Raw genomic sequence first — 46,805 nt, forward strand, 5'->3', positions numbered from 1 at the left:
GGTGAAGGTGGCCAGGGTGCGCGCGGGCAGGGCGGCGTGGAAGCCGACCGCGCCGTCGCGCACCGAGAACGTGCGCGGCGCGTCGGCGCTGTTGGTGACCACCAGCACGCGGCCACCGTCGGCGTTGACGAAGGCCACGTTGTCCACGCCGTCCACCTCGCCGCTGGAGTCCACGCGCCGCGCGCCGGGCCGCACGAAGCGGCTGGCGTGGGCCAGCGCGTAGTACTCGTCTGTACGCGTGACCGCGCCGCTGCGGGTGTCGACGTCGACCACGCCGCGGCAAGTGTCGCAGCCGCCGGCATGCGGGCCGCCGTCCTGGTCCAGCACCAGGTTCCAGAACAGCACGCCGCGCGCGCCGTGGCGCACCGATTCGATGATCAGGCGCCGCGCCTGCAGCGTCAGCCCGCCGCTGCGCAGCGGCTCCCAGTCGCCGCCCGAACACTCGGTCAGGTAGACGTCCTTGTCGGGGAAGGCCTGCCGCACCCTGGACTGCGCGTCAGGCGTGCCGCCGTAGCAATGCCAGGCCACCGCCGCGATGTAGCGGTTGGCCTTGGCATCGCGCAGCACGGCCAGCGGTTCCTCGGGCTTGTCCCAGTTGTGGTCCCAGTCGAACAGCAGCGGCGCCGCCTCGCCGCGCGCCGCCAGCAGCGGGCCGAGGTGCTCGCCGATGAAGAGCGCCCGCGCCGGCGCGTTAAGGCGCATGCCGGGATAGTCCTTGGGCTCGAAGTCCGGCTCGTTCTGCACGGTCAGCGCCCAGATCGGGATGCCCTGCTGCGCGTAGGCGTCGACATAGCGCAGCAGGTAGCGGGCGAACGCGTCGTAGGCCGCCGGGTCCAGCGTGCCGCGCACCAGGCTGCGGTTGGACTTCATCCACGCCGGCGCGCTCCAGGGCGAGGCCATGACCTTGAGCTGCGGATTGATCGCCAGGGCCGCGCGCGTCACCGGCACCACATCGCCCAGGTTGGGCGCGATGGAGAAGCGCGCCAGCCGCGGATCGGGCGCATCGCCCGGCGTGTCGTCCAGCGAGTAGTGGCGGCGCGAGAAGTCCGAGGCGCCGATGGTCAGCCGGGTGAAGCCCAGGCCCAGCCCGCCGTCCTGGCGACCGAACAGCTCTTGCAGCAGCGCCTCGCGCGCGGACGCCGGCAGCTGCTGCAGCACCTGCGCGGAGGCGTCGGTGATCGAGGCGCCGAAGCCGACCATCGCCTGGCGCGGCGCATCGGCATGGACCTCGATCGCGATCGGCAGCGCGGCCGGCGCGTCCAGCGCGACGGGCGCCATCGGCGCCAGCGCCTGGCGATGATCGTGCGTGGTCAGCCACGCCTGCACCTGCGGCGATGGCGTCTGCCCGGAGGCGCCGGCGCACAAGGCGAAGGCGAGGAACAGGCCGGGCAGGCCTGTGCGAAACGACTGCCGGTTCATGCCGCGCGGCCTCATCGACGGCCCCACAACCTGCCTCAAGCCCGCGCCAATGACATGCTGCGCCGCGCAAGATCCGCGCCGCGTGGTGTGTGCCGAGGGCGGTCTGACGTGGCGGACATGCAATCGATTGCTTCAAGGGCTGCAATCGATTGACACGCTTCGGCAGATGGCCGTATCACGGCGCCTGTCAGACGCCTGGGAGGGCAATCAGATGACGTCCACTCCATCACGGGGGCCGTGTGCCTCCATCCGTCGCATGCCCGTCGTTCGCCGCCTCGCCAGCGCCTGCTGCCTGGCCCTGCTGGCGCTGCAGGCGCAGGCGCAGGCGCAGCAGACCGATCCTGGCCCGGTAAGCGAGGCGCAGGACGCCAAGACCCTGGACAGCGTCAAGGTCACCGGCATCCGCGCGGCGATCGCCAACGCGGTCGAGAAGAAGGCCGAGGCGACCTCGATCGTGGAGACCATCTCGGCCGAGGACCTGGGCAAGCTGCCCGATGTGTCCATCGCCGATTCGATCTCGCGCCTGCCCGGCCTGGCCACCCAGCGCGTGGACGGCCGCGCCCAGGTGATCAACATCCGCGGCATGTCCGAGCAGTTCGCCGGCACCCTGCTCAACGGGCGCGAACAGGTCAGCACCGGCGACAGCCGTGGCGTGGAGTTCGACCAGTATCCGTCCGAGCTGATCAACGCGGTCACCGTCTACAAGACCCCGGACGCGGCGCTGATCGGCCAGGGCCTGTCCGGCACGGTCGATCTGCAGACCATCCGCCCGCTGGACCTGTCCGAGCGCCGCATCGTGTTCGGCGGGCAGGGCGAGTACAACTCGCTGGGCAAGCTCAGCGACGATGGCAAGGAGCGCGGCTATCGCGCCAGCGCCTCCTACGTGGACCAGTTCGCGGGCGACACCATCGGCGTGGCCCTGGGCGTGGCGCGGCTCAACTCGCCCTTCCAAGAGCAGCACTACAAGTCGTGGTGGTGGGCGGACCTGGACGGCGTGGACTGGGGCGACCCGCCCCAGGCCGGGCGCCCGGCCAACGCGATCACGCTGGAAGGCGCCGAGGGCTGGATCAAGTCGCGCGACCTCCAGCGCGATGGCGTGATGGGCGTGTTCGAGTTCAAGCCCAACGACCGCTTCCACTCGATCCTGGACCTGTACTACTCCAAGTTCGACCAGGACGAGGTGATGCACGGGACGATGTGGAACAACGACCCGTGGTTCGTCGGCGAGAACGGGCAGGGCGTGAGCTTCTCCAACGCCACCACCACCGACAAGGACGGCCGTCCGGTGGTGACCAGCGGCACCTTGAACAACGTGCAGCCGCTGGTGCGCAACGACAGCAACCGACGCCAGGACAAGCTGTTCTCGGTCGGCTGGAACAACGTCTTCAAGCTCGGCCAGGCCAGCACGCTCACCGCCGACCTCAGCTACTCGCGCGCCAAGCGCGACCAGTCCGCGCTGGAGCTGTACGCCGGGCGCCTGGACGGGCAGTCGATCGACTTCGACCTGAAGACCTCGCCGGGCTATTCGCAGTTCGCCCTGCCCGACATGGCCGATCCCAACGCCGTCTATCTGTGGGATCCGCAGCATTACAACCACGACGGGCGCCTGGAGAACTCCCGGCAGAAGGACACCATCAAGGCCGGCCGCTTCAACTTCAACCACGAGCTGGACAACGCCGTGGTGCGCAGCGTCGATGTGGGCGTCAACCTCAACAAGCGCACCAAGGAGAAGTCGGCCGAGGTGTATTTCGCCTTCCTGCCGGGCGAAGTGCCGCAGCGGGTCGATCCTTCGCTGCTGGACGCGCCGGTGTCGCTGGACTTCACCGGCATGGGCGATGTCATGGCGTTCAACCCGTGGGCGCTGATGGACCGCTACTACGACGTGGTGCTGAGCGAATCCAACGACGACCAGCGCAAGGACTTCACCGTCGAGGAGAAGGTCAATACCTACTACGTGCGCGCCAACCTCGACATGGACCTGACCGACCGCATCCGCGTGCGCGGCAACGCGGGCATGCAATACATCACCACCGACCAGTCCTCCACCGGCTTCAACGCCTCCAACACCTCGCAGATCACCCCGCTGACGCTGGGCACGCAGTACAGCGACTTCCTGCCCAGCGTGAACCTGATCTTCGACTTCGGCGAAGGCTGGCTGATCCGCGCCTCGGCGGCCAAGGTGATGATGCGCCCGCCGATCAACTACCTCAGCGCCGATGCCGGCGCCGGGGTGATCGACAGCGGCGCCGAGGCCGGCCGCTGGTCGGGCAGCGGCGGCAACCCGCGGCTGGAGCCGTACCGGGCGATGGCCTTCGACCTGTCCTTCGAGAAGTACTTCGGCGAGGGCAGCTACGTCGGCCTGGCCCTGTTCCGCAAGAACCTGCAGACCTACATCTACCGCCAGAACCTGACCTGGGACTTCAGCGGCTACACGCCCGATCCGGACGGCACCCAGCCGATCTCCAACATCGGCAACTTCAACACCTGGGCCAACGGCAAGGGCGGCTACATGCGCGGCGCCGAGCTGTCCACCGCGCTGTCGGGCGGCCTGATCAGCGATGCGCTGTCCGGCTTCGGCACCCAGCTCAACATCAGCTACACGGCCTCCTCGATCGATCCGGACCCCAACGACAACACGCCCGGCACCGACACCATCCCGGGCCTGTCCAAGATCGTGGCCAACGCCACGGTGTACTACGAACAGCACGGCTTCTCGGCGCGCCTGAGCCAGCGCTACCGCGACGGCTACCGCGGCGAGTACAGCGCCCTGTTCGGCCAGCGCCAGTACCGCAACACGCTCAGCGAGCGCACGCTGGACTTCCAGCTCAGCTACGCCTTCCCCAAGGGCAGCGCGCTGGAGGGCCTGACCCTGATCGGCCAGGTCAACAACCTCACCGACGAACCGTTCCGGACCGAGGTCAGCGAGAGCACCGGCACCGGGCTGTTCTTCCCCGAGGAGTACACCAAGTACGGCCGCCAGTACCTGCTCGGCTTCCGCTACGAGCTGTAGGCGCCCCGGTAGCCAGTGATGGGTGTGGGAGCCGCCACGGCGGCGATGGGGCTCTACCGGGAAAGCCCAATCGCCGCCGTGGCGGCTCCTACCCACACAGGCGGCAGCGCGGTTCATGCAACACTGCTTGAATCGCTGACAGAATCGTCAGCGTGCTGTCAGGAAGGCGTTGGGACGCGGTGGACACACTGGCGCCGTACCTTTCGACAGGACCGCCGCATGAGCATCGCTCCCGCCACCTACCACGACGCCATGAAACTGCTGATCATCGAGGACGAGCCCAAGACCGCCGGCTACCTGACCCGGGGCCTGGGCGAGCAGGGCTACAGCGTCGATCACGCCGCCAACGGCGTGGACGGCCTGCACCTGGCCCTGACCGGCGACTACGACGCCATCGTGCTGGACGTGATGCTGCCGGGCATGGACGGGCTGCAGGTGATGCAGTCCCTGCGCGCCCAGCGCGACACGCCTGTGATCATGCTCACCGCGCGCGACCAGGTCGACGACCGCCTGCGCGGCCTGGGCGCGGGCGCCGACGACTACCTGATCAAGCCGTTCTCCTTCCTGGAGCTGCTCGCGCGCGTGCAGGCCATCACCCGCCGCGGCCGCGCCCACGAGTCCACCCAGATCCAGGTCGGCGACCTGCACATCGATCTGCTCGCCCGCCGCGCCACCCGCCGTGGCCGCCGCCTGAACCTGTCGGCCAAGGAGTTCGCGCTGCTGGCCGCGCTGGCGCGCCGCCGCTCGCAGATCCTGTCCAAGACCGTGATCACCGAGACGGTGTGGGACATCAACTTCGACACCAACACCAACGTGGTGGAAGTGGCGATCAAGCGCCTGCGCGCCAAGCTGGAGTATCCGGGCGAGACCAAGCTGCTGCACACCGTGCGCGGCATGGGCTACGTGCTGGAGCAGCGCGAGGGCGAGGTGGCATGACCACCCGCTCCATCGCGGCGCGGCTGGCCCTGATGTTCGGGCTGGCGGCCACGGTGGTGCTGGCGGTGCTGGCTGTCTCGCTGTTCCTGTTCCAGTCCTACGAGCTGCAGCGCAACCAGCGCGAGCAGCTCAGCGCGCGGCTGATGCTGGTCGAGCGCCTGGCCCAGCGCGCCAACGACGCCGAGCACTGGTCGTACTTCCGCGAGAAGCTGGCCGACTTCACGCCCGAGGACGGCAGCCTGTACTTCCTGGCCGACAGCGCGGACCCGCGCTTCCGGGTGGGCAACGGCTTCCTGGACCGGGCCAGCTTCGATGCGCATGGCGAAGGCTTCGGCAGCGCCTCGCTGCCCAACGGCCAGCGCTACATCACCCTGACCCACGCCCTGCCGGCGATGGGCGAGCGCCCGGCGGTGCAGCTGATGGTCGCCGCCGGCCGGCGCGACGTGGAGGCCGCCGAGTGGCTGCAGGCCGTGGGCATCGTGGTGCTGTGCGTGGTCGCCATCGGCCTGGTGTCCGGGCTGGGCTGGTGGATCGCCCGCCGCGGCCTGGCGCCGGTGGACCGGCTGAGCGAACACGCCCGCCGCCTCGACGTGCGCGACGTCACCCTGCGCCTGCCCGCCAACGACCTGCCGACCGAGCTGGATGGCCTGGTGGTCTCGCTCAACGAGGCCCTGACCCGGCTGCAGCGCGCCTACGAACAGCTCAACGCCTTCAACGCCGATGTGGCCCATGAACTGCGCACGCCGCTGGGCAACCTGATCGGCGAGACCCAGGTGACGCTCTCGCGCGCCCGCACGGCCGAGGAGATGGAGGCCACGCTGCAGTCCAACCTGGAAGAGCTCGAACGCCTGCGCAACATCGTCAACTCGATGCTGTTCCTGGCCCGCGCCGACCGCGGCGAGACCGCGCGCGACCTGGTCGAGGTCTCGCTCAACGAGGCCACCACGCACGCGGCCGAGTTCATGGAAATGCTGATGGAAGACGCCGGCCTGGAGCTGCGCATCCGCGGCGATGCCCGCGCCTGCGTGGAGCAGTCGCTGTACGCGCGCGCCATCACCAACCTGCTGGACAACGCGCTGCGCCATGGCACGGCCGGCAGCGCGGTGGACGTGGACATCGCCGAGGGGGCCGACGCGGTGACGGTGACCGTGCGCAACCAGGCCGCGCCGATCCCGCCGGAGAAGCTGGCGCATCTGTTCGACCGGTTCTACCGTGCCGACCCCTCGCGCACCGGCAGCGACCAGAGCCACGGCCTGGGCCTGGCCATCGTCAAGGCGGTCGCGCAGCTGCACGGCGGCAGCGTGTTCGCGCAGTCGCGCGGGGGCGAGGTCGCCATCGGCCTGCGCCTGCCGCGCGTGACCCCGCCCGCGCCGACCCGCGTCGAGAAGCCCGGCCGCGCCGGGCGCGAACCCGCGCAGCTGCCGCAACCCTCGCACTGACCGGCGCGTTTAAAGTGCACGGGTCGGCCCCTGGGCCGCCGTGCCGAAGGACCGCGTCGCCCGCCATGGTCGCCTCCCTGCTGTCCACGCTCCTGGCCGCCGCCGCGGCCACCGCGCCGGCCGCGCGCACCGTCACCGTGCAGACGCAGGTGCCGGCCCACTGCCTGGCCCTGTACCAGGACGCGCCGCACGGCAGCCATCTGCTGGTCTCGGCCGACACCTTGCAGGCGCTAGCCGAGGAGCGCGGCGACGGCCTGCCGCTGGATGCGCGCATGGTGCGGATCATGGGCAAGCGCGCCAAGGCGGTGCTGGCCGCGGCCAAGGACCAGCCGGCCGATGCGCAGGGCTGCCAGCCGGTGTCGCTGGCACCGCTGCACGATGCCGGCTACGTCGCCATCCCCCTGATCGAGGCCGGCCGCGTGGCGGTGTGGTCGGCGCAGTCAAATGCGTTGGCGGCCACGCTGCGCATCCGCCAGGACAGCTGCGGCCTCGACGCCCCGGCCGGCGGCTTCAGTGCCAGCATCGACGGCGAGGCCACCGCCTTCTTCGCCATGATCACCTGTGTGACTTGAGCGCGGATCTCGCGCTCAAGCGTCCCCTTGCAGGCTCCAAGGTGGGAGCCGCCATGGCGGCGATGGGACCTTCCCGGTAGCGCCACATCGCCGCCATGGCGGCTCTCACCAGACGCGCGCTTTCGCTCCGAGGCCTGCCGGCACGGACGCTCAATCCGCGCGCGCCGGCGCCTGCAGGCGCTGCGCCAGCAGCGCGTGCAGCTGGCGCACGGCGGGCGAGAACTGGCGCCGGTGCGGGCACACCAGCAGGATCGGGAAGGGTTCGCCGAACTGCGGCAGCAGCCACTCCAGCCGGCCGGCGGCGATGTCGCGATGCACGTCCAGCCACGACTTGTAGGCGATGCCGTGGCCGGCCAGCGCCCACTGCCGGGTCACATCGGCGTTGTTGCTGAGCAGCTGGCCGCGCACCTGGACCACCTGGCGCTGGCCGTCCACGTCGAAGTTCCAGCGGTCGTAGGCGCGGCCGCCGAGCATGTACAGCACCGCCTCGTGCTCGCGCAGGTCCTCCAGGCGGGCGGGTCGCCCGCGCCTGGCGATGTACTGCGGCGAGGCCACCAGCACGTGGCGGTTGTCGGGCAGCAGCGGCAGGGTCACGTAGCGCGCGTCGTCGAAGCGCCCCTGCCGCACGGCCGCGTCCACCGGCTCGCGGAACACGTCGGTGACCTGGTCGGACAGCAGCAGCTGCACGCTCAGCCTGGGGTGGGCGGCATGGAAGTCGTCCAGCCAGGGCAGCAGGATGTTGCGGCCCAGGTCGGAGGGCGCGGCCAGGCGCAGGGTGCCGGACAGCGGGGCGTCGTCGCCGCGCAGGCGCTCGCGGCCCTGGCGCAGGGTGTCGAGCACCTCGCGCGCGGTTTCCAGGTACTGCTCGCCCTCGGCGGTCAGGCGCAGGGCGCGCGTGGTGCGCACGAACAGGCGCAGGTCCAGCTCGCGCTCCAGCCGCTTGATCGCCGCGCTGGCCTGGCCGGGCAGCAGGCCGGCCTCGCGCGCGGCCGCCGAGAAGCTGCCCAGCGCCGCGGTGCGCACGAACAGCGCCAGGTCGTCGAGCCGGACCATTTTCTCTCCTGCAGTGAAAGTGATGCTCGATTCTGCCGGTTAACACGGCAAAACGCGCGGAGCAAGATGGGCGCCTGTCCCCACTTCACGGAGCTTCCCCATGAAAGCCGTCGCCTATCTCCAGGCTGGCCTGCCCATCGACGACCCGGCCGCGCTGGTCGATGTCGACCTGCCCCAGCCCGTGCCGGGCCCGCGCGACCTGCTGGTCAAGGTCCACGCCGTGTCGGTCAACCCGGTCGACACCAAGGTGCGCCATCGCGCGCAGGTGACCGAGCCGCGCGTGCTCGGCTGGGACGCGGTCGGCACGGTCGAGGCGGTGGGCGAGGCGGTGACCCTGTTCAAGCCGGGCGAGGTCGTCTACTACGCCGGGTCGATCAACCGCCCCGGCAGCAACGCCGAATACCAGCTGGTGGACGAGCGCATCGTCGCGCGCAAGCCGGCCAGCCTGGACGATGCCCAGGCCGCCGCGCTGCCGCTGACCGCCATCACCGCCTGGGAGCTGCTGTTCGACCGCCTGCGCATCCCGGAGGGCCAGGGCGAAGGCCAGGTGCTGCTGGTCACCGGCGCGGCCGGCGGCGTGGGCTCGATCCTGGTGCAGCTGGCGCGCAAGCTGACCGCACTGACCGTGGTCGGCACCGCCTCGCGCCCCGAGACCCAGGCCTGGGTGCGCGACCTGGGCGCGCACCACGTCATCGACCACAGCCAGCCGCTGGGTCCGCAGCTGCAGGCGCTGGGCATCGAACAGGTCCAGCACGTGGCCAGCCTCACCCACACCGGCAGCTATTACGAGCAGTTCATCGAGCTGCTAGCGCCGCAGGGCCAGCTGGCGCTGATCGACGACCTGCCCTCGCTCGATGCGATGCCGCTCAAGCCCAAGAGCCTCTCGCTGCACTGGGAGTCCATGTTCACCCGCTCGGTGTTCCAGACCCCGGACATGCAGGCCCAGCACGACCTGCTCACCCGCGTGGCCGCGCTGATCGATGCAGGCACCCTGCGCACCACCTTCGGCGAGCACTACGGGACCCTCAACGCCGCCAACCTGCGCCGCGCCCATGCCCTGATCGAAAGCGGCAAGGCCAAGGGCAAGCTGGTGCTGGAAGGCTTCGACTGAGGCCGGCGACGCCTCGCGCTCCGCGTGTCCGGGCCAGCGCCTGCCGCGCGCGCAGCGCACGCGGCATACTCGCGGCCCACGCAGGCAACCGACGAGCCATGAACGCGCAGGCGCCACACCCCGCACAGGATTACCGCGCCACGATGGCGGCGCGCATCGGCGTGGGCGTGCTGGTGGCGCTGCTGCTGGCGCTGTGCGCGGCCGGCGCGCGCGCCGGCAGCCTCGGCCTGATGGTGTGCGCGCTGGTGCCCGCCGGGCTGCTGGTGGCCGGCCTGTGGCGGCTGCGGCTGACCCTGGACGCCACCTCGCTGCAGGTCCGCACCCTGTTCGGCGTGCGCCGCATCGCGCTGGCGCAGGTCGCGCGCGCCTGGCTGTCGGCGCCGCGTGGGATCTGGTCCTACGGCCGCGCGGTGCCCATGCTCGGGCTCGCGCCGCGCCAGGGGCCGCCGCTGGTGATCGGCCTGCAGGCGCTGCCGCATGCGGCGCTAGTCGAACTGGGCCGCCGCCTGGTGCCCTACGGCGTGCGCATCGAGGTGGCCGACACGCCCGCCGCGCGCCGCCTGGCGCGCCGCATCTGGCAGCTGCCCAAGCGGTAGGCAGCTCCTGAGGCGCGCCGGCGCAATGCCTGAGACCGGCGGCCGATACACTGCGCGCCATGCAAGCCGACACCCTGATCCTGGGCGTACTGATCGCCGTCGTCCTCCTGCTGCAACTGGTCCTGTTGCTGCGCCGCGGCCAGCACGGCGCGCTGGAACAGGCCCTGCGCGAGGAGCAGCGCAGCGGCCGCAGCGAACTGCGCGAACAGCTCGACGGCCTGGCGCGCCAGCAGGATGCGCGGCTGGACCTGTTCGCCCGCAACCTCACCGACCTGTCCACCCGCACCGACACGCGCCTGGACCAGCTGCGCGAGGCGCTGGGCGAGGACGCGCGCAAGGCCCGCGCCGAGGGCGGCGAGGCCCAGCAGCGCACCGCCGAACTGCTCGGCGCGCGCCTGCAGGACATGCGCACCCAGCTGGATACCTTCGGCCGCCAGCAGGAGGCGCGCATCGTCGCCTTCGGCCAGCAGCTGGCCGAGCTGATCGCCCGCAGCGACACGCACATGGCCGCGCTGCGCGAGCAGCTGGCCGAGGACAGCCGCAAGGCGCGCAGCGAGAGCGGCGAATCGCTGGGCCGCTTCAACGAGCAGCTCGGCCTGCGCCTGACCGAGCTGACCCAGCGCAACGAGGCGCGCATCGGCGAGATGCGCGCCACGCTGGACCAGCAGCTGCAGCGCCTGCAGGCCGATAACGCGGCCCGGCTCGAGCAGATGCGCGTGACCGTGGACGAGAAGCTGCAGGGCACGCTCAACGAGCGCCTGGATGCCTCCTTCAAGCTCGTCTCCGAGCGGCTGGAGCAGGTGCAGCGCGGCCTGGGCGAGATGCAGCAGCTGGCCACCGGCGTGGGCGATCTCAAGCGCGTGCTGACCAACGTCAAGTCGCGCGGCGGCTGGGGCGAGGTGCAGCTGGAGAGCATCCTCGAGCAGACGCTTACCGCCGAGCAGTACCAGCGCGGGGTCAAGCTGCGCGAGGACGGCAACGAGATGGTCGACTTCGCGGTGCGCCTGCCCGGGCGCGGCGCGCAGGACGCGCCGGTGTGGCTGCCGCTGGATTCCAAGTTCCCGCACGAGGACTACGAGAAGCTGCTCAACGCGCAGGAGGCCGGCGATGCCGAGGCCGTGCGCGCCACCGGCGCGCAGCTGGAGCGCGCCATCCGCGTGCAGGCCCGGTCCATCTGCGAGAAGTACATCGTGCCGCCGCGCACGACCGATTTCGCGGTGATGTTCCTGCCCACCGAGGGGCTGTACGCCGAGGTGATCCGCCGCCCCGGCCTGGTCGATCTGCTGCAGCGCGAGCACCGCGTGGTGATCGCCGGCCCGACCACGGTGACCGCGCTGCTCAACAGCCTGCAGATGGGCTTCCGCACCCTGGCCATCGAGCAGCGCTCCAGCGAGGTGTGGGCGCTGCTGGGCGCGGTGAAGGGCGAGTTCGGCAAGTTCGCCGGCATCCTGGAGAAGGCCGAGAAGCAGATCCACACCGTCGGCAAGAGCCTGGGCGATGCCAGCCGCAAGACCCGCACCATCGAGCGCAAGCTGCGCGGCGTGGAAACGCTGGCCGGCGCGCAGTCGCAGGCGCTGCTGGGCGAGGACCTGATCGGCGACGCCGACGAGGGCACCGCTGCGGGCGGCGAGGACGAAGAAGCCTGAGCACGCGGCCGGGTGTCTGGCAGCGCGTGCGCCGACACCCGTGGGAGTGCGACCTCGCGTCTGCGGCGATAGCCGCGCTCAGGCGCCGCCACGCAGGCTCCCTCGCGTAAAAACGCATGATCTCGTCGTTCCCCTGGACGCGGGAGCCCAGTGACATGCTCGGCAAAGCAGCAAAGGCGCTGGATTCCCGCGTTCGCGGGAATGACGGTGACGGTTTCGTCGGGCGTTCCCGCGCTTGCAAGGCCGTTCCGGATTCATGGCCGGGACGTGTCCATCCTTCCGGCGCGCCCGTTGCGCGCCGCGGCGTCGTCCGCGCCGCCATCAGATGCCGCCCCTGCGATGCCCCTCACGTTTCCGGAACGGCAGCGCGCGTAGGGTCCATAGCCTGCGACTGGGTGCGTCCGGCATGTGGCGCAAATCAGGAACTGGATCGATGGCGCAGCCGCACGTGGCAATGTTCTCGTTCACCCTTGGCGCGAACAACAGCATTGGGCCCGCCGAACTGCGCGAGCTCTGGGCCCGGGCCAGCGGGGTGAACGCCGTCCACGTCGGGCGGCGCCTGCAGCCCTACGGCGATGAGCGTCCCACCTATACGTTGTATGGCCCGCAGAGTCTGACCGGTGTGCATGAGGTCGGCCGGCGCCTGTGCGCGCTGCTCGAGGCGCGGCATCTCAATGCCAGAGTCGTGACGCTCTGTGGCACCGCCGGTGTCTGATTCCGGGCAAGAGGCTCCCCATTCCGAAGTTCCTGCGGCGCCGGGCGCGCCGCCAGCGTCGCGGACGCACACGCCCGACCGCCGCTATTACCGCTTCGTCCGCGCCAACACCAACGCGGAGCGGATGATGCGCGAAGTCATCGGCACGCTCGAGGAGCTGGGCCTGCTCGGCCATACCGTGTCCATCGGCGCCATCCACGGCCCGCCCCGCATCGATGCGGCGGGCACCTGCGCACTGGTCGTCAGCGTGCGCGCCTACCCGGACTGGCTGCTGGCCGCGGCGCCCCTGCTCGACCGGCGCGGCCTGGTCGCCCGGGTGCGGGACGACGACACGGAAGTCCACATGCCCCCGGGCGTGGCGGAAGCCGGCGTTAACATTTCCAGCCTAGACTAGCGGCCCGTTCCTCCCTCCCAGTGCGAGCCTGCGCCGATGACCAGCCTGTACGACATTCCCCTCACCACCATCGACGGCCAGCCGGCCACGCTCGGCGACTACCGCGGCAAGGTGCTGCTGGTGGTCAACGTCGCGTCCAAGTGCGGCCTGACGCCGCAGTACGCCGGGCTTGAGGCGCTGTACCGCGACAAGCACGAGGCCGGTCTGGAGGTGCTCGGCTTCCCGGCCAACAACTTCAAGGAGCAGGAGCCGGGCAGCGATGCGGAGATCGCCAGCTTCTGCAGCACCGAGTACGACGTGACCTTCCCGCTGTTCTCCAAGATCTCGGTGGCCGGCAACAGCGTGCATCCGCTGTACCAGGCGCTGGTCAACGCCCAGCCGGTCGCCATCGGCGAAGGCCCGCTGCGCGAGAAGCTCAAGGGCCTGGACATCAAGGTCAATCCGGCGCCGGGCGTGCTGTGGAACTTCGAGAAGTTCCTGATCGGGCGCGATGGTCGCGTCGTGGCGCGCTTCTCTCCGGATGTGCCGGCCGACGACGCGCGACTGCGCGAGGCCGTGGACGCGGCGCTGGCCGTCTGACCGCCAACGCCCCCGGTGCAAACGAAGAAGGCCGCCTGCGAGGGCGGCCTTCTTCGTTGACGCGGGCTGCGACTCAGCGCGCGTTGGGCATGATGGTGGGGATGGCGTCCATCGGCACGGTCGGATTGTCGTCGTCGTCGCGCAGGTAGGCCGGCAGGTCGTCGTTGGCGTGCCCCTTGCGGCGGCTGCGCTCGCCTTCGTCGCTGATCTGGTAGTTGCGCCGCTGCAGCCAGCCGTCGCGGAACAGCGCGTATTCGTCCACCGCGCCTTCGCGGATGGAATCCAGCGACATCAGCTGGGTGCGCACGTCGACCAGCTGCAGGCCCTGCAGGAAGATGCGGGCCTTGTCGTTCTCCACGCGCTGCACCGGCGAGAGCGGCGCATCGCCGACCAGGCCGAAGGTGTCGCGCACCGTGCGCGGGCCGAACAGCGGCAGCTCGAGGTAACGCGACTGGCGCCAGCCCCACACGCCCAGGGTCTGGCCGAAGTCCTCGCTGGTGTTGGGCACCTGGTCGCGGGTGGCCACGTCCATCACGCCGCCGACGCCGGCGGTGGTGTTGATCAGGAACCGCCCCAGCGCATCCCAGGCCTCGCCCGGCTTGCCCTGCAGCAGGCTGTTGACCACCGTCAGCGGCTGGCCGAGGTTGTCGAAGAAGTTGTGCACGCCGTTGCGCACCGGGCGCGGCACCACCTTGACGTAGGCGGTGGCCAGCGGCTTGGCCACGTTGCGGTCGACCACGTTGTTGAAGGCGTGGACCTTGCGGTTCCACTTCTCCCACGGGTCGTAGCTGGGCGGCGCGCCTTCGGCGGGCGGCGGCAGCGTGGGATCGGCGACCGGGTCGTAGGACGAGGTGCCGTAGATGGCGCCGTAGTCACCCTCGGCGCTGGTCGGCGGCGCACTGGTCGCGGCGGCGGGCGGTGCCGCGGCCGGCTCGGCGGCCTGTGTGGCGGGTGCCGGCGGTGGCGGTTCGACCGCCGGTGCGGTGGCGGGCGGCGGCGGCACCGTGGTGCCGGCCGAAGGCGCCGTCGGCTTGGCGGCATTGGACGCGCAGCCGACCAGCAGCAGGCCGGTCAGCAGCGGAGACAGCAGGTGCAAGGTCTTCATTTCCTGAGATCCCTCTGGGGGCGGGCCGACGCGGTGTCGGCGCCGGTCAATCAAGCGGGCTGGTAATCCAGCGCCGGTGTCAGGCGATACGCGGCGCACAGCTCGGCCAGGCCGGGCGCGGCGCCTTCCACGGTGACCGCGCCGCTGCCTGCGGCACGCAGGCGCGCGGCCAGCGCCACCAGCAGCGCCAGGCCGGCACTGTCCAGCGCCGACACGGCCGACACGTCCAGCCGCTGCGCGCCGTCCAGCGCGCGCTGCGCGGCCGGCCACAGCGCCTGCGCGGCGGCACGGTCCAGCGCCCCGGTGAAGATCAGGGCCGGACCGTCGCGTCGGACTGCCGCGTCACTCATGTCCGCGGTCAACGCTGGCCGGTATCGCCGGAGGCCTGCAGGCGGCCAGCGCGCAGGTCGGCGGTGACCTGGGCGATGGACTTCTGCCGCAGCGGGCCGTCGAACTGGTTCTTGAAGGTCTGCACGTAGGAAATGCCCTCGATCATCACGTCGAAGACCTTCCACTGGCCGCCGACGTTGCGCAGCAGGTAGTCCACCGGCACCGGGTCGCCGCTCTCGCGCAGCATCTCGCTGGACACGCGCACGCCCTTGCCGTTGGGCAGCGGGGTCTCGGACTTGATCCGTACGCGCAGGCGCGAGTTGAAATCCAGCAGCGACTGGCCGTAGCGCGCGGTCAGGTTGTCGGCCAGCGCATCGGCGAAGGCGCTGACATCGGCATCCGAGGCGCCGCGGCCGTGCACGCCCAGCACCAGGCGCGCGGCGTAGTTGCCGTCGAAGGCGGTGTTGAACTCGTTCTTGATGAACGCCTTCAGCGCCGCCGGGTTGGACTTGAACTCGGCCCGGCGCTGTTCCAGCGTGGTCAGCACGCGGGTGGACTGGCTCAGCACCACTGCGCTGGCCGAGCCCTGCGCGGGCGCGGCGGCCGCGGCGGAGGCCTGGGCCAGGGCGACGGTCGGGGCGGCGGCGGCCAGGACGGCGGCCAGGGCGAGGGTGATGGTGGAACGCTTCATGGGGTGTCTCCCTTGGGGGCGGTGGCGGCCGGCGCAGGCGCCGGGCTGGCCGCGGAATCGTCGCCAGCGGGCTTGCCACCGCCGCTGAACATGTATTTGCCGACCAGCTGCAGCAGGTCCACCGCCGGCTGGGTGTAGGTGATCTCGTCACCGGCCTTGAGCACGTCCGGGTCGCCGCCCGGCGACAGGCCGATGTAGTTCTCGCCCAGCAGGCCGCTGGTGAAGATGCCGGCCGAGGTGTCGGCCGGCAGGGCCTTGTACTGGCCGTCGATGCGCAGGGTCACCACCGAGTCGAACGTCTTGGGATCCAGCGCGATGTTGGCGACCTGGCCGACCACCACCCCGCCGATCTTCACCGGCGCCTGCACCCGCAGCTGGCCCAGGTTGGTGAAGCGGGCCTTGAGGTCGTAGCCGCCTCCGCCGAAGCCGAAGGAGCGGTTGGTCGAGGCCAGCGCCAGCACCAGCAGCGAGGCCAGTGCCAGCAGCAGGAAGGCGCCGACGGCAAATTCGAGTCGTGGTCCGCGTGCGGCCATGGTCATTTCACCTGTGTGCTGAACGAGGCAACGACGTGGATCGCAGCCTGATTTTCGTTGAATCCCCGCATGCGGATGTGCGGGCGCGTGCGAGGACTCGCGTGGAGGCGTGCGGGCGCTGGCGCAGAAGGCGCGTCATTGGAACAGCATCGCCGAGAGGATGAAGTTGAGCATCAGCACCAGCAGCGAGCCGTTGACCACCGCGCGGGTGGTGGCCACCGAGGTGCCCTCGATGGTCGGCTCGGCGTTGAAGCCCACGTAGGCGGCCACCAGCGCGGCCACGCCGCCGAAGATCGCCGACTTGAGCAGGGCCACGCCGAAGTCGTCCCAGACATCCACGCTGCCCTGCAGCGCCGACCAGAACGTGCCGTTGTCCAGGCCCAGCACCTTGACCGCCTCGAACCAGCTGGCGCTAATCGCCAGCGAGCAGAAGAACCCGGTCAGCAGCGGCACGGTCAGCACCGCCGCCCAGAAGCGCGGCGCCACCGCCTTGGCCACCGGATCGATGGCCATCAGCTCCAGCGCCTTGATCTGGTCGGTGGCGCGCATCAGGCCCAGCTCGGCGGCGATCGAGCTGCCGGCGCGGCCGATGAACAGCAGCGCGGTCAGCACCGGGCCCAGCTCGCGGTACAGCGACAGGCCCAGCAGCGTGGACAGCGCATCGGAGGCGCCGAAGGTGGTGAGCGTGCGATAGCCCTGCAGGGTCAGCACCAGGCCCACGAACGCGCCGCCGACGGCGATGATCGGCAGCGAACGCGCGCCGATCTTGTAGATCTCGCGCGTCAGCTCGGCCCAGAAGTCGCGCGTGGGCACCGAGGCGCGCAGCACCGAGAGCGAGAACAGCCCGGCGGCACCCAGCGAGCGGATGGAAGTGGCGAAGGCCATCAGGCAGGTCCTATGCGGCCCGCGCCGAGGCGGCGCTGTCGAAGGGGATGGGGCCGTCGGGCGCGCCGCGCAGGAACTGGCGCACCAGCGGATCCTCGCTGGCCTCCAGCTGCGCCGGCGTGCCGGAGAACACCAGCCTGCCGTTGGCGATCACCACGGCCTGGTCGCAGACAGGCAGGGTCTCGTGCACGTGGTGGCTGACGATGACGCTGGTCAGGCCCAGCGAATGATTGAGCCGGCCAATCAGCGACATGATCACGCCCGAGGCGATCGGGTCCAGCCCGGTCAGCGGCTCGTCGTAGATCATCAGTGGCGGGTCCAGCGCCAGCGCGCGGGCCAGGGCCACGCGCCGGGCCATGCCGCCGGACAACTCGCGCGGATACAGCCCGCCGGTGGCGCGCAGGCCGACCGCGTTGAGCTTCAGGTCGACCAGCTGGTCGACGAGCGCGCCCGGCAGCGCGGTATGCGTGCGCAGCGGCAGGGCGACGTTCTCGGCCACGGTCAGGTCGGTCAGCAGGCCGTTGCCCTGCAGCAGCACGCCGAGGTTCTTGCGCAGCTCCAGCAGCGCGCGCGCGCTGCGCGGGATCGGCTGGCCGAACAGCGCCACCGTGCCGGCCGCCGGCACCAGCTCGCCGGTCAGCGCCGCCAGCAGCGTGGACTTGCCGCTGCCCGAGGGGCCGAGCACGGCGGTGATGCTGCCCTTGGGCACCACCAGGTCCAGACCGGAGAGGATCGTGCGCCCACCGCGATCCAGGCGGACCGCATCGAACTTCGCAGCAGGAGCGTGGGAATGCGGCATGCGATCGTCTGGCGGAGCGGGAGGAGGGCGGAATGCGAAAAATCGGTTAAGCATGGCCTGCACGGACTGAATGCCACCATGACTGCACCGGCCAGTTCAAAAATTGTAGCTCGACCGCGCTATGCCTTGCACGTGGCGCCCGTCTCCGCTGTCGCAACGCTGCGTGACAAGAGCGACATGCGGCCAACCTCGCAGGTCCGCTCGAGGTCGCGTCCATCAGTGGCGCCATGAGCCCCTGGTGACGAGCGAAAAGTCTTCGGTCGCTGCCTGAAAACGGCAGCCGATCTCCAGCCGCCCAGGCGGGATCCGGCGCGTCCGCCGCGCCAGGTGTGCGTTTCAAGAGAGCGCGCGTTGCGGCTTGTCGATCGCCCGGGATCGGGACCGCGGCCCGGCCCGCGGTCGCGACCATCGTGGCGCTTGTGCGCATCGCCCGGGCACGCGACGATGCCGCCAGGACCTGTCGAGCACGGAATCAACAATGGAACTGTTGAGCTTGGAGCACTTCGCCGGAAGCGTGAACGAGACGTTCGCGGCGCAATTGAACGACGGCGAAGTGGCGTTCGTGCTGGTCGAAGCGCGGCCACTGCCGGCGCCCGCCGCGGCCCGGCGCGCCCCGTTCTCGCTGCTGTTCCGCAATGGCTCGTCGTTCCTGTTTCCGCAGCAGACCTACCAGATGCGCCATCCGCGCCTGGGCGAGATCGGGATCTTCCTGGTGCCGGTGGCGCGCGAGCGCGACGGATTCCTGTATCAGGCGGTCTTCAACTGACGGTGGCCGGCGAGCCTGCGCCATCGGCGCTCCAGCGCATCGCCAGGTGGGTCTGGCCGGCCTCGGCGGGGATGAAACCCAGTCGCGCGTAAAGCCGCTGCGCTGCCGCATTGGCATGCATCACGTGCAGCGTCAGCGCCTGCCCGGCGGCGCTTGCCAGTGCCTGCGCATGGACGACCAACGCGGTGCCGATGCCTTGCCCCCGCCAGGCCGGCAACAGGCTGATGTCGACCAGCACGTGCGGGGCACGGCTGCGGTCCAGGTAGAGCCGACCCAGTGCTCCATGCGCGGTTTCTGCGATCAGGAAGTCGGCGTCACCGAAATGGCGCAGATAGTGCGCGTGCTGCAGGGCGAACTGCTGGTCGAGGAAGGCACGCTTGGCCATCTCAGGCCACGGCACGCCGGCGAGTTCGGTGCTGCGCGTACTGGCGTAGAGCGTGCGCAGCCAGTCCAGGTCGGCGGCCCGCGCCGCGCGCAGGCCGATGCCGCGCGCCTCCAGCGACGCCGGCGCGGCGAAGGTCGCCACACGCTGCGGGAACTCCTGCGACGGTCCGGGCGCGGCGGACATCCGCGCCTCAGTTGAAGACCGGGTAGTCGCCCTGCAGCGCGATGCAGAAGTTGACCGCCAGATACGGCTGCCGGTTCTCGTGCGCCTGGCCGGTGCCCGTGGGCACCAGCATGGTCGGGGAGAACTGCCTGTCTGGCGCGACCGCCAGGAACGGGCGCTCGGTGTTCACGTTGAGCGACGACAGGGCCACACCGCTGGCCGGTGTACCGGTCTTCTTGGTGGCGTCCGCCTGCGAGAAGGCATTGATGCCATGCTGGTGCATTGGAATCTGCGTGCTCTGCAGGCTCACCGAGGGCGAGCCGAAGTTGCTGCCCAGCGTGTGCGGAGTCAGGCCCGGACCCGCGCCTTGCTGACAGGCCGAGCGTGCGGCGAAGTTCGGCAGTTGGAACGTGCTGCTGCCGTTGCCGCCATAGGCCACGCCGAGCAGGGAGTACAGCACGGTGTTCTGCGTGATCGGTAGCGTGGCGCCGTTGCAGAGCGCCCAGCCATACGGGTTGTAGTCGAAGCCGAACAGCTGGATTTCGCCGACGTAGGGTTCGGTCATGAGTGGACTCCTCCAATGGAGCAGATGGCGAGCGCAGGGATGTTGGTGCGGCGCACGGGCTCAGGCCTGCTGCGGGAAGATGCCGGTGGTGGCGATGCAGTACTGCACCGTCAGCGTCGGCATGAGGTTGTCGTGCGGCTGGCTGCCACCGGCGAACGAAGTGCTCTGCGTGGACATCGCCACCATCGTGGCGCCGGTGACGTCGCTGGCATAGAACACACTGCCGTTGACCGCGCCCGGCAGCAGTCCGGAAGGTGCGGTGGCGGTCGCGGCGGCGGTCGTGGCCATGGCGGTGTGCGCGTGTGCTGGCATCTGCAGGTCGGTCAGTGTCACCGTCTCGGTGCCGGCCTTCTGAGCCAGGACGTAGTTGCTCAGGCCCGGCCCCTGGCCCTGGTGGATCGGCAGGCGGCCGCGCAGGTCCGGCACGCCGAAGGTGCTGGTGCCATCGCCGCCGTAAGCGGTGCCGAGCAGGACATACAACGGTTCGTAATCGGCGATTTGCAACAGCGAGCCATCGCATGCCTGCCAGCCCTGAGGCGTGCGACCGAAGCCGAACATGCGGATTTCGCCGATGAATGGGGTGCCCATGGTGCGTCCTTGTCGATGAGACGTGATGCGCGCGACTGCAGGCCGCGCGCCGGGATCCGGCCGAGCCTAGCTGCGCGAGGGAAAGATGCCCGACAGCGCGATGCAGAAATTGATCGTGGTGTACGGCTGCAGGTTCGGATGCGCCTGGCCGCCGCCGCTGTTGGCGACAGTGGACGGCGAGAGCGGTACCGTCGCGCCGGGGGCTGCATACAACGCATGCGCTGTTCCCGGACCGGGGCTGACGACGTTGTTGGCGAACAGGCGTCCGGTCGGCACGCGGTTGTCGCCGTTCCCGCTACTGCAGTCCATCAGATGGGTGTGGGCGGGCAGATTGGCCGCCACCAGCGACACCGTTTCCGCGCCCGCGGCCTGCCCCATCGGCGCCGCGGGTGGCTGCCAGCCTGGATCGGCGGAAGGCCCGTAGCCCATCGGCGCGCGTCCACGCATGTCGGGCAAGCCAAAAGTGGTCTTGCCATCGCCGCCAAAGCGCGTGCCGAGCAGACTAAACAACGCCTGGTTCTGATTGATGGGCAGCAACTGCCCGTTGCATTGCGCAAAATACTTAGGCGCAAAAGAAAAGCCAGTCATCATGATCTGGCCGATGAAAAACTCGCTCATGCGGATATCCCTTCCCCGAGTGATGACGCCGCAACGACGAGCTTCGTCGACGACGCGCGCCGTATTAAGTGACCAGAGTCGGTCGACATGCAAGTGCCTATTGCATGAATAGGGGGGTTAGAAACACTTAATGCTTTACGCGGTCGCGGATTTACTGTTTCAATGCGCGCGCAACGCGTGGGCAAGATCTGGTTCGGATCTGATATTCCGCGTCGCCCGAGGCGCCAGGACCGGCGCCGGCGCCCATGGGGTGGCGCGTTTCTGGGGATGGGGACATGGCTACGAATTGCACCGCTCCGGGTGGAGTGCGCCTGGTGTTGCGTTGGTTGTTGGCGCTGGTGCTGGTTGCGGCGCCTCACGTCGCGCTCGCCGCCTATTGCCCGACGCCGCAAACCGCGACGATCAACTCCGGCGCCTCGGTGACGTTCGACGTCAGCAGCTGCGACGGGCCGAGCAACTTTGGAATACAGGTCGGCTCGCAGCCCGCGCACGGTAGCCTCTTCGCGCCAGGTCAAAACGCTGACAGCAGCGAGTACGTGACATATACCAACAACGGGGACGGAGTGAATTCGGACTCCTTCTACCTGGAAGATGAAGACAACAACCGGATCGTCTTCAATATCACCATCAATCCGGTGCGCACCGCCGGCATCGCGGTCTCGCCGTCCAGCGCCAACGAGGACAGCGGCACCACGTTCCTCTATACGGTGACCCTGAGCCAGGCCAGCAGCACACCGACCACGGTGAATCTGACGCGAGCCGGCACCGCCACGACCGGCACCGACTACACCGGCGCGGTCGGCATCGTCACGGTGCCGGCCAACGCCATCTCCGCCAGCTTCCAGATCACGCCGGTCGCCGACAACACGGTGGAGTCGGACGAGACGGTGATCTTCCAGGTGGCCAACGGTAGCGGCTACACGATCGGCAACCCGTCCAGCGCCACCGCCACCATCGTCAACGACGACTACCCGTCGGCCACCATTGCGGTGTCGCCGGGCAGTGTCACCGAGAACGGCAGCGCCAACCTCGTCTACACCGTCTCCCTGAGCCAGCCGGCGCCCTCTGCGCTCTCGATCGGCTTCAACGTCGGCGGTACCGCCACCGCCGGCACGGACTACGCCACGGTCAACGCGCCGCTGGTCATCCCGGCCGGCCAGACCACCGGCACCATCACCATCGATCCCACCCCCGACACCACCGTGGAACCGGACGAGACGGTGGCGATCAGCCTCAACGCGGGCCTCGGCTACACGGTAGGCTCGCCGTCCAGCGCCACCGGCACCATCCTCAACGACGACCAGCCGGCGCTGTCGATCAACGACGTCTCGCAGAACGAAGGCAGCGCCGGCATCACCAATTTCACCTTCACCGTCTCGCTGAGCCAGCCGGCCGGGACCGGCGGGGTCAGCTTCGACATCGCCACCGCCAATGGCACCGCGACCGCGGGCAGCGACTACATCGCCGCCAGTGTGGCCGGGCTGACCATCCCGGCCGGCAGCAGCACCGCCACCTTCACCGTGCAGGTCAACGGCGACACGCTCAACGAACCCGACGAAACCTTCTTCGTCAACGCCACCAATGTCAGCGGCGCCACGGTCGCCGACGGGCAGGGCCGGGGCACGATCGTCAACGACGACGCGGTGCCTACGCTGTCGATCGGCGACGCCGGCGTCACCGAGGGCAACAGCGGGGTCACCACGGCGACCTTCACCGTCGGCCTCAGCGCGGCCAGCGGGCAGACCGTCACGGTCAACTATGCGACCGCCGACGGGACCGCCAACGCCGGCAGCGACTACGTCGCCCGCTCAGGCACGCTGACCTTCGCGCCCGGCACCACCGCACAGACGGTGTCGGTGACCATCAACGGCGATACCGCCGTCGAGCCGGACGAGACGTTCACCGTGGCCCTGTCCGGTGCCAGCAACGCCAGCATCGCCCGCGCCACCGGCATCGGCACGATTCTCAACGACGATGCGGTCGTCACGGTCGCGCCGGCCTCGCTGCCGGCCGCGACCGCTGGCAGCGGCTACAGCCAGACCCTGCTCGCCAGCGGGGGCGTCGCGCCGTACACCTTCTCGGTCAGCGGCGGTGCGCTGCCGCCCGGATTGAGCCTGAGCAGCGCCGGCGTGCTGTCCGGCACGCCCACGGCCAGCGGCAGTTTCAACTTCACCGTGTCCGCCTTCGACAGCGGGACGCCCACCGCCGGCAGTCGTGGCTACACGCTGACCGTGGCGTCGCCGTCGTTGACGCTGCCGGCGACGACCCTGCCCAACGGCACCGCCGGCCAGGCCTACGGCGCGGCGATCAACCCGGCCAGCGGCGGCATCGCGCCTTACGCCTATACGGTCAGCGCCGGCGCATTGCCGGCGGGCCTCACCGTCAACAGCGCGAGCGGTGCGCTGAGCGGAACGCCGACCGTGGCCGGCAACTTCAGCTTCACCCTGACCGCGACCGACAGCACCTCCGGGACCCCTGGACAGGTCACGCGCAGCTATACGCTGGCAATCGTCACGCCGACCTTGACGGTCGTTCCGCCCACCCTGCCGCCCGGGACCGCGGGCAGCGCCTACAGCCAGACCCTGAGCGCCAGTGGCGGCACCGCGCCCTACAGCTATGCGCTCAGCTCCGGTGCCTTGCCTGCGGGCCTGACCTTGAGCAGCGCGGGGACCTTGGCCGGCACGCCGACCGTGGCGGGCAGCTTCACCTTCGTCGTCGGCGTCACCGATGCCGGCGGCTTCGGCGGCGCGCAGGCCTACACCCTGTCCATCGCCGCGCCGACCCTGGCCATCACCCCGCCGACGCTGCCGGCGGCAGCCATCGGCGCCAGCTACAGCCAGACGCTGAGCACCGGCGGCGGCACTGCGCCGTACACCTACACGCTCAGCGCTGGCGCACTGCCGGCCGGTTTGGGCCTGAGCGCGGGCGGTGTGTTGTCCGGGACACCGACCGCCGCCGGCAGCTTCGCCTTCACCGTGAGCGTGACCGACGCCGGCGGCTTCGGCGCGGCGCAGGCGTTCACCCTGACGGTCGCGTCGCCGACCCTGACCCTGGCGCCGCCGACGCTGCCGTCCGGCACCGCGGGCAGCGCTTACAGCCAGGCCCTGAGCACCAGCGGCGGCGCCGCACCCTACAGCTACAGCATCACCAGCGGCAGCCTGCCGACGGGGTTGAGCCTGAGTGCCGGCGGTGTGCTCTCCGGCACGCCGACCGTGGCCGGGAGCTTCGTGTTCACCGTCCAGGTCACCGACAGCACTGCCGGCGTCGCCGCCCAGACCAGCCGCAGCTACACGCTGACCCTGGCCGCGCCGACGTTGGTCATCGCGCCGCCGACGCTGCCGGCGGCCGCGATCGGTGCCAGCTACCGTCAGGCGCTGAGCACCAGTGGGGGTGCCGCGCCGTACACCTACACGCTCGGCGGCGGCAGCTTGCCGAGCGGTATCAGCCTGAGCGCCGCGGGCGTGCTGTCCGGGACGCCTGCGGCGGCCGGCAGCTTCGCCTTCACCGTGAGCGTGACCGACGCGGGCGGTTTCTCCGCGGCGCAGGCGTTCACCCTGGACGTCGCGTCACCGACGCTGGTCCTCACACCGCCGACGCTGCCGGCCGGCACCGCCGGCACCGCCTACAGCCAGGCGCTCAGCACCAGCGGCGGCACCGCCCCTTACAGCTACAGCCTCGCCAGTGGCGCCCTGCCCGCCGGGCTGAGCCTGAGTCCGGCGGGCACGCTGTCCGGTACACCGACACAGGCGGGCAGCTTCGTCTTCAGCGTGACTGTCGCCGACAGCACCGCCGGTGTGGCTGGCCAGGCCAGCCGCAGCTATACGCTGAGCATCGCCGCGCCGACCCTGACCATCGGTCAGCCGACGCTGCCGCCCGGCACTGCGGGTACCGCCTACCGCCAGGTCCTGAGCGTCAGCGGCGGCGCCGCGCCGTACGCCTACAGCGTGGCCACCGGCGCATTGCCCGCCGGACTGAGCCTGACCACGGCGGGCGTGCTCTCGGGAACGCCGAGTGCGGCGGGCAGTTTCGCTTTCAGCATCCAGGTGAGCGACGCCAACGGGTTCTCGGCCTCGCAGGCCTACACCCTCGCCATCGCCTCGGCGGTGCCGCCGCCGGTGGCGGTGAACGACAGCGGCGCCACGCTGGTGGACACGCCGCTGACGCTGGAGGTGACCCGCAACGACAGCGGCAGTATCGACAGCATCGCCGTGGCCAGCGCGCCCGGTCACGGCACGGCGACGGTCGACGGCGTGCGCCTGGTGTACACGCCGGCGCCCGGCTATGTGGGCACCGACAGCGTGCGCTACACCGCGATTGGCGCGGGCGGCAGCTCAGCGCCGGCGACCGTCACCCTCACCGTGAACGCCCGTCCGGTCGCGGCGTCGGCGACGGTGCCCGCGGTGATGGGGCAGACCCAGACCGTGGAGCTCACCCGCAACGCCACGGGCGGGCCTTTCGTGGCGGCCGCGGTGGTGGCGGTGCTGCCGGCCAATGCCGGTACCGCGACGATCGCCCGCACGGCCACGGCCGCCACGGGGGTGCCCACCGCGGCGGCGGAAGGCCCGGGCTTCGTGCTGACCTTCGTACCGAGCCCGACCTTCTCCGGGCAGGCCACGGTGCGTTTCACCCTGTCCAATGCCTATGCGACCTCGGATGCAGCGGACATCGTGTTCGCAATCGCGCCGCGTCCGGATCCGACCCAGGATGCGCAGGTGCGCGGCCTGATCGATGCGCAGGCCGAGTCGACCCGGCGCTTCGCCAAGGCGCAGATCGACAACTTCCAGCGCCGGCTGGAGGCGACCCATCGCGGCGCGCGTGGCTTCGACAATGGGGTGAGCTTCCAGGCCACTTCGCGTTGCCGCCAGAACGACCGCAGCCTGGAAGCGCGACCCTGCGAACCGGGCGCACACGATCCGCACGACGGGGTCGCGGGCGACAGCATGGAGGCCGCATCGTCGCCGTCCGATGCCGGCGCGGGCGCGGGCAATTTGGGCTTGTGGGTGGGCGGCGCGATCCGCTCCGGCAGCCTGGACAAGCAGGCCCAGCGCGCCGGTGTGGACTTCCAGTCCGACGGGTTGAGTCTGGGCGCCGACTATCTGGTCTCGTCCTCGCTGGCCGTCGGTGCCGGCGTGGGCTGGGGTCGCGACGACAGCGACGTCGGCCACGAGGGCAGCCGCAGCAAGGCCACCGCCTACACGATGGCCTTGTACGCCAGCTATCACCCCGGGCAGACCCTGTTCTTCGACGCCCTGGTCGGCTACCAGCTGCTGTCCTACGACCTGCGCCGCTACGTGACCGACAACGGTGCGCTGGCCGAAGGCGACCGCGACGGCAAGCAGTGGATCGCCTCGCTGTCCTCCGGCGCCGACCTGCAGCGCGGCGACTGGCAGATCACCCCGTACGCGCGGGTGGATGTGGCGCGCGCCACGCTCGACGGCTACACCGAGTCGGCCATGGCACCGTTCGCGCTGCGCTACGCCGACATGGACGTGTCCACCACCACGGGCAACCTCGGCCTGCGTCTGGAGTGGCGTCGGCAGATGTCCTGGGGCCGTTTGACGCCGCAGTTCCGGCTGGAATACCAGCACGACTTCCAGGGCCGGGGCGATGCCACACTGGGGTATGCCGACACCGTCGGCGGCCCGTTGTACCGCACGGGGCAGAGCGTGTTCGACCGCAACCGGCTGATGCTGGGCGTGGGCGCGGCGTTCACCAGCGAACAGGGTCTGTCCACCCGCGTCGAGTACCGCGGTGTCACCGACGGCGACAGCGGGAACGATCAGACCTGGATGTTCAATATCGAGAAGAAGTACTGACGGCGCGCCGGCGCACTGGCCGGCGCCCCTTCTCCCAAAAGAACGCGGTTGGCATGACATGACAGGCGCTGGCGACGCGCGGGACCACGGGGCGATCGATGCGTTGATCGCCGCGTTCTATGGCGCGTTCGACAATCGTGACGGGCGGGCGATTCCGGTCGAGGCCCTGCGTGACCTGTTCCTGCCCGGGGCCATCGTCACGCGGGCAGCCGGCAGCGGGCCGGACACGATGACGCTCGACCGCTTCATCGCGCCCCGGGCGCGGATGCTGTCCGACGGCACGCTCACCGACTTCCACGAATGGGAGACGCGCGCGCGGACACAGGTGCTGCGCGACATCGCCTGCCGCCATTCGACCTACGAGAAGCGCGGCCGCTACCAGGGTGCCCGCTACGGCGGCGGCGGTGCCAAACTGTTCCAGTGCGTGCGCACCCTTGGCGGCTGGCGGATCGCCTCCATCGCCTGGGAAGACGACCCGTGATGCGTGCGGAAGCCTCTTTCTATAGGAATGTCGGCCGCCGCCCTATGTCCGCAGGCCGGCTGATCCGGACGGATGCGTGAATGGACAAGCTCGACCTGAAGCGGCAGTTTCGCGACCTTTTCAATCCGCCGAAGCAGGACTTCGCCGAGATCGCGGTGCCGACCCTGACCTACGTGAAGATCGATGGATCGGGCGACCCCAATACCGCGGCCGAGTACAGGACGGCGGTCGAATGGCTCTACGGCGTCAGCTATGCCATGAAGTTCGCGGCGAAGAACGGCCTGGGCCGCGACTATGTGGTGCCGCCGCTGGAAGCGCTCTGGTGGTCGGACGACCCCGGTGCCTTTGTCCGCCGCGAAAAGGATCGCTGGCAATGGACGGTCATGATCATGGTGCCGGACTTCGTCACCCGCCCCCTGTTCGAGGATGCGGTCGCCAAGACCCTCGCCAAGCGGAACGATCCGCCGTCCTCGCTGCGCTTCGAGCCCTACGCCGAGGGGCGGTCGCTGCAGATCCTGCACATCGGTCGCTACGATGACGAAGGCCCGGTGCTCGAGCGGCTGCACGACACGGTGATGCCCGGACGCGGCGTCACCTTCAACGGTCCTCATCATGAGATCTATCTCAGCGATCCACGCAAGACCGCGCCGGCCAGGCTCAGGACCATCCTGAGGCAGCCGGTTCGTGCGATCTCCGCCGAGACCCAGCGCTGAGACGCGCCGGGGATTTCTCTTGCGTCGACGACGGATCGTCGAGCTGCTCGCTCGGCCGTTGAGCGCCAAGGTTCGCGCTGGCATCCCTGCATGTTCCTGGCCGCCGCGAGCGGGGAAGGACCGCCGCCGCCAGCGACTGCGCGCTTCGACGCGATCTCAACCCCGGCGACCTGTCTGCGGCACAATCCCGCACGATGCCCGCGCCGCCGCCCGCCGACTTCCGGCTCTATCCCTCCAATGCCCTGGACCTGCTGGCGCAGCTGCTGGCGGCCGAGCTGCGCACGCCCGTGCCCGGCCAGTCGATCCTCACGCCCGAGGTGATCCTGATCCCGCAGGTGGCGATGCGACGCTGGCTGCAGGCCACGCTGGCGGCCGAACATGGCGTGGCGGCCAACCTGGAGTTCCTCACCCCGGGCGAATTCGTCGCCCGCGCGCTGGCGGCCAATCCCGCGCCCGGGCAGGCCGCGGATGCGGCCCGCGACGAACTCGACGCGGCCACGCTGCACTGGCGCCTGTATGCGGCGCTGACCGACCCGACGCTGCTGACCAATCCGGCGCTGGCGCAGCTGGCCGGCTATCTGCGCGGCGACGACGCGCTCAAGCCGTGGGCGCTGGCCGGCGAACTGGCCGGCGTGTTCGAGAAGTACCAGGCCTGGCGCCGCGACTGGCTGCTGCGCTGGGAAGCCGGCGCCGATCCGCGCGATCCGCAGGCGCTGCTGTGGCGCCACGTCGCCGCCGGCACCACGCACCGCGCGCGGCGCATCCAGGAGTACCTGGACCGGTTCGAAACCGGCGCGCTGCCGCAGGGCCTGCCGCGGCGCGTGTTCGCCTTTGCCACGCTCAATGTCTCGCCCGACGTGCTGCGCGTGCTGGCCACGCAGGCGCGCGTGGGCACGCTGCACTTCTACTTGCCCACGCCCGCGCAGGGCTACTGGGGCGATCTGCAGGCGCTGGGTCCGCGCGCGCGCGCGGCGGCTTCGGCCGATGCGGACCTGTTCGAGGGCACCGCCGGCGACAACCGCCTGCTGCAGGCCTGGGGCGCGGCCGGGCGCGACTTCATGGCGATGCTGGGCAGCTACGAGGTGGTGCACCCGAGCGCGGAGATCGAGGTCTACGCCGACCCGCTCGACACCGGCCAGCGCACCCTGGCCGAGGGTGGCCTGGGCGATACCTTGCTGCGCCGGCTGCAGCACGACCTGCTGCGCCGCGCCGCGCCGCCCGAGCCCGCACCGCTCACCAAGCTGGACCCGACCGACCCCAGCCTGCAGGTGCACGCCTGCCACACCCGCCTGCGCGAGCTGCAGGTGCTGCACGACCAGCTGCGCGGCCTGCTGGAAGACAAGCGCTTCGACCCGCCGCTGCAGCCGCGCCAGATCGCGGTGCTGGCGCCGGACATCGATCCCTATCTGCCATATCTGGAAGCCGTGTTCGGCGGCGACACGGCCGGCGCGCGCATTCCCTACGCGCTGGCCGACACCAGCCCGCTGGCCGGCGAGCCGCTGGCCGAGGTGTTCGTGCGCCTGCTGGACCTGCCGGTCTCGCGCTTCGGCCTGCACGAGATCCTGGACCTGCTCGCCAGCCCGCCGCTGGCCGACGCGGCCGGGCTGGACGCGGCCGCCTTCGAACGCCTGCACGGCTGGCTGGCCGCCGCCGGCGCGCGCTGGGGCGTGGACGCGGCGCACCGCGCGCGCCACGGCGCGCCGGCCGACGACGCCTACACCTGGGCCTTCGCGCTGGACCGGCTGCTGCTGGGCCACGCCAGCGGCAGCAGCGACGAGATCGCCGGCGTCGCGCCCTATCCGGCGCTGGAGGGCGGCGCGCTGGATGCGCTCGATGCGCTGCTGCGCCTGCTGCGGGTGCTGGCCCGCACCCAGCGCAGCCTGGACGAGGCGCTCTCGCCCACCCAGTGGCGCGAGCGCCTGCTCGCCCTGCTCGACGCCCTGCTGCCGCAGCCGCCGTCCGCGGCGAACACCCAGCGCGCGCTGGACCGCCTGCGCACGCTGATCGACGCCTTCGCCCAGGACGCCGCGCGCGCCGGCTTCGCCGCCGCCGTGCCGGCCGAGGTGGTGCGCGCGCATTTCGCCGCGGTGCTGGGCCAGGCCGACACGCGCGCGCCGCTGCTGACCGGCGGCGTCAGCATCGGGCGCATGGTGCCGATGCGGCTGCTGCCGTTCCGCGTGATCTGCCTGTTGGGGATGAACGATGGCGAGTTCCCGCGCCGCGACCCGGCCGCCGGCCTCAACCGCCTCACCGCCGAACTGGGCAGCGAGCGTCGCCGTCACGGCGACCGCTCCACGCGCGAGGACGACCGCTTCCTGTTCCTGCAGCTGTTCGCCGCCGCGCAGGACGTGTTCTACGTCAGCTACCTGGGCGCCGATGCGCGCGATGGCAGCGTGCGCGAGCCCTCGGCGCTGGTCAGCGAGCTGATCGCCGAGGCCGCGCGCTACCACGCCGATCCGGTCGCGGCGGCCAAGGGGCTGACGGTGCGCCACGCGCTGCAGCCGTTCGCGCCGACCGCGTTCGGCGCGAACGGCGATCCGCGGCGCTTCAGCTATCGCACCCAGTGGCAGCCGGCCTCGGCCCGCATCGGCGGCGCGCGCACCGCGCTTGCGCCCTGGTACCAGGCGGGGCTGCCCGCGTCGGGCGGCGAGCCGGACAGCGTGCTGCCGCTCGAAGCGCTGCGCCGCTTCCTCACCGCGCCGGCCGAGCAGTTCCTGCGCCAGCGCCTGGGCCTGCGCCTGGCCGAGGACCACGACGTCGGCCAGGACGTCGAGCCGCTGCTCGCGCCCGCCGCCGGGCTGGAGAAGGCGCTGTTGCAGCAGCAGGTGTTCGACGCGCTGCTCGAAGGCAGGGAGGAGGGCCTGTACGAGACGCTGCGCGCGCGCGCGCTGCTGCCGTCCGGGCCGCTGGGGCGCCAGCAGCTGACGGCACTGGTCGCACGGCTGCAGCCGTATGCCGAGGCCTTCATCGCCTGGCGCGGTGCGGCGCCGCGCGGCAGCGTGCGCGTGGAGGTCGAGCTCGATGCGCTGCGCCTGCAAGGCCGCCTCGAGGGCGTCTACGAACACGGCCTGGCCCATGTGCGACTGGGCGCGATGAACGGACCGGCCGCGATCCGCCAGGGGCTGGACTGGCTGCTCGCCAGTGCGGCCGGGCTGGCGCTGCCGCTGGTGCGCTTCTTCGATCCGGGCAATCGCGACCTGCCCGGCGTAGGGCCGTTCGTGCGGGCACCGCTCGCCCCGGACCAGGCCCGCGCCGCCCTGCAGCGCCTGCTCGAGGTACGCGCGCGTGGCCTGCAGGCGCCGCTGCCGTTCGGCCCGTACAGCGGCTGGGAGTACTTCAACGCCGAGGATGCCGACAAGGCGCTGAAGGCGGCCGCCGCCCGCTGGCGCGGCAGCGAGCGCTCCTGGGGCGAAGGCAACGGCGAGGCCTACCAGCTCGCCCTGCGCGGTCGCGACCCGTTCACCGATCCGGCCCTGCTGCGCGACTTTGCGCAGACCAGCTTCGACATCTTCGGCGCGGTCGAACACGGCACCCTGCACGCCGGCTTCGACGAAACGCACGCCTTCGCCGCAGAAGCGGAAAGCGAGGGCGAACCATGACGGGGCAGGGCGGCTCACGCGGGCACTGCCTGCAGCATGGGCGCGGCGGCCAAGGCGGCGTCAGTGGACGCGGCCTGCCCAATGGACGCTGGCCGCTGCACCTCGATGTGTTCGCGAGCCGCTCGGCAATGCAGCCGCCCTCCGCATGCGTCCGCCGCACAGCGCACCAAGCCCGCGCATGACCCCGCCCTCCGACCCCTTCCTCCATCTTCCCCTCACCGGCACGCGCCTGATCGAGGCCAGCGCCGGCACCGGCAAGACCTTCACCCTGGCCACGCTGGTCACGCGGCTGGTGGTCGAGCGGCGCCTGCGCATCGGCCAGATCCTGGCGGTGACCTTCACCGACGCCGCCACGCAGGAACTGCGCAAGCGCATCCGCGAGCGCCTGGCCCTGGCCGCCTCCCTGGTCCCCGACCCGGTGGGGGCCGCCATGGCGGCGAGTGGCTCCACCGACCAACCCGCCGACTCGTCCGATCCCCAACCGGGGCAGGGCGGCGCAGACGCAGTAACCGGGGAAAGCCCCTCGCCGCCATGGCGGCTCCCACACGGGCAACAGGACGCAGCACCAAACGCAGCCGAAGCGCCCGATATCGCCCTCAGCCGCGCCATCATCGCCGCGCACCTGCAGACCGGCGCCGAGACGCCCGCGCAGCTGCGCCGCCGCCTGCGCCAGGCCGCCGACGAGATCGACCTGGCCGCCATCTTCACCATCCACGGCTTCTGCGCGCGCGTGCTGCGTGAGCATGCGCTGGAAAGCGACCAGACCTTCGCCGCGCCCGAGCTGCTGGCCAACGACCGCGCGCTGCGCGACGAGTTGGCCGCCGACCTGTGGCGCACCACCGCCGCCGACGCGACGCAGGCGCCGCTGCTGATGACGCTGTGGCCCGCCGGCCCCGAGGCCCTGGCGCGCGATCTGGACGCCTTGATCCGCCAGCCCGTGCTGCTGCCGCCGCTGCCCGCGCAGGCCGACGACCCCGCGCGCAGCGCAGCCGAACTGCACCGCGCCTCGCAGGCGCTGGCCGACGCCTTCGCCACCCATGGCGATGCCTTGCGCGCCGCGCTGCTGGAGGCCGTCGAAACCAAGATCCTCAACGGCCAGAGCTACAAGGCCGCCTGGATCCACGAGCTCTGGGACGACCTGGCCCAGCGCTGCGCGCGCGGCGACTGGGCCACCCCGCCGCACCCCAAGCTGGCGCTGCTGGCGCCCGAGGCGCTGGAGACCAAAACGAACAAGGGCAAGGCCGCATCCACGCCGACCTCGCCGCTGTGCGCGCTGATCCCGCCGTACCTGGCCGCGCTCGCCGAGCTCGCCGATGCGCAGGAACGCGCCAGCGTGCGCCTGCTCCACACCCTGCGCGACACCGCCCGCACGCGCCTGGCCCAGCGCAAGCGCCAGCTGCGCGTGCAGACCTACGACGACCTGATCGACGGCGTGGCCGACGCATTGGCCGGGCCGCACGGCGCCGCGCTCGCCCAGCGCCTGCGCGCGCAGTATGCGGTGGCGCTGGTGGACGAATTCCAGGACACCGACGCGCGCCAATGGGCGATCTTCGACACGGTGTTCGGCGAAGGCGCGGGCGAGGGCGCGGACGGCCGCTTCCTCGCCCTGATCGGCGACCCCAAGCAGGCCATCTATGGCTTCCGCGGCGGCGATGTGCAGACCTATCTGCGCGCCGCGGCCACGGCGCAGGCCGCGCCGCCGCTGGCGCGCAACTTCCGCTCGCGCCCGGCCGTGCTGCGCGCCATCCAGGCGCTGTACGCGCAGGCCGGCGCGCAGGCCTTCCTCGACGAGAACATCGCCTTCCACCCGGTGCTGCCCGGCACCCAGCGCCACGATGCCGACTACCGGCGCGCCGGTCGCGACGCGCCCGCGCTGACGCTGTGGCAGGCGCCGCCGCCGCCCAGCGACGAGGCCGGCAAGCAGAAGCCTTACAGCGCGCAGCGCTCGCGCGAGCTGGCCGCCCAGGCCTGCGTCGCGGCCATCCACGCGGTGCTGAGCGAGGCCCGCGCCGGCAGCGCCACGCTCAACGGCGCGCCCGTGCAGCCCGGCGACATCGCCGTGCTGGTGCGCACGCACCGCGAGGCCACCCGTATCCAGCAGGCGCTGGCCGCGGTGGGCATCCCGGCGGTGGCGGCAGGCAAGCAGAGCCTGTTCGCCACACCTGAGGCGCGCGACCTGCTGACCCTGCTGCTGGCGCTGCTGCACACCGCCGACGACGGCCGCCTGCGCGCGGCGCTGGCCACCGTGCTGCTGGGCGTGGACGCGGCCGGCATCGCCGCGCTGGAAGAGGACGGCGCCGCGCTCGGCGCCTGGCAGCAGCGCGCCGTGGCCTGGCGCGAACGCTGGCAGCGCGGCGGCCCGCTGGCCCTGGTCTCGGACCTGTGCGCCGACAACGCCGAGCGCCTGCTGGGCCTGTTCGATGGCGAACGCCGCCTCACCAACTACCTGCAGCTGGGCGAACTGCTGCAGCAGGCCAACGCGCGCGCGCTGGGCCTGGCCGGGCTGGTGGACTGGCTGGCCCAGCGCATCGCCCAGGCCGACCCGGACGACGAGACCCAGCTGCTGCGGCTGGAATCGGACGCGCGCCGCGTGCAGATCGTCACCCTGCACAAGTCCAAGGGCCTGGAATACCCGCTGGTGTTCCTGCCCTTCGCCGGCATCGGCGGCAAGCCGCCCGACCCGGGCCGTGCGTGCGTGGTGGCCGACGAAGACGGCACGCGTGCGCTGCACTGGAGACTGCAGGTCGAGACCTCCGGCTGGGCCACGGCCAGGCAGCGCTGGGTCGACGCCCAGCGCGCCGAGGACGCGCGCCTGCTCTATGTCGGCCTGACCCGCGCCGAGCACGCGCTGTGGATCGCCACCGGCGCCTTCTACGAGCACCGCAGGACCCCGCTGTGGCCGATGCTCGACGGCCTGCCCGAGCTTGCCGACATCGTCCGCGACGACGCCCAGCCCGCCGCGCTGCCGTGGCTGCCGCCGCCGCATGCCGGCGACACGCCGCCCGCCCGACAGGCCACGCGCCACCTCGCGCCGGACTGGTGGGTCTACAGCTTCACCCAGCTGGCCAACGCCGAAGGCGGCAGCGTCGACACCTCCACGCGCGCCACCGTGGCCACCGCCGGCGGCCGCGACGAACCCGAGGCCGACCCCGCGCCGGACGCGACCCAGCCGGCCGAGGCCTTCGATGCGCGCTTCTCCGGCAACCGTTTCGGCGTGGTGCTGCACGCGGCGCTGGAGGAGGCCGACTTCGGCGCCTGGCGCGACTGGCAGGCCGGCGACCCCGCGCCGGCCGACGAGCGCAGCACGATCGAGACCGCGCTCAAGGCCGGCGGCTACCCGCTCGACGCCCTCGACGACGGCGTGGCCGCGCTGACCGACCTGATCGGCCAGACGCTGACCGTCGCCCTGCCCGAAGGCCTGCGCCTGTGCGAGCTGCCGCCCGAGGCGCGCCGCGCCGAGATCGAATTCCAGTTCGCCCTGCAGCCCACCCAGGTGGACGCGCTGCTGCAGCTGCTGCACGCCCATGGCGTGATCCGCGAGCGCCACAGCTTCGGCCTGCGCCGCGTGCTGGAGGGCCTGATGACCGGCCTGATCGATCTCACCTACACCCACGCCGGGCGCTGGTACGTGCTGGACTACAAGTCCAACCGCCTGCCCCAGTACGACGCCGCGGCCATGGCCCAGGCGATGGCGCACAGCGAGTACGACCTGCAGGCGCTGATCTACACCCTGGCCCTGCACCGCTGGCTGCGCTTCCGCCTGGGCGCGGCCTACGACTACGCCCGCGACTTCGGCGGCCTGCGCTACCTGTTCTGCCGCGGCCTGGACGCCACCCGCGCCGATTCCCCCGGCGTCCACGCCCAGCGCTTCGCCCCGGAACTGATCCACGCCCTGGACGCCCTGTTTGCCGGCAACGCCACCGAGGCCGCGGCATGAGCGCTCACTCACACGCTTCGGTTCACCCGCACGCGCACCTCACTGCTCGCTATCCACGGCGCGCGCCATCTTCTGCCCCCTCTCCCCCGCTCGCGGGGGAGAGCTCGAAATCGCGGCTAGCGATTGAGGGGGTGAGGGGGCGCCTCCGAAGTCACAAACAGAACGCGCGCAACACCCACTCCGAAGAAGGAACGCTGCCGCTCCGCTGCGCTCAACAGAACACGCGCTTCCTTTCCACCCCCACCCGCGACCCCAAGCACGCTCGCAATCACGGTGCCGAAGCACCAAGCGAGCGCACACCATGAGCTCCACCCTCTCCCTCCTCACCGCCCTCCACACCCAAGGCCACCTGCGCACGCTCGACCACGCCTTCGCGCAGAGCCTGCGTCGCCTGCGCCCCGACACACCGGACGCCGTGCTGGCCGCCGCCGCCCTGGCCTCGCTGGCCGTGGCCAACGGCCACGCCGGCTTCGACCCCGCGCGCCCGCGCCTGCTGATCGACGCCGGCCCCGCCGCCAGCGCCGACCCGCCGCTGCCCTGGCCCGATCCAACCGACTGGATCGAACAGCTGCGCGCCTCGTCCTGGATCGCGCAGCCCGAGGATCCGCTCGCCACCTCGGCCACCGACGCACCGCTGGTGTTCGAACACACCGGCGAGGGCACCGGCCTGCTCTACCTGCGCCGCTACCGCGAGTACGAAGCGCGCCTGGCCGCCGGCCTGCGCCGCATCGCCGCGCAGCCACCGCTCACCGACGATCCCGGCCGCGTGCGCGAGGTGTTCGCCGCGCTGTTCCCGCACGCCGCCCAGGGCGAGGACCGCCAGGCCCGCGCCGCCGCGCTGGCCCTGCGCCGCGCCCTGCTGCTGGTCACCGGCGGCCCCGGCACCGGCAAGACCACCACCATCGCCCGCCTGCTGGTGCTGCGCATCGCCCTGGCCGCCGCCTCGGGCGCGCCGCCGCCGCGCATCGCCCTGGCCGCGCCCACCGGCCGCGCCGCCGAGCGCATGGCCGAAAGCCTGCGCCGCGCCGTGGCCGCGATGCTGACCGCCGGCATCGACCCGGGCCTGTGCGCCGCGCTGCCCGACACCGCCAGCACGCTGCACCGCCTGCTCGGCGTCATCCCCGACAGCCCCGCGTTCCGCCACACGCCCGACAACCCGCTGCCGCTGGACGTGCTGGTGGTGGACGAGGCCTCCATGGTCGACCTGCCGCTGATGTGCAAGCTGGTCGAAGCGGTGGCCGACGGCACCCAGCTCATCGCGCTGGGCGATGCCGACCAGCTGCCCTCGGTCGAGGCCGGCGACGTGCTGGCCGCCATCCTCGCCGCCGCCGGCCCGGGCGACGCCCTGCGCGAGGACGACGCGCGCGCGCTGCAGCCGCTGCTCGGCCCCGGCACGCCCATCGATGCCGACGCCACCTGCTTGCGCGGTCACCGCGTGCAGCTGCGTCGCGGCTACCGCCAGGACGCGGACTTCGACCTCGCCCCGCTGGCCGAAGCCGCGCGCAGCGGCGAGGCCGACGCCGCGCTGGCCCTGCTGCGCGGCGGCGGGCTGCAGGGCGTGCACTTCCACGAAGACGTGCTGGACCCGTTCGAGGTGCAGCGCGAGGCCCTGCTGGCGCACTGGCGCAGCCTGGCCGACGCCCCCGACCCGGCCACCGCCCTGGCCCGCGCCCAGCGCCTGCGCCTGCTCACCGCCGTGCGCGAAGGCCCGCAGGGCGCGCGCGGCCTCAACGCCCGCATTGAGGAACTGCTCTCCGGCCGACGCACCGGCCCCACGCCGGCCTGGTTTCACGGCCGCCTGCTGCTGATCACCCAGAACAGCTACCGCCACCGCCTGTTCAACGGCGACATCGGCATCTGTTTGCGCAGCGAAGCAAGTCCCTTTATGGGGCGCAGCGAAGCAAGTCCCTTTTCGGGACGAAGCGAAGCGAGTCCTTCCTCGAGGCGCAGCGAAGCAAGCGCTCCTGCGGCACAGGACGACAGCGCCACCCTGATGGCCTGGTTCCCCGGCGACGCGCCCGGGGAAGTGCGCGCCTTCCACCCCGCCACGCTGCCCGCCCACGACAGCGCCTTCGCCATGACCGTGCACAAGGCCCAGGGCAGCGAATTCGACGAAGTCTGGCTCCAGCTGCCCCGCAACGACAGCCGCGTCCTCTCGCGCGAATTGATCTACACCGCCATCACCCGCGCCCGCACCCGCCTGCACATCGCCGGCAGCGCCCAGGTCCTGCGCGACGCCCTGGCCCGCCACGCCGAGCGCATGTCGGGGCTGGCGTGGCGGTTGGGGGGTCAGGAGAATGCGATGGAACCCGCGCGCGACGAGGATGCGGCCACACCGATCCAAGGCGATTTGTTCTGACGCAGACAGGAGACGCAATGAACCAGGAAGATCAGGACGCGCCGCAGTCGGAGCTGATCCTCTACCGCACGGAGGACGCACAGACGCGCATCCAGGTTCGGCTGGAAGGCGAATCTGTTTGGCTAACGCAACGGCAGCTGGCAGAGCTTTTTAAGGTGTCTGTTCCGACCGTCAACGAGCATCTGGCGGGGATCTACGCCGAGGGCGAGCTCAATCCTGAACGAACTATTCGGAAATTCCGAATAGTTCAAATGGAGGGCGAGCGCCAAGTAAAGCGCGTGACCGATCACTACCATCTCGACGCCATCCTCGCCGTCGGCTATCGCGTCCGGTCCGCCCGGGGCACACAGTTCCGCCAGTGGGCCACCGAGCGCCTCTCCAGCTATCTGGTCAAAGGTTTCGCCTTGGACAGCGAGCGTCTCAAGCGCGGCCCGGACGACGGTTACTTCGAAGAGTTGCTGGAGAAGATTCGGGACATCCGCTCCTCGGAGAAGATGTTCTGGCGCAAGGTGCTGGATATCTACGCAACCAGCGTCGATTACGATGCGAGAGCCGAAGCCAGCCAGCGCTTCTTCGCCACCGTGCAGAACAAGATGCACTGGGCGGCGCACGGACACACCGCCGCGGAACTGATCCTGGCGCGTGCCGATGGCGACAAGCCACAGGCCGGCATGACCAACTGGGTCGGCAGCGCGCCGCGCGGCGCCGACGCGGTAGTGGCCAAGAGCTATCTGCAGGCCGATGAACTGGAAGCGCTCAACCGCATCGTGACGGCGTATCTGGAGTTCGCCGAGCTGCAGGCGCTCAACCGCAAACCAATGACCATGGCCGACTGGATCGCCAAGCTCGATGAATTTCTGCGTCTGAGCGATCGAGCGGTCCTGACGCACGCAGGCAGCGTCAGCAGTGAACAGGCGCTGGAACATGGCAAGGCGCAGTTCGCCAGGTTCAAGCGACACCAGCTGAACCAGCCTTCGCCCGTCGAGCGCGACTTCGACGCGGCGACACGGGATCTGAAACAGATCGAGCAAGCACGCAAGCAGCCTGTGCGTGGCACGAAGCCCGGCCCCGGTCGGAAGAAGCGTTAGCCAGCCGCTGCAGGCGCCGCCCATCGGGGTTGTTTACCGTCGCGCACCAAGTCGACGCATGCCAGCACTCGTCCTCGTGAAGGCGGGGGCCTCTTGGCCCTCAAAAGCCACTTACCGCGCGAATGCGCCGTGGTGGGGCTGCTCCATCGAGCGCGAATGGGCTTCTTGAGTGGGCGCCTGCACGGCCTGCTGGTTGGCGATTTCAAGCCTGTGCAGATGGTCGGCCAAGGGCTGCTTGATCGCTTCGCCCTTGTCGATGTGGACGCGCATGACGTCCTGATCGTTTCCCGGGTTCTTCCAGACCGCAAACAGGTTGCCGTTGGCCGGATTGGCGACTACCTCCTGGATCCCCGGCAGGCGGCCCTGCTTGGCTTCTACCGCGAGCGCACCCGCCATCCGTTCCTTGTCCTGCTGGTTCGTGTAGACGCCTGCCTCGGGACCAAGCCTGTCCAGTCCTGCCAGCGCCTGCCTGAAATACGGGTCGTTGCGCAGCTGGGCCTCGCGATCGGCATCCAGGGCGGGGTGCCCGGCACTGGAGACCCGGCCTGAATTGCCGAGCCCAGGCACGACCGGCTTGATCGACTCATCCAGCTGCCGTCCCGATGCGGGCGCCCAATGACCGGTGAATCCATCCTGCCTGGGTTCCGGCAGCTTTGCGTCCCGCAGCACGCTGTCTGCCAGCGTGTTGGAGTTTTGCTCCAGCGGGTCGTAAGGGTATCTGTCGTCCTTGCTCCTGGCGTTGGCGACCATCTGCTGCCAGGTCCTGGACAGGTCCGGACCGTGCGCGATGCCCTCCCGATACTGCTTCTGGCCCACCGCGTTGGGGTTGGCGGGATGGTCGGGATTTGTCCTGTCGTAGGGAAGGTCGGTTTCGACGTGCATCCTTCCATAGGGCAGGCCGGGCTGAGGATCCCCCGTCCATCCACTGATGGTGTGCTGTTGACCCTGCTTGTCCGTGTAGAGCAGGAACTTGTGGTGATAGTCCTTGCCCAGCTGCGCCCCGATGTTGCGGTACCCGACCTCGATCTTCTCGTCCATGAGGCGCTCCAGGATCCCTATTGGTTCTTGAGGTGCAGCGCTTCGATCCCGGACACCTTGCCATCCGTATCCAGATGGAAGGTGATCACGACAGAGCGCGCATCCGGGTCCAGCATGGCCTGACCATGGTTGTCGCGGACCACCAGTTTGTCCGCCGTGTCCTCGACCACCTTCGAGGTGGAGGAGCTTGCGAACGCATCAATGACGGTGGCCTTGTCGATGCCGACGGGGAAGTGCCTGCGCACGATGTCGCTGACATCCAACTGTTCGAACCGGACAGGTTTCCGGGACGCGTAGATCTCTTCCAGCATGGGACCAACTCCTGATGTCATGGAGGCTTCCTGTGTCGGCGCGCGGTGCGCCGTGCCCGTGTTGGTGCAGGATGCAAGCGGCAGGGCCGCGGCGGCAATCAAAGCCATCGATGCAGTCCAGCCGCAAGGCGTGAAGCGTGGCATGGCGATCTTCCTTTTCCTGAGGTCCACCGCATGGAGCGAGCGCCATGGCGCCTGACCGTCCCGGACGACGCCGGTGGAGCGTGTCCGGCTTCCATGCGAGGACCACAGCGTACCCCTGATCCGGTCGGCTGAGCCCGCGTTTGGGGGGGGCCAGCCTTTCACATCACTTGGTTTCGACGCGGCGGTACTGATCGCTGCCGGTGTTGAGGTGGCCGTTGGCCTCGTCGATGGCGAAGGTGACCGTTTCGCCGTCGTTGTTCACCTGCAGCGCGCCGTCTTTATAGATGGCCGGGTAGCTGTCGGTCTGGGGTTTGCGGCTGAAGAACTTCGGCGTGGTGCTGCGGACCATGAAGGCCTCGCCGCTGCGCTCGATGTCCATCGTCTCGTCCTGCGTCTGCACGTTGACCCAGTGGCCCACGAACTTCTCGCCCTCCACCCTGGCGCAGCCGGACACCAGCAACGCCGTGGCCAGTGCGGCACCCATCCACTTCATCATCGTGTGTACTCCGTCAGTTGAGCTGGCGGCGAGGATGCGGGGTGGGGGATGTAGGTGAGGTCAATGGCGCAGATTGTGGGCGGCAGAGGCGGGTCTGTCTTGCGAAGAAACTGAACTCTGACCCCTGTCTTCGATGCGCCTTTTCTGTTGCTCGCCACGGGCCTTCTCACTAGCGACTAACGTCCGCGATGAGTCCACTGGCTAAGCCGGTCCGGCTTGACTGAGTTGTTAGGTGCGAGCAATCGCCTGAGCTATAGCTTGGCAAAGGATTGACGCAGCCGCGAGTACAGCACCTATGGAGTTCCACCTGGATTGAGCTGCCAAGGTCTCCCGAACCTCCCAACCGTCAAAAGTTACACCGGAGAGGTCAGGGGCGTTGCCGCTTTTATCAGCAGCGCGACGGCGCCGTAATAATGCTTCTTCACGCGAAACCTTTACGCGAGCCGCGTAGAGCCACGCCCCAGCCGACGCCAACGCGAATCCAATTGCTATGACTGTAAGAACATTCATGAGCTTGATCTCACGCCTAACGTCTGAAGCGTTAGTTCTCTGGCCCGAGCAACTCGCTGGACGAACCTCTCAGCTGACCCCACGGGATTTCCGATTTCGCACGCACAACCAACTGAAGAAAGTTCAGCGTTCTGTCGTCTTTACTTAGCAGCAATTCACTCCTCTGACGATCCCACGTGCCTCGACGGCATACAAGTAGTTCAAGAAACACTTGCCAGAAGGCAATTCCTCCAACGAATTTCCCGTTTACATGGGGCACGGGATCGGTCGGATTCTTCCATGTGCCACCGGTAGTGAGAAGTGAGCTCGCGGGAATAACAGTGGCGCCTAGCGCGGATGGGAGACCATGTTTGCTTTTCCTGCAGAAATGCTGCTCGTACGTTCCATATCTATAGAGCGAGCCATCTAGGTGCTGCGAAGGAACATACACGAGTAGAAAAGCAAGATCGCCGCAAGTTGCTCTCGCCTTAGACAGTTGGTCTTCAAGCTTTGCAAACCCGGTCGCGGTGGCGCAGCGCAGCTTTCCCGTTTGAGGGTCCAGAACCTTTGCCTGAAAAAGACAATCCTTGATCCCCTCAGGTGATTGGATAACAAGTCGAAGATCTGCCCCGTTCTGTGACTCTTCGTTCGGTGTTGATTTCTGGAGCTTGATCTGGATGGCAGGTGAAGCTCTAGGATGGCTCTTCAACCAGATGCACAGCATGTCGCAGAGTTCGTCGGTTAGAGTTCTTTCGTCGCTACCAAATGATTCAAGCTTAGCCGCGATGTGAGCACCAATCGACTGACCACAGGCTTTAACACCATGGAGATCTGTAGTCGCAGTGAAGCTGAAGTTCGTGGGCATCGAAGTTCTCCCCTGAGACCTAGTGTCTGAATTAAGTCGACTCGCTAATCGGGTCCGGTTTGAATGAATTACTGAGCCTTGGTCGGCTGGCCTCCGGCCTTTTTCTTTGTAGCCCGATCGTTCTTGCGCTTCTGGAACTGGTCGAACTTCTGCGCGAGCAAGAAGACATAGTCAATGATGGCATACGTGAACGTCATGACGTCGTTGGCATCTTGGGCACCAATTTCTGTGTCTGTTGCGTGCGCGGCATTGTTGCGTTGATCTCTAAGTTCCTCGCTCCATTGATACAGCCGCGAGTCAATGACTCCCCTGTCACGAAGCTCCTTGAGCCCACCCCCCAAATAACTGTCCTTCGTGTTGTAGTGACGGCATATGGCCTCAAGAGAACGGCCACACATCGCAGTGGCAGCGAGATACGCGCCAGATTGCATACATTTCTCGGCTTCATCAATTGAGTTGCGCACGATAGGTGGAATGTCTGAACCCAAGGCGCGCTTGGGACGCGGGTGAACTCTGACTGGGCGAGACCAAACGGTCTTGCTATCCACAAAATCCTCCTGAGACTCAGCAACGATGGCCGAGTCGCAGGACGGACACTTGAGGAAAAAAGTCTTTGTCGCGAATAACTCGAGGTCGTTGTGCTCACACAGCAACTCAGCGTCAACTTTTGCTGCGCAGATATGACAATCAATTAGCACCCGTGACCTCCTTAAACCCTGATACCTGAGTTGGGCCGAGTCGCGGGGCGGCACCGGCTTGAATGAATTGCTAGTTGCCGCGGCTACACCAGCTGATCAATCGGATGGAGAATGGAGTCAGAGTTTCCTTATCCAAAACTGCACTGTAACCCCTGTTTTCAAATCCCCGTTCTCACTTCCTACAGATCAACCTCAAGGTCTATGTCGTCAACGCAAGTCTGTGCTTGCGAATGATTGCCATATGTCCGCCACTCACCTGGCTTCGAAGCGACGTTAGTAAGCCCTTCGAGCGGAATACAACGCCAGTTCTTCGCAGTGTCTTCCGTGATGGGGCCTGTGCTTGTGTATCCGCCGAATTGATAGAAAAGAGCTTGCTCACGTCCATTCTTACGCCCAATCACGTGGGGACACATTTCTCGGTAGTGGCCCTGATAATTTGCATAGATTATCTGCTTGGTTGCGATTGCGTTACGAACGATGTCATACACACTAGCCATAATTTTGCCCTCCGGTGGCGTGGAACAAAAAAGCAACAAATTACCTGGTGAATGGAAGTTGGCCTGATTTCGTTTTCGTCACTCTCATCGGCGTCCGTTTTGGGAGCCGTAAATGCCGAGCTATATATTCGCTATTTTAGAGCTCTCACGTTCTTATATAACCGCCTAAGTCTTTCGTCTGACATATCTACGATAGGCTCGTACATGAAGGAGTTGAGGTGAATGCTCTCAGGCGTAATCAAGATGACTTGTCTCAACAGTTTATGCAGCTCATAGTCTTCTGGATATTTGTCACGAATCGCATCACTCAAGCGCGCCGTTTGATTTCCACTTTTAGTAACCTCTTCAACCAGTGCTGCATCATTGAGTTTGCCAATCATGATCTTCTCTGCGGCAAGTCGGATTGCAATAGAGAGGACAATCTTGTTCTCGAAGTTCACGCCTTCCGGCAAGGTTAGGCAGTGGTCAGCAACTTCGAACACGAACTCAATAAAATTCTTATTTGGCTCTGAGTGTGCTCCTTTGTTGTTCAAGACGAGATTGAACTGTTGATCCAAGTCGCCGACTGTCAGGTCAGTCGTCTCAGGCTTGACGTGAAGCATCCTAGTTAGGATCTTGTACGCGTCAGAGCCGGTTCCTTGTGTGTACTCGGCGATATTACGTACAAACGGTATAGTCGCGATTTTGATTACTTTATTATCGTAGAAGTGCTTCTTCCAGTGTTCGAACACATTGGTTCTTACGCCGTAAGGTGCCTCCAGCGAAAGCCCCTCCTTGCTTTTCACGGCCATAAAGCAGTTCTTCCGTCCGATGTATCGTGAACATGCAGTGCGAAAGAAGTCGAAGTTGTGAGTCAAGACGATCTGTCGGAAGTGGCTATGCTCTGCTGCATCTCGCAAGTACTCAATAATCGCGTACTTGTTTTTGTAGTCAAATGAATCAGCAATATCATCAATGATAAAAAGTGCTTCCTCTCCCGACTTCATCCTGGCATTCATATCAAACATCACGTTCAATATGTAGAACGCCTTCGCCTCTCCCGTGCTAAGGGCAGACATGAGCTGCATTTCTTCGACAACGGCCTCCTCGTCTCCATCGACGAAGGTGAAGCCAAGCGTTGGCGCTTCCTTGCCCAGGATTGCTAACACAAGATTCTTAACCTCTAAACGGAACGGCACTGTAAAGCGATCATTGAAGGTTGCGATCACATCTTGCCAGTGCGTTCTTTCTTTTGAGGCCGCCTCTTCAATTTGCTCTTTTCTCTCATTAGTTTTATTCACGAGATTTAGCAGTGCCTCAACCTGATCGAAGCACTTCTTCAGATAGGACTTGATGACTTCCTCTCGAAATTCATCTATGTTCGCTAGATGAGGGAGAACATTTTCATGCGCCGATAAATACTCCTGAAGATCTCTCAGATCTTGGTTTTTGTTGAAGCTCTTCTCAATCTCGGCGTACTTCTTCTGCAAATCCGGATCGCCTGAAATGGCGTTTCGCTCAGATTGAATGATTTCCTCCAGCTGCTTCACATCGTTTATTTCGATAACCGCCGCATCCCCGTTCAAGCGGATCGTATGCTTAGCGTTGAAAAAACCATTGTCGGCAAGATTCTTGGCGATGGTAGAAGCATTGTAGTAGTTGAAAACACCACGCTTGAAGTACTTAGACTTGTCAATAAGAGTGTTGTAGCTCTTTACGTAAGCTTCGATAGCTTGCTTGAAGTCTTTCGTCGCGAGCAATGTGAGCGTTCTCTGATCGAATATCTTGCTATACTCAATTTCGGCGAAAGGAGCACCTTCCTGATTGGCGACTTCGTCCTTGATACGCGCAAGCGCCTTCAGGAACTGATTGTCAGATCTTGTAAATGCGTTTGACACTTCTCGCTCGATCGCCTTCGAACCAGACAAGCGCTTCAGCGTCGTTATTAGCGATTCGGTTGACTGTTGAACTTCCTGAAGGAGCTTTTCGTACTCAAGCCGGAGGTCACTGTTGACGAGCAAGAGCGAGGTTCGTTCGCTTGGAACCACTTCCTCATAGCTCTTGAGCACTACCAAAGCGGATGAAGTGATATCAACGCCCAACTCATCCGTAACCTCTCTCTTTGTCACGCGCTCGGGAAAGATACGGTCAATGGTCATACTATTCGTAGCGATGTCTTTGAATGTCTCGGCTAAGGACGATTTCATGGCACCGTTGGGTGCATAGATCGCTACGGCGCGCGTTTCCGAAAAGTCGAATGTCGCCTGTAGCTTCTTGATGCCGTAGCAATTCTCTAGGTCAACCGATAGCTGTTCCATTTGCTCCCCCTCTTCGTGTCCAGTTCGCGTCTTTGCCTTGCGCTTGCAACTCGTTGGCCGCTGCAATTGTCTGTACTTGAGTCTCACCAACCGCGACCGGCATAGCCCATGGCTCCAGGTAGCCGGGCAATCGGCTAGCGTGGGCGGGTTCGATTAACCGGGCTCTCGGCAGTTCGGGAACTGACTGCAACCCCAGAACACCTTCCCCGTCCTCCGGTTTGTCCGCTGTACCAACGCGCTGCTGCAGCGGGGGACAAGCTGTAGTAGCGACGGGCGCGACCACAGTTTCCACCCGCGGCAGCACTAGTTCGACGCGGGCCTGTTGAGGCATGTATGCAGACGTGGCCTTGCGCTGTTCTGCGTGGATCATCTGCAGAAGCCGAGCCCCGCTCATCAGCTCAATCGGCTTGCCGTGGGCGAAGCGCACAGCGTCTTTGGTGTACGCGCCGATGCAGACGATCTTCACAGCGTGGGCGTGGTGATGGGCGAGCAGGCCGGCCATTCCGCGCACGACGCTGACGCCGATTTGCTGGCGCTTCCATTGCTTGCATTGCACCAGCGTGCGACGGCCTTGCTTGCGCAGGATCAGGTCGATACCGCCGTCGGCGCCGCCCAAGCCGGTTTCCTCAACCATATAACCTTGGCGGCGGAAGGCTTCGCCTACCAGCAGTTCGAATTGGCGCCAGCCGCCTTGGCTGAGGCTTTCCAGATCGGTGCGGGTGTCGAGTAGCTTGCGGCGATGGCGGCTGCGGGCGAAGGACGCCACCGCGCCGATCCAGCAGACGGCCAGCACCATCCACGCCAGCGGTGCGAGCATGGCCCCGATGCCTTGATTGAAACCTTGTGCCAGCGGTCCGCCCTGATGGCTTATCCAGCCGGCGACGCCGTAGCGGACCAGGAGAAATCCGATCAGCCCGGTGGCAACTCCCACCGGCCACGGCATCCCGGCGACCACGTCGATGCCGTTCTGCTTGCGTCTGCGTCCCATGCAAGACCCCCATCCCTGCTCGCACCATAGCCCGCGGCGGCGCGCTTGTCTGCGGTGAGTAGTGCTGTCGGGGGTGAGTATTCGTCGCGCGT

The 46,805-nt window shown here is 68.4% G+C and carries 35 protein-coding genes and 2 pseudogenes (1 of these 37 cut by a window edge); 18 read left to right on the forward strand and 19 right to left on the reverse strand.

All coding sequences use genetic code 11. The features are described 5' to 3' along the window. Positions 1-1,419: the 5' portion of a glycoside hydrolase family 30 beta sandwich domain-containing protein gene (locus LAJ50_RS20025; RefSeq protein ID WP_138652431.1), read on the reverse strand. It extends 18 nt beyond the left edge of the window; only the first 1,419 of its 1,437 coding nucleotides appear in the window; it begins with the start codon at positions 1,417-1,419; the stop codon falls past the left edge of the window. Positions 1,420-1,675: 256 nt separating this feature from the next. Between LAJ50_RS20025 and LAJ50_RS20030 the strand changes: the two genes are divergently transcribed. The 4 genes from LAJ50_RS20030 (at position 1,676) to LAJ50_RS20045 (ending at position 7,376) form a co-directional block, all read left to right on the forward strand. After that, positions 1,676-4,429: a TonB-dependent receptor gene (locus LAJ50_RS20030; protein WP_171044568.1), complete on the forward strand. Its 2,754-nt coding sequence runs from the start codon at positions 1,676-1,678 to the stop codon at positions 4,427-4,429. 252 nt (positions 4,430-4,681) lie between these two features. Continuing rightward, on the forward strand, positions 4,682-5,365 hold the full coding sequence (locus LAJ50_RS20035; protein ID WP_130520616.1) for a heavy metal response regulator transcription factor: 684 nt from the start codon (positions 4,682-4,684) through the stop codon (positions 5,363-5,365). Next, positions 5,362-6,804 carry a heavy metal sensor histidine kinase gene (locus LAJ50_RS20040; protein ID WP_138652435.1) on the forward strand — a complete coding sequence of 481 codons (1,443 nt, stop codon included), beginning with the start codon at positions 5,362-5,364 and terminating at the stop codon, positions 6,802-6,804. Before LAJ50_RS20035 ends, LAJ50_RS20040 begins: the two co-directional genes overlap by 4 nt. Positions 6,805-6,869: 65 nt before the next feature. Beyond that, positions 6,870-7,376 (forward strand): hypothetical protein, encoded by a 507-nt coding sequence (locus LAJ50_RS20045; protein WP_138652437.1) that lies wholly within the window; start codon positions 6,870-6,872, stop codon positions 7,374-7,376. Positions 7,377-7,526: 150 nt separating this feature from the next. Here the strand turns inward: LAJ50_RS20045 and LAJ50_RS20050 are convergent, their stop codons facing one another. Continuing rightward, complete coding sequence (locus tag LAJ50_RS20050; RefSeq protein WP_138652439.1) at positions 7,527-8,429, reverse strand: LysR family transcriptional regulator; 903 nt, start codon at positions 8,427-8,429, stop codon at positions 7,527-7,529. A 100-nt stretch (positions 8,430-8,529) separates the two neighbouring features. Here LAJ50_RS20050 and LAJ50_RS20055 point away from each other — a divergent pair, with 100 nt between their 5' ends. The 6 genes from LAJ50_RS20055 to LAJ50_RS20080 all read left to right on the forward strand — a co-directional run bounded on the left by LAJ50_RS20055 (position 8,530) and on the right by LAJ50_RS20080 (position 13,470). Continuing rightward, positions 8,530-9,540, forward strand: coding sequence for a zinc-binding alcohol dehydrogenase family protein (locus LAJ50_RS20055; RefSeq protein ID WP_138652441.1), 1,011 nt, complete (start codon positions 8,530-8,532; stop codon positions 9,538-9,540). A 98-nt stretch (positions 9,541-9,638) separates the two neighbouring features. Beyond that, positions 9,639-10,136 (forward strand): hypothetical protein, encoded by a 498-nt coding sequence (locus LAJ50_RS20060; RefSeq protein ID WP_138652443.1) that lies wholly within the window; start codon positions 9,639-9,641, stop codon positions 10,134-10,136. Between the two features lie 59 nt (positions 10,137-10,195). Further along, on the forward strand, positions 10,196-11,782 hold the full coding sequence (rmuC, locus tag LAJ50_RS20065) for a DNA recombination protein RmuC (protein WP_138652445.1): 1,587 nt from the start codon (positions 10,196-10,198) through the stop codon (positions 11,780-11,782). A gap of 433 nt (positions 11,783-12,215) precedes the next feature. Continuing rightward, entirely contained in the window at positions 12,216-12,497 is a 282-nt protein-coding gene (locus tag LAJ50_RS20070) for a hypothetical protein (RefSeq protein WP_138652447.1), read from the forward strand. 127 nt (positions 12,498-12,624) lie between these two features. Next, positions 12,625-12,891, forward strand: coding sequence for a hypothetical protein (locus tag LAJ50_RS20075; RefSeq protein ID WP_130551435.1), 267 nt, complete (start codon positions 12,625-12,627; stop codon positions 12,889-12,891). A gap of 36 nt (positions 12,892-12,927) precedes the next feature. Further along, positions 12,928-13,470 carry a glutathione peroxidase gene (locus tag LAJ50_RS20080; RefSeq protein ID WP_130551434.1) on the forward strand — a complete coding sequence of 181 codons (543 nt, stop codon included), beginning with the start codon at positions 12,928-12,930 and terminating at the stop codon, positions 13,468-13,470. Positions 13,471-13,543: 73 nt separating this feature from the next. On the opposite strand, the gene LAJ50_RS20085 is transcribed toward LAJ50_RS20080, so the two are convergent. The 6 genes from LAJ50_RS20085 to LAJ50_RS20110 form a co-directional block, all read right to left on the reverse strand. Beyond that, positions 13,544-14,575: a VacJ family lipoprotein gene (locus LAJ50_RS20085; protein WP_138652449.1), complete on the reverse strand. Its 1,032-nt coding sequence runs from the start codon at positions 14,573-14,575 to the stop codon at positions 13,544-13,546. 50 nt (positions 14,576-14,625) lie between these two features. Next, the gene (locus tag LAJ50_RS20090; RefSeq protein ID WP_138652451.1) at positions 14,626-14,925 is read right to left on the reverse strand and encodes an STAS domain-containing protein; all 300 of its coding nucleotides are present in this window, start codon (positions 14,923-14,925) and stop codon (positions 14,626-14,628) included. Positions 14,926-14,933: 8 nt separating this feature from the next. Beyond that, positions 14,934-15,596 (reverse strand): ABC transporter substrate-binding protein, encoded by a 663-nt coding sequence (locus LAJ50_RS20095; RefSeq protein WP_138652453.1) that lies wholly within the window; start codon positions 15,594-15,596, stop codon positions 14,934-14,936. After that, on the reverse strand, positions 15,593-16,129 hold the full coding sequence (mlaD, locus tag LAJ50_RS20100; RefSeq protein WP_138652455.1) for an outer membrane lipid asymmetry maintenance protein MlaD: 537 nt from the start codon (positions 16,127-16,129) through the stop codon (positions 15,593-15,595). Before mlaD ends, LAJ50_RS20095 begins: the two co-directional genes overlap by 4 nt. Before the next feature lie 135 nt (positions 16,130-16,264). Continuing rightward, complete coding sequence (locus LAJ50_RS20105) at positions 16,265-17,014, reverse strand: MlaE family lipid ABC transporter permease subunit (protein WP_138652457.1); 750 nt, start codon at positions 17,012-17,014, stop codon at positions 16,265-16,267. A gap of 10 nt (positions 17,015-17,024) precedes the next feature. Beyond that, complete coding sequence (locus LAJ50_RS20110) at positions 17,025-17,813, reverse strand: ATP-binding cassette domain-containing protein (protein ID WP_138652459.1); 789 nt, start codon at positions 17,811-17,813, stop codon at positions 17,025-17,027. A 478-nt stretch (positions 17,814-18,291) separates the two neighbouring features. Here LAJ50_RS20110 and LAJ50_RS20115 point away from each other — a divergent pair, with 478 nt between their 5' ends. Continuing rightward, positions 18,292-18,579 carry a hypothetical protein gene (locus LAJ50_RS20115; protein ID WP_138652461.1) on the forward strand — a complete coding sequence of 96 codons (288 nt, stop codon included), beginning with the start codon at positions 18,292-18,294 and terminating at the stop codon, positions 18,577-18,579. Here LAJ50_RS20115 and LAJ50_RS20120 read toward each other — a convergent pair. The 4 genes from LAJ50_RS20120 to LAJ50_RS20135 all read right to left on the reverse strand — a co-directional run bounded on the left by LAJ50_RS20120 (position 18,572) and on the right by LAJ50_RS20135 (position 20,897). After that, positions 18,572-19,147, reverse strand: a complete 576-nt coding sequence (locus LAJ50_RS20120) for a GNAT family N-acetyltransferase (protein ID WP_138652463.1) — start codon at positions 19,145-19,147, stop codon at positions 18,572-18,574. The genes LAJ50_RS20115 and LAJ50_RS20120 overlap by 8 nt on opposite strands. A gap of 7 nt (positions 19,148-19,154) precedes the next feature. Continuing rightward, complete coding sequence (locus LAJ50_RS20125) at positions 19,155-19,691, reverse strand: tail fiber protein (RefSeq protein WP_130551427.1); 537 nt, start codon at positions 19,689-19,691, stop codon at positions 19,155-19,157. Between the two features lie 60 nt (positions 19,692-19,751). Continuing rightward, positions 19,752-20,279: a tail fiber protein gene (locus tag LAJ50_RS20130; protein ID WP_130551426.1), complete on the reverse strand. Its 528-nt coding sequence runs from the start codon at positions 20,277-20,279 to the stop codon at positions 19,752-19,754. A gap of 66 nt (positions 20,280-20,345) precedes the next feature. After that, complete coding sequence (locus LAJ50_RS20135; RefSeq protein WP_130551425.1) at positions 20,346-20,897, reverse strand: tail fiber protein; 552 nt, start codon at positions 20,895-20,897, stop codon at positions 20,346-20,348. 725 nt (positions 20,898-21,622) lie between these two features. Here LAJ50_RS20135 and LAJ50_RS20140 point away from each other — a divergent pair. From LAJ50_RS20140 to LAJ50_RS20170, 7 genes and pseudogenes are all read left to right on the forward strand, one after another. Then, positions 21,623-26,713 (forward strand): annotated as a pseudogene (locus tag LAJ50_RS20140) (putative Ig domain-containing protein); the annotation flags it as partial. A 58-nt stretch (positions 26,714-26,771) separates the two neighbouring features. After that, positions 26,772-27,194: a DUF4440 domain-containing protein gene (locus LAJ50_RS20145; RefSeq protein ID WP_138652467.1), complete on the forward strand. Its 423-nt coding sequence runs from the start codon at positions 26,772-26,774 to the stop codon at positions 27,192-27,194. A gap of 80 nt (positions 27,195-27,274) precedes the next feature. Then, positions 27,275-27,907, forward strand: coding sequence for a GyrI-like domain-containing protein (locus LAJ50_RS20150; RefSeq protein WP_138652469.1), 633 nt, complete (start codon positions 27,275-27,277; stop codon positions 27,905-27,907). Positions 27,908-28,101: 194 nt separating this feature from the next. Continuing rightward, a complete protein-coding gene (gene recC, locus LAJ50_RS20155) occupies positions 28,102-31,506 on the forward strand; it encodes an exodeoxyribonuclease V subunit gamma (RefSeq protein ID WP_224096408.1) in 3,405 nt (1,134 codons plus the stop codon). Positions 31,507-31,684: 178 nt separating this feature from the next. After that, entirely contained in the window at positions 31,685-35,443 is a 3,759-nt protein-coding gene (locus tag LAJ50_RS20160) for an exodeoxyribonuclease V subunit beta (protein ID WP_138655435.1), read from the forward strand. A gap of 301 nt (positions 35,444-35,744) precedes the next feature. After that, positions 35,745-37,802, forward strand: a complete 2,058-nt coding sequence (gene recD / locus LAJ50_RS20165) for an exodeoxyribonuclease V subunit alpha (RefSeq protein ID WP_224096409.1) — start codon at positions 35,745-35,747, stop codon at positions 37,800-37,802. Between the two features lie 17 nt (positions 37,803-37,819). After that, positions 37,820-38,890: a virulence RhuM family protein gene (locus LAJ50_RS20170; protein WP_138655174.1), complete on the forward strand. Its 1,071-nt coding sequence runs from the start codon at positions 37,820-37,822 to the stop codon at positions 38,888-38,890. Positions 38,891-39,001: 111 nt separating this feature from the next. Here LAJ50_RS20170 and LAJ50_RS20175 read toward each other — a convergent pair whose 3' ends face one another. The 7 genes and pseudogenes from LAJ50_RS20175 to LAJ50_RS20205 all read right to left on the reverse strand — a co-directional run bounded on the left by LAJ50_RS20175 (position 39,002) and on the right by LAJ50_RS20205 (position 46,713). Continuing rightward, the gene (locus tag LAJ50_RS20175) at positions 39,002-39,928 is read right to left on the reverse strand and encodes an XVIPCD domain-containing protein (protein ID WP_138655172.1); all 927 of its coding nucleotides are present in this window, start codon (positions 39,926-39,928) and stop codon (positions 39,002-39,004) included. 17 nt (positions 39,929-39,945) lie between these two features. Then, a complete protein-coding gene (locus LAJ50_RS20180) occupies positions 39,946-40,383 on the reverse strand; it encodes a DUF6393 family protein (protein WP_224096410.1) in 438 nt (145 codons plus the stop codon). A gap of 163 nt (positions 40,384-40,546) precedes the next feature. Then, a complete protein-coding gene (locus LAJ50_RS20185) occupies positions 40,547-40,879 on the reverse strand; it encodes a hypothetical protein (protein ID WP_138655170.1) in 333 nt (110 codons plus the stop codon). 541 nt (positions 40,880-41,420) lie between these two features. Next, positions 41,421-42,233: a hypothetical protein gene (locus tag LAJ50_RS20190; protein WP_138655168.1), complete on the reverse strand. Its 813-nt coding sequence runs from the start codon at positions 42,231-42,233 to the stop codon at positions 41,421-41,423. Positions 42,234-42,301: 68 nt separating this feature from the next. Then, entirely contained in the window at positions 42,302-42,781 is a 480-nt protein-coding gene (locus LAJ50_RS20195) for a DUF4145 domain-containing protein (RefSeq protein ID WP_138655166.1), read from the reverse strand. Positions 42,782-43,559: 778 nt separating this feature from the next. Next, complete coding sequence (locus LAJ50_RS20200) at positions 43,560-45,812, reverse strand: phage infection protein (RefSeq protein ID WP_224096411.1); 2,253 nt, start codon at positions 45,810-45,812, stop codon at positions 43,560-43,562. Positions 45,813-45,878: 66 nt separating this feature from the next. Beyond that, positions 45,879-46,713 (reverse strand): annotated as a pseudogene (locus tag LAJ50_RS20205) (restriction endonuclease). Positions 46,714-46,805: the final 92 nt, after the last annotated feature.

The organism is Pseudoxanthomonas sp. X-1, assembly GCF_020042665.1.
Lineage (GTDB): Bacteria > Pseudomonadota > Gammaproteobacteria > Xanthomonadales > Xanthomonadaceae > Pseudoxanthomonas_A > Pseudoxanthomonas_A spadix_A.

Excerpts from the sequence above, each read along its gene's own strand:
- LAJ50_RS20125 (WP_130551427.1), bottom strand. The coding sequence starts at position 19,691 with ATGACCGAACCCTACGTCGGCGAAATCCAGCTGTTCGGCTTCGACTAC.
- LAJ50_RS20145 (WP_138652467.1), top strand. The coding sequence starts at position 26,772 with ATGACAGGCGCTGGCGACGCGCGGGACCACGGGGCGATCGATGCGTTG.
- LAJ50_RS20160 (WP_138655435.1), top strand. The coding sequence starts at position 31,685 with ATGACCCCGCCCTCCGACCCCTTCCTCCATCTTCCCCTCACCGGCACG.
- LAJ50_RS20110 (WP_138652459.1), bottom strand. The coding sequence starts at position 17,813 with ATGCCGCATTCCCACGCTCCTGCTGCGAAGTTCGATGCGGTCCGCCTG.
- rmuC (WP_138652445.1), top strand. The coding sequence starts at position 10,196 with ATGCAAGCCGACACCCTGATCCTGGGCGTACTGATCGCCGTCGTCCTC.
- mlaD (WP_138652455.1), bottom strand. The coding sequence starts at position 16,129 with ATGGCCGCACGCGGACCACGACTCGAATTTGCCGTCGGCGCCTTCCTG.
- LAJ50_RS20135 (WP_130551425.1), bottom strand. The coding sequence starts at position 20,897 with ATGAGCGAGTTTTTCATCGGCCAGATCATGATGACTGGCTTTTCTTTT.
- LAJ50_RS20115 (WP_138652461.1), top strand. The coding sequence starts at position 18,292 with ATGGAACTGTTGAGCTTGGAGCACTTCGCCGGAAGCGTGAACGAGACG.
- LAJ50_RS20175 (WP_138655172.1), bottom strand. The coding sequence starts at position 39,928 with ATGGACGAGAAGATCGAGGTCGGGTACCGCAACATCGGGGCGCAGCTG.
- LAJ50_RS20090 (WP_138652451.1), bottom strand. The coding sequence starts at position 14,925 with ATGAGTGACGCGGCAGTCCGACGCGACGGTCCGGCCCTGATCTTCACC.
- LAJ50_RS20080 (WP_130551434.1), top strand. The coding sequence starts at position 12,928 with ATGACCAGCCTGTACGACATTCCCCTCACCACCATCGACGGCCAGCCG.
- LAJ50_RS20060 (WP_138652443.1), top strand. The coding sequence starts at position 9,639 with ATGAACGCGCAGGCGCCACACCCCGCACAGGATTACCGCGCCACGATG.
- LAJ50_RS20105 (WP_138652457.1), bottom strand. The coding sequence starts at position 17,014 with ATGGCCTTCGCCACTTCCATCCGCTCGCTGGGTGCCGCCGGGCTGTTC.
- recD (WP_224096409.1), top strand. The coding sequence starts at position 35,745 with ATGAGCTCCACCCTCTCCCTCCTCACCGCCCTCCACACCCAAGGCCAC.
- LAJ50_RS20085 (WP_138652449.1), bottom strand. The coding sequence starts at position 14,575 with ATGAAGACCTTGCACCTGCTGTCTCCGCTGCTGACCGGCCTGCTGCTG.
- LAJ50_RS20185 (WP_138655170.1), bottom strand. The coding sequence starts at position 40,879 with ATGATGAAGTGGATGGGTGCCGCACTGGCCACGGCGTTGCTGGTGTCC.
- recC (WP_224096408.1), top strand. The coding sequence starts at position 28,102 with ATGCCCGCGCCGCCGCCCGCCGACTTCCGGCTCTATCCCTCCAATGCC.
- LAJ50_RS20035 (WP_130520616.1), top strand. The coding sequence starts at position 4,682 with ATGAAACTGCTGATCATCGAGGACGAGCCCAAGACCGCCGGCTACCTG.
- LAJ50_RS20050 (WP_138652439.1), bottom strand. The coding sequence starts at position 8,429 with ATGGTCCGGCTCGACGACCTGGCGCTGTTCGTGCGCACCGCGGCGCTG.
- LAJ50_RS20075 (WP_130551435.1), top strand. The coding sequence starts at position 12,625 with ATGCGCGAAGTCATCGGCACGCTCGAGGAGCTGGGCCTGCTCGGCCAT.
- LAJ50_RS20120 (WP_138652463.1), bottom strand. The coding sequence starts at position 19,147 with ATGTCCGCCGCGCCCGGACCGTCGCAGGAGTTCCCGCAGCGTGTGGCG.
- LAJ50_RS20030 (WP_171044568.1), top strand. The coding sequence starts at position 1,676 with ATGCCCGTCGTTCGCCGCCTCGCCAGCGCCTGCTGCCTGGCCCTGCTG.
- LAJ50_RS20045 (WP_138652437.1), top strand. The coding sequence starts at position 6,870 with ATGGTCGCCTCCCTGCTGTCCACGCTCCTGGCCGCCGCCGCGGCCACC.
- LAJ50_RS20095 (WP_138652453.1), bottom strand. The coding sequence starts at position 15,596 with ATGAAGCGTTCCACCATCACCCTCGCCCTGGCCGCCGTCCTGGCCGCC.
- LAJ50_RS20150 (WP_138652469.1), top strand. The coding sequence starts at position 27,275 with ATGGACAAGCTCGACCTGAAGCGGCAGTTTCGCGACCTTTTCAATCCG.
- LAJ50_RS20130 (WP_130551426.1), bottom strand. The coding sequence starts at position 20,279 with ATGGGCACCCCATTCATCGGCGAAATCCGCATGTTCGGCTTCGGTCGC.
- LAJ50_RS20170 (WP_138655174.1), top strand. The coding sequence starts at position 37,820 with ATGAACCAGGAAGATCAGGACGCGCCGCAGTCGGAGCTGATCCTCTAC.
- LAJ50_RS20055 (WP_138652441.1), top strand. The coding sequence starts at position 8,530 with ATGAAAGCCGTCGCCTATCTCCAGGCTGGCCTGCCCATCGACGACCCG.
- LAJ50_RS20040 (WP_138652435.1), top strand. The coding sequence starts at position 5,362 with ATGACCACCCGCTCCATCGCGGCGCGGCTGGCCCTGATGTTCGGGCTG.
- LAJ50_RS20190 (WP_138655168.1), bottom strand. The coding sequence starts at position 42,233 with ATGCCCACGAACTTCAGCTTCACTGCGACTACAGATCTCCATGGTGTT.
- LAJ50_RS20180 (WP_224096410.1), bottom strand. The coding sequence starts at position 40,383 with ATGCCACGCTTCACGCCTTGCGGCTGGACTGCATCGATGGCTTTGATT.
- LAJ50_RS20070 (WP_138652447.1), top strand. The coding sequence starts at position 12,216 with ATGGCGCAGCCGCACGTGGCAATGTTCTCGTTCACCCTTGGCGCGAAC.